This window comes from Pseudomonas sp. G(2018) (assembly GCF_005502415.1).
In the GTDB taxonomy this organism is placed as follows: Bacteria; Pseudomonadota; Gammaproteobacteria; order Pseudomonadales; family Pseudomonadaceae; genus Aquipseudomonas.
The window spans coordinates 1-48727 of sequence record NZ_SCOO01000043.1 but is presented as its reverse complement, the minus strand read 5'-3'; the positions used below and the strand labels follow the sequence as shown (position 1 = coordinate 48727).

Sequence of the window (48727 nt, the reverse complement as noted above, 5' to 3'; positions counted from 1 at the left end):
GGGCCGATGATGGCGATCAAGACCGTCAACGCCCTCTCCCACTACACCGACTGGACCATCGGCCACGTACATGCCGGGGCCTTGGGCTGGGTGGCGATGATTACCTTTGGCGCGACCTATCACATGGTGCCAAAGATTTTTGGTCGCGAGCAGATGCACAGCTCGCCGCTGATCAACGCGCACTTCTGGCTGGCCACCATCGGCACGGTGCTGTACATCGCTTCGATGTGGGTCAATGGCATCACCCAGGGCCTGATGTGGCGCGCGATCAACGACGACGGCACGCTGACCTACTCCTTTGTTGAAGGTTTGCAGGCCAGCCATCCGGGCTTCGTGGTGCGCTTCGCCGGGGGCGTATTCTTCCTCGGCGGCATGTTGTTGCTGGCTTACAACGTCTGGCGCACCGTCCGGATGGCCGATGCGGCTATGGCTGAGCGCGAAGCGCAGATTACCTGAGCAGGAAAGCTGCTGCTGGCCGCGCCTCGAAGATGTTAGTGCCCAACGCAACACTGAGGGTTTTACCCCGCCGCGCCCCATGAGCTGACAGAAACCCATCGCGAGCAATTAAACAAGAACTTGCTGGTGTTCTGCGTAGCTGACTGCCCCCCCCAACGACTGGAGATAAAAATGTCCAATAAATTCCTTCCCATCATTGGCCGACGCTCTTTTGTAACCGGCGCGATGATCGCCGCAGCCGCCTCCGCGCTGCCCTCCTTTGCCGACGACAAACCGGCGACCTCACCCAAAGAAAAATACGCTGACCCGAAAAATCCGGCGCTCCCCAAGTCGTCAATGAAACTAGACATCGCCCACGCGGCTCTGGTTGTCATTGACCCGCAAATTGACTTCATGAGCGATAAGGGTAAGGCCTGGGCCGTGGTGGGAGAAAGCGTGACCGAGCAAAACCTGGTGGCCAATTTGCTACGCTTGTTCAAAGCAGCGAAAGCAGCGGATATCACCGTGGCCATCTCGCCGCATTACTACTACCCCCACGATCACGCTTGGCAGATCCAGGGACCAGCTGAGCAATTCCAGCACGACATCAAGATATTCGATCGCCCAAGCGCCCTGAGCCTTGAAGGTTTTCTCAACTCCGGGAGCGATTTCATGCCTGAATTCAAACCCTACATCGAGGACAACAAAACCATAGTCTGCTCACCCCATAAACTGTACGGCCCGCAAGTCAATGACTTGACCCTGCAACTACGCAAACAGCATGTCGACCAAGTGATACTGGTAGGTATGCTCGCCAATCTCTGCGTCGAATCACACCTGCGCGATTTACTTGAGCAGGGCTTTGAGGTTGCGGTGGTACGCGATGCCGTAGCAGGGCCAAAACTGCCCGAAGGCGATGGATATCAGGCCGCGCTGATAAATTACCGCTTCATGGCCAACGCTCTGTGGACCACAGACGAAGCCGTAGCATTACTCGGAGGTAAGGCCTGATCCCCTTCCGCCGTATTTAGCGAGGGCCGTTAATGAAGTTGTCCCAAGGGACGCCTGACAGGTTTCGCGAGTGAGGCAATTTGTGAAGCAATTGCCTGGCGGTGCGCAGATCAACGGAGTCGAAACCCTCGCTGAATCGTCGGTAGACTTGCCAAATCAACTCGTAGGCTTCGCTGTTGCGCCCCTGCAAAACGCGCAACTTTGCCAGTGTGATAGAAGCACGCAATTCCCACCCCAAAGCAGTCTGACGGCGCGCGCAATTCAACGATCGTTGAATACAAGCCTCTGCTCGCTCGAAGTCCGGCGTAGATTGCGTCGAGTATATCTCTGCGGCAATACGCAGCACCTCTGGGGTATCAAATGTTTCACCGTTATCTTCGACCATGCATTGTGCGCCAACGATCATCTGCCGGGCTTTGTCGAACTCGCCCCGCATTGCCAGCCCCTCTGCCAAGCTTTTCATGAACATCGTACTGAGGACTTGATGATTTTCCTCATTTAATACACTCAAGCACTGTTGCAGCAAAACCACACCGCAATCCACACGGCCCTGACGGATCATTAAAATACCTTTAAGCCCCATACCAACGGCCTGATCCGGATTAAGTGCATTTTTGCTGGCGTTGAGCATCAGTTTGTCGATAGTCCTTTCAGCGGTAACCCAATCGCCCACCCAGAGAAACACCGTCGACACGTAAATCAAGGAAATGCAGATGGTCACCGGATGTTTTAGATTCTGCGCATCCTCCAGCGCCTGGCGGGCAATCACCACCGCCTGATCCGGGTAACCTCGCAACCACAAGATTCTGGCCAGGGACACCAGCGCACGAATCTGATGGTCGTAGCCGAAATAAATAGCATCGCCATGCGGTTGTGACGACACCATGTTCAGCCCGGCCGTACATAGTTGCTGAGCCTGCGCCTGCCGACCAACAAGATGACAAGAAACCCCCAGCATCCATTTCGCCATGGCGATACCCGCAGGGCCGGACACTCGCGTGCTGACTTCCATATTCTTGTGGGCTATTTGAAGCGCTTTCTGAAAATCTCCCGCCCGTGTCAAAAAGATGTTCAACCCCGCCAACAAACGCAATTGCCGCGGTGCATCATTGAGACATTCACCTAGCTCTATCCCGCGAATCAAAGCCCTGTGCACCGCCAAAGAGTTGCCGTGAGTGAACATCGAGGAGATGGCAGACGCTTCTTGCAGAATAATCTCTTGCGAACTGCCTCCTGTGTTGTCCAGCGCGGATAACGCCTGCTCACTCCAGCGCAGGCACTCATTGAGCATCGATAGCCCCAAAAACAGCGGCACCGCCGCCGCGGCAAGGCGAATACCAATCTTCAGGTTTTCCGTTTCGGAAAATGACCACTCCAGCGCCGCGCGTAAATTACCCAGATGTTCAAGATAACGGTGAGCGTGCTCATACTCCAGAAAGGAGACCGAGTTCACATCAAGTCGCTCTAACAGTGCAATCTGATGAAGCGCATGCCGCCTGGCCATTTCCCCAGCCTCGCCACTCTGCCGCAGTTTATCCAGGGCATAGACTCGCGTGGTGTCGAGCATTCGATAACGCATGGAACGGCCTGTGGATTGTGCCGAGAGCAATGACTTCGCCACCAACCGCCCAATCATATCGATGACCTGTGTCTCGTCAGCACCGGAATCCAGTAGCACTTCTGTGGCCGTGATGAGAGAAAAAGCTCCACTGAATACCGATAGCCGGCGGAGCACCATCGCCTCCATCGAGGATAGGAGGTTGTAACTCCAATCGAGCATCGCGTTAAGGGTCTGGTGTCGCGGAAGTGCAGTTCGCCGACCACTCCAGAACAGGCTGAAACGACTGTTCAACAACTCGGCAGTACCCTGGATGCCATAGGCGTCGACCCGGCCCGCACCCAACTCGATGGCTAACGCTACGCCGTCGAGTTTGCGGCAGATATGCGCGACAACTGGCGCATCCTCGTCACTCAGAATTAGGGGAGTACCACCTGTCGAAGCCCTTTCTACAAACAATTGAACGGCCGAAAACCCTAAAGCAGTCGCCGCAGACAGATCACTTTGCTCTGGGGGGCAAGCCAATGGACACAAGCGGTGAACGTTCTCACCTTCAGCTTGAAGAGGTTCACGGCTGCTGGCGAGAATGTGCACTTGCACCGCCTCACCGAAGAGCCTTTCTGTCAGCGCAGCAACTGCGTCGATCAAATGCTCACAACTATCAAGCACCAGGAGCAAGCGTTTACTCTTCAAAAACACCACGAGTTCACGGGTGTTATCGGTGCCTTTGCAGTTGGCACCAAAGGCCGAAGCCAATGTCCCCACCAACAATGCCGGATCGGTAACGGAGCCTAGATCGAGAAAGTACACAGCCCCCTCGAAGTGCGACAGTAATGTGTGCGCAACTGCAACAGCCACGGTGGTTTTACCCATTCCTCCTGGACCCGTAATGGTGATGAATCGCTGTCGTTTCAGGCTATTAGCGAGATAACAAACCGTGTCATCTCGACCGACCATTCTCGCTAGACGCGGAGGCAACCCTTCGCCGGACCATACTTGCAAAGGCAAAAGTTGCGTTATGGAGCCCGCGGAGCTGGGCAAAATGACAGGAGCAACAAAGCTATAGCCTCGACCAGGGGCATTGACCACAAAATGGGCGTCCGACTCACCGCATGACAGAGCCTTGCGCAGGCCACAAATGTGTACTCGCAAGCTACTGGTTTCAACAACCACCTCCTGCCAGACGATCCTGATCAGTTCCCGGTTGCTTACCACTTTTCCAGCGTTGGCGATCAGGACAAGCAGGATATCGAGCGCACGACCACCGATTTCAACGCGGCTCCCTTCTTTCAGCAGCAACCGTTTGGTGGGGAAAAACTGGAAATCGCCGAAACGGATCTCGTCCGGAACGAGACGCTGCGCATCTTCAACATCAAGACTCAGTCTATCCATCTTGCAAATACTCATTGCGCAGAAGATAAAAAGTCTGAGAGAAGGCATTCAAGTGGACAGGACTGGGGTGGATCCCGCCGTTATCGAAAGCGTCAGACAATCGATTGTTCGGATCCGTCGAAAATGAACCGCTCAAGATTGCAGTGTAGGGCAGGAATGCTACGACCATTACCCGAGCAAAGGTAGGGCCACAAGACCAAGGGTCGAGAAGCTGAGTTAGACATCGCTCAATACTGCCGTTAACGACACCTCAAGTGAGTAGCGAGTGAGGGCCGTCAGCATCGAAAAAAATGCCGGACTCTGTGGGCCATGCAGAGATTTGGCCAGGAATTGGTGATGTAGACACATTGCGTGATTACGCGGGTGCTCAAACGCCTCTGGCACGCAGAGGCGTTGTACTCTCGCCTAGCCAGCCACCGAACGACGTTGCTGCATGGTACTCCCCAGCGCGCCTTCGGCCATGTGCTGTACCAGATACTCCGCGTCCCGCGCCACGCCTGAAAAACGCCCCGAACCCCAAGTGTATAACCAGGGCAACCCCAGGAAGTACAGACCAGGCTGCGCTGTCACTCCACGTTGGTGGCCAGGATGACCACGACCGTTGAACACCGGAGCCTCGACCCAGGTAAAGTCCGGGCTGAAGCCGATGCACCAGATGATGCTGGTAATGCCCTCGCCTTGCAGATCCAGCTCGCTGCGCTCTTTCCCAGGCACCCAATCTGGCTCATAACGCGCTCCTGCCGGAGCATCAATCGAGTGCTGTTCGATGTACTTGTCGATGGATGCATTGATCCGGTTGTAGACCGCATCGGCATTGTCGAGACTCTCGACCAGATTGTTGGCGAACTGCATGACTGTGCCCTGCAATCCATCGAGACGACCGAACAACTCCATGCCTTCGAGGGCGAATTTACGCAGGTCGATATCACGCCCACCATCACGTCCGGTGACATAGTGGTTGGTGTTGTCACGCACACCTTCACGCAGCGGGTGCGTGTCGACGCCAATCTCGTAGTAGCCCATTTCTGCCAGCCAATCGACCACGTCCTTGCCACGGTAAAAGCGCGCACAACGGGGCGCATCACCGACGGCCAGATAGACCTTGCGACCAGCCAGATGCAAATCTTCAGCAATTTGCGCACCCGACTGTCCGGAACCGACCACCAGCACATTGCCGGCCGGCAACGCTTGGGGATTGCGGTATTGTTCGGAGTGAATCTGATGAATGCCGGCCGGCAAACGCTCAGCCAGACGCGGAATGATCGGCGTGTGATAGCCGCCCGACGCAACAATCACCTGATCAGCGGTGAATTCACCCTGAGAGGTGTGCACCTCGAAACCACCGAGGCTGCGTGGCACCACGCGTTGCACCGTGACCCCTTCACGGGCCGGGGCGTTGACCGATTTGACGAAGCCCGCCAGGTATTCGTTGATCTCGTCTTTCTTCATGAAGCCGTGAGGATCGCTGCCGCCGAATCCTTCTGTATAGGTGTAACCCGGCAATGCACACTGCCAGTTGGGCGTCACCAGACTGAAGGCATCCCAACGCTGGTTGCGCCAGGTGTGGGTCAGGCTGTGCTTCTCCAATACCAGATGCTCGATGCCCTGCTGTTGCAGGTAGTAGCTGGCAGATAAACCCGCCTGGCCACCGCCGACGACGATCACGCTGTGGTGTGGAGGTTTGATTGAAGTGAGGTGACTGGTCATCGGGTGCTCCGGTACTGGGTAACGAAAAGGGTTAAGGGAAAAAACGATGAATCAGAAGGAACTCCAGCCGGCGCCGACCACCTGTCCGGCGCCCTCGGTTCGCATGCTGAGAACGTCAACCTGGCCGTCAATGTGGGTGGGTTCGCTCAAACAACTGGCCTGGCCCTTAAGCGAGCTCAAGGTGTCCATCGCCGAACTGCAATAGAAGCCCTTGACCTGCTTGACCCGCTCCGAGGCATTGCTCAATGCGCTTTCGATGCGTTGCAGAAAGTCCGCCAGCGGGTAACTGGCGCCCTCCTCCAGGTATTGATAAATCACGGTCGAGGGTGAATAACCGGTCGCTTCCCGGCCATTGGGCCAGCGGATTTTGAAATTGACGGCGGGCATGTCAGTACTCCTGTTGATCAAGGTTCAAGGGGGTCAGATCGAGATGGGGGTAGCTGAAACCGGTAAATGGCTGCTCGCGCAGGTTCCAGAATTCGCCGTGTTGCTCACCGAACCGGACGTTCAGCACACCGCTGGAATTGACCTGCGCGATGCGTTCACAGCGCACGCCTTCAACGGCAAAAGCAGCCTGCACCTGCGCCCAGTCACGTTCCTGGAGCGTCAGCAAAAAGCCGTAGCTGGGGAACACCTGTAACCAGCGAGCGAGGTCGGCATCTTCCGGACACGGCAGTGCGGCCAAATCGATCGTCGTGCCACAGCCGGTGGTTTCCAGCAGCATCAACAGACTGCCGAGTACCCCGGCGTTGCTGATGTCTTTGGCCGCTTGCAGCAGGCCGGCTTCGGCCAGGCGCGGCAGCACTTCGAGCTTGCTGCGCAGGCGCTCGGCGGGTACGCCTTCGAAGGCTTTCCAATAGGTACTGTCGGCATGCCAATGCCCTTCAAGATCAACCGCCATGGCGATGACCTGGCCAGGCGCAACATGCAGTGTGGAAAGCAATTTTTGCGCAATACCGGTAATCGCCACCGCCAGTGCGGCGCGATTGCCCGCCGCCAGGCTTGTGTGCCCACCGGCAAGCAATAATCCGTAGGCCTCGCACGCGGCGCGGATGCCTGCCAGCACCTGTTGCGCGGCAGCGTTATCGTGATGCCAATAGGCGTTGACCACTGCCGTCGCGCGACCACCCATGGCCGTAATGTCGCTGACATTAGCCATCACCGCCGACCAACCGGCAAACCACGGAGCCTTCTCGACGAACGCCGGCAACATGCCTTCGATGGCCAGCAGCTGAAAATGATCGCCAGTGGCAATCGCTGCCGTGTCATCACCGGGCAATGCGTAAAGTTGCTCGCGACTCAGGGTTTGTTTCGGGCTGCCGATCACGCCGGCAGGTTGCTGAATCGCCTGTTTTGAACGCATCGCGGGCGTGCTGCGCAATCTGTCGAGCAGTGCCGTCAAATCAGCCGTTTCAATCATGGCGTGCCACCTTCAGTGCTCGCAATGAAACCTGTCGCGGCATCAGCGGGTAGTTCGGCAGGTCCGCCTGCATCAAGCAATGCGGCTGGCCATGCAACTCCATGTGTTCGAGGGTTTGCCAGTGCAAGGCATGAAAATAGGTTTCGTTCTGCGTCTGTACCGTGGCGCGAAACACCTCACACCCCAACTCCTTGGCCCGCGACACGGCTTCATTGACCAGCGCTTTGCCAATCATGCTGTGCCGCCGATACGCCGGGGCCACGCACAATCGCCCGCCAATCCAAAGCCCCGGCTGCGGCTGATAGATGCGCACCGCACCCACTACCTGATCGCAGATCCCGCAATTGCCCGCCAGGGCGACGATGGCAATAGCTTGAAAATCATGGCTGTCCTTGTCCTGGACCAGCAGTTGTTGCTCATCGGAAAACACCGAGCGCCGCAGGGCAAAATAGGCTTGTTTCTCCCAGTGTTCACTGGCGGGCTTGACCAGCAGTTCACCCGCGCGGAACGGTTCGAAGGTGCTGTCGACCAAAGCAAAGGCGAGATTCGACATGGGCGTTCTCCGGTTTATTCGTAGCTTTTGAGGGCCGAGCACGCGCCACATTTGGCGCAACCGGCGTTGATCTGATCAGAGTGCAAACCGTGACGACGCAGGCTCGCGCCGATCTGCGGATAGAGCCTGGCCATCATCGCGCTGTCGGGTTTTGGGTGATTAGCCAGCGGTGTGCCGTCGATGGGTACGAACGGCACTACGAACGGATACACACCCAGCGCGCACAAGCGCTCGCTCATCTCGCTGATCGCTGCTTCGCTGTCACCCAGGCCTGCGAGAATGTAGGTGCTGACCTGGCCCCGACCGAATACCTCAACCGCCGCACTGAACGCTTCGAAATAGCGACTCAGCGGAACCTCGGCCTTGCCCGGCATGATCCGTTGGCGCACGTCATCAGTGACCGCTTCCAGGTGCATGCCCAGAGACACCACGCCGCTATCGGCCAGGCGCTGGAACCAGCGATCGTCGTCCGGCGGTTCGCACTGGGCCTGAATCGGCAGATCGACGGCTGCGGTTACGGCGACGGCAGACTCACACAAAATCGCCGCGCCGCGGTCCGGGGTTTGCGGGGTGCCGGTGGTCATCACCATGTGCTTGACACCATCGAGTTCCACCGCCGCTTTTGCCACTTCAGCCAGTTGTTGCGGGCGTTTGCGGGCGATGGTCTTGCCCGCGGCCAGCGACTGGCCAATAGCGCAGAACTGGCAGGAGCTGCCGCGATCATTGAAGCGAATGCAGTGCTGCAACACCGTTGTCGCGAGTACATCGCTGCTGTGCAGCGTGGCGATCTTCCAGTAAGGAATGCCATCGGCGGTACTCAAACCGTAGAACTTCGGGACACCGGGCATCTGTACCTGACCGACCTGCAACCCCTCGCGAAAGATCAGTGCCTGACTGCCATCGGCACTGGGTTGTGCTTGATAGGGCGAATCCTGCGAGGCCTGATTGAGGATCGGCACCATCATCGTTCGGCTGCCGAAACTCAGCGCCTTGTGATCTGATGGCCCCGCGCCACCCTGTCGAGACAAGCCGTTTTGCGCGGCAGGCCAACGCACGCCATGGCATTGCAGTTCGGCCAGCAACTCATTGGTGTGCATGATCGAACTCCTCGCCGGCAACCGCCACAAGGTGCGCGGCGCGTTCATGCACATGCGCCGTGGGCGTGCGGTCGATCAACAGGCTGAGCAGTTCAGGACGGCTGTAATGCCCGACCGAATCCATCATTCGTTTGCGCTTGTCGATCAAGGCCAGATCGAGATCGGCAATCACCACGCCTTCGCCAGAACGCTGCGGCTCGCCGAGCAGTTTGCCTTCGGGAGAGACGATGGCCGTGAAGCAACCGCCCGAAATCGGGCTGATTCCACAACCGGTGTCCTGCATGATCTGGCCTTGCTGATCGGCATCCAGCCACGCTGTGGCGTTGACCACAAAGCAACCCGACTCCAGGGCGTGATGACGAATGGTGACTTCGATTTGCTCGGCGAAAATATCGCCGACCAGCGAGCCGGGAAACATCGCGGCGTGGATCTGTTCGCCGTCCGCCATCAAGGCGTATCGGGCCAGCGGGTTGTAATGCTCCCAGCACGCCAGCGAACCAATGCGACCGATTGCGCTGTCGATCGCACGCAGGCCTGAACCGTCGCCCTGCCCCCAGACCATGCGCTCATGGTAGGTCGGCGTGATCTTGCGTCGATGCTGAATCAGGCTGCCGTCGGCATCGAACAGTAATTGCGCGTTGTAGATCGTGCCGCCATCGCGCTCATTCACCCCGATGGAAACGACCATGCCGGCTTGCTTGCAGGCTTCGCCAATCGCCAACGTGGCGGCGGACGGCACCGTGACAGATTGGTCGAGCAGCTTGAGGTGTTGTGCGCCCATGGCAAAGGCTGGCTGCACAAACGAAAAGTAGGGGTAGTAAGGCACCACCGTTTCCGGGAACACGGCGAACTGCACGCCTTGTCGACCGAGGGCGATGATCTGTTGGCAGACCTTGTCCACGGTGCCTTCGCGGCTGTAAAGCACCGGGCTGATCTGTACGGCGGCTGCGCGAATGATGGCCATGAGGGGTCCTGAGTTCGTAGTGATTTGTATGTTTCACATCAGTCCTGTGGGAGCTGGCTTGCCTGCGATGCGGATTTCACGGTGTGTCAGGCACACCGCCATCGCGAGCAGGCTCGCTCCCACAAAGGTTTGTGCTGTCAGGCAGTCCAGGTATCGATGATCATCGCGCCCTCACGGCGCATCAGTAGCCGCAGGTCCATCACGTCCAGCGGGTTGATCGGGCGGATGCCTTCGATCAGGGCTTTTTCGGTCTGGCCGTACAACGCTTGCAGGGCGAACCGGCAGGCGTAAACCTCACCGCCTTCTTCCATGAATTGAATGAGTTGCTTGTTCACCGCCAGGTGACCGGGAAATGCTTCAGCCCCCAGGGTCGGGAAACCACGCTGCACACCCAGCTGCACGCCTGGCCCGTACAGCAGGATTTTGGTTTCAAAACCTTTGCGCAACAGGCGCTTGGCCTGAAGCATATTGACCAGGCCAATGGAGCCTTCGAAAGCGATGGTGTGGAAGGTGATCAGGACTTTTTCGCCGGGCTCGGCCTTGATGTCCTCAAAGACTTTCTCTTCGTAATTGACCAGGAAGTCGCCGTCTTTGTAATGGGGAATATCCACGGTTGGCATAGTGTCGCTCTCCAGTTTCTTCGTGCTTGAACGTCAGCCAGTGTTGGCTGCCGGGTTGCAGGAGATAGAGCGAACGCCGTGCCAGGAAATAAAATTATTTTCCGCATCATCGCAAGTCGTTGATTAATCTGAAGATGACAATCTGATCCGGTTTTTCATGGCGTATCTGACGCTATCGGTGAATCACGCATTCCCGTAGAAATACGAATATTCGTAGCGGCCAACAACGAGATCTCGTATCCATGAACGAATCAGACTCACTCAACGGCTGGGCCGACCTGGCGTACTCGTCACGGCACATGGTGTTCGAGCATTGCGCCGAAGCCATCGCACTGCTCAATCCGTTTTCCGATCGACTGGGCGACCTGAACATCGCCGCCTGCAAGTTGCTCGGCTACCCACGCCAGGAATTGCTGGAGCTGCCGGTCAGCAAGCTGTTCGGCCATCAATTGGCGGACCTGATCGTGTTCACCCAGGCCGTGATGGACAAAGGTCGCGGCTGGACCGAAGAGTTGAGCTGCAACTGTAAAAGCGGCGAACGTATCGAGCTGGAAATATCCGCCACGACGTTGCAAATCAAGGGCGAGCAGCAACTGATTCTGGTGCTGCGTGAGTTGAGCCATGAGAAATACCAACGCGACCAGGCCCACACTGAGCGCACCATGCGTGGCGGGCTGATTGAGTGGCGCAACATCCTCAATCTGTTCCAGGAAAGCGAGCGCGATAACCAACTGCTGCTCAGTTCCGTCGGCGATGGTATCTACAGCATCAACAGCGAAGGCCTGGCTACCTTCGTCAACCCGGCTGGCGCGCGCATGCTGGGCTGGGAACCACAGGACATGATCGGCAAAAACATTCATCGCATTCACCACCATACTCATGCAGACGGCAGCCATTATCCGGTCGAGGAATGCCCGATCTACAAGGCCGTGCGCGATGGCGTGGTCCACGAGGGACGCCAGGAGGTGTTCTGGCGCCGCGACGGCAGTTCGTTCCCGGTGGAGTTCACCAGCACCCCGGTGATCTCCGATGGCCGCATCGTCGGCGCCGTGGTGGTGTTTCGCGACATCACTGAGCGACGCAGTACCGAAAACCAGCTGCAAATCGCCCTTGAAGAACTCAAGGTACTCAAGGATCGGCTCGAAGAACAAAACGCGTACCTGCAGGAAGAGATCCACATCGAGCACAACTTCCGCGAGATCGTTGGCCAGAGCGAGCCGATCAGCAAAATAATCAAACAGATTGACGTGGTCGCGCCGACGGATGCCAGCGTGCTGATCAACGGCGAGTCGGGTACGGGCAAGGAACTGATCGCCCGAGCGATCCATCAGGCGAGCCGCCGCAATGCCAGTCCGCTGATCCGGGTCAATTGCGCGGCCATCCCGGCGGAACTGTTCGAAAGCGAATTCTTCGGCCACATTCGTGGCGCCTTTACCGGCGCTGTGCGTGACCGCGTCGGGCGTTTTGAACTGGCGGACGGCGGCACGCTGTTCCTCGATGAAATCGGAGAAATCCCCCTCGAACTGCAAAGTAAACTGCTGCGGGTTTTGCAGGAAGGCCAGTTCGAACGGGTCGGCGAAGAGCGCACCCGCAAGGTTGATGTGCGGATCATTGCCGCGACGAACCGCGATCTGCGCCAGGAAGTCGCTGCGAAGCATTTCCGTGAGGATCTGTACTTCCGGCTCAACGTTTTCCCGATTCAGTCGCCAGCATTACGTGAACGTCCGATTGATATTGCACCTCTGGCCGCCCATTTCCTCAAGCAGACCAGCACGCGTTTGAACATGCCAGGACGACGCCTGCGCAACCGTGACATCGAGCGGCTGCAACGGTATTCATGGCCGGGCAATATTCGCGAGTTGCAAAACGTCATCGAGCGCGCACTGATCACTTCCGTTGGCGCGGATCTGAACCTGGATCTGCCCGACGAACCCAACCCCGGTCCCTGCGCGCCACAGCGGCCCTCCTCCACGACTGCAATCATGACTGACGCTCAGATTCGCGAACTCGAACGCAGCAACATGGAAGCGGCGCTCAAGGCTGCGGATGGCAAGTTGTTCGGTAAAGGCGGTGCCGCTGAACTGCTGGGGCTCAAACCCACGACACTGGCTTCGAGGTTCAAGCGGCTTGAAATCAAACTGGGGGAATAATGTTGTTCCGGTGGGCCACGTAATTTCGTGACATCCACTACGAGAATTCGTATTTCTACGAACTCACGTAGCGCCTCGATACCGCCATCGCCCACCCACCAACCAGAAATTATTATTGATAATCATATAGTTAGAACCATCCTAGAGAACTGCTGTAAATCGGCACGCCTTTCGCAATCGGGAAATCAGCCCCGTCACTTCCCCGTGACGGCTAGACCGCCCTGCGGGGCGAAATGACGGATTCCTGCCATGCCGACATCCTCAGCGTTCACCGCCACCCGTTCAGAAACCTACCTGGCTTCGATGCCCAACCTGGCCTACACCGGGTTGTCGGAAAACTGGTTGTTGAAAGAATGCGGCCATCAACACTGGCTCGCGCTAGCCCAATTGCATGATCGGTCTTTGCCGGATTTTGTCGATGAGCAAGGTCGCATCGCCTATGCCGCGTTCACTGGCGTAAAGCTGTGGAATCTGAAACTGGAAGCGATCGTCGAGAATCGCCCGTTCCAGATCCGTACCCGGATCGGGCGCGGTGGGCAAGCCCGGCATTACAGTGAACATGAAGTCAGGCTTGGCGAGCGTATCGTGGGGCAACTGGCATTGCTATCCACCTTCGTCAGCCGTCACGTACCCGGCGACAATCGCAGCGTCAGCAAAGCATGCCTCAGGGACACTCAAGCACCTGTGACACAACCACCGCAGGTGTTGCAGCAACTGCACGCCGACAATCGACGCATACGTGGCGGTGACTGGCACAGTCATTACGGCATCGATCGCCAGTCAACCGAGGCGCGCGTACTGGACTTTACGCCCTGCCCTGACATCGACTTCAACGGTGCCGACCTGCTGTACTTCGCCAACTTCCAGGCCATGGTCGAGCGTGCGGAATGGGCCTTGTTGGGCTTGCGCCGCCCCGGCCTCATTCGCCAGCGCGAGCTGCATTTCTACGGCAACCTGAACATCAACGACAGCTTGCAAATCCGGCTGCACACGGGACAGCCAGGCCAACGAGAGCCACACTGGTGTGAGGTATTCCGGCGTAGCGACTTCTTCAAACTGGCGGATGTTTTTACCCACAAACACCATCTCACCAAGTGCAGCCAACCATGAGCCACCCTCCTCTCTGGCGGCCGGAAGGCCTGCGGCTCAAACCGCTGTATCACTGCAGTGACCTGGAAGGTCTTGAGCACTTGCACAGCCTGCCCGGCAAGGCACCGTTTGTGCGTGGTCCCTATTCGAGCATGTACCCGGAAAAACCCTGGACGGTGCGCCAGTACACCGGATTTGCCGGTGCCGATGCCAGCAACCAGCGACTGCGACAACGGCTGGCCGAAGGCGCGAAGGGGTTGTCCCTGGCCTTCGACTTGCCGACACACCGTGGCTATGACTCCGACGATCCCCAGTGGCAAGCCGATGTCGGCAGGGCAGGTGTCGCCATCGACAGCGTCGAAGACATGGTGGAGTTGCTGGATGGGATTGCCCTGGACCAGGTGTCGGTGTCACTCACCATGAACGGCGCGGTATTGCCCGTGCTGGCGGCCTTCATCGTTGCTGCACAAGAATCCGGCGTCGCTGCAGAGCAGCTCAGCGGCACGATCCAGAACGACATTCTCAAAGAGTTCACGGTACGCAACACCTACATTTTTGCGCCACAGCCCTCGATGCGCATCACCCTGGATGTGATCGGATACTTGAACGAACACATGCCGCGATTCAACCCGATTTCAGTGTCCGGCTACCACTTTCAGGAGGCCGGTGCCGACGCTGTGCTGGAGCTGGCGCTGACCTTGGTCAATGCCAGAACCTATGCCGAACAGGTACAAAAGAGCGGCCTGAACCTGCAACGATTCTGTGAGCGCATCAGCTTTTTTTTCGGCATCGGCAGCGATTTTTTCAGCGAAGTCGCCAAGTGTCGCGCGGCCCGCCTGCTCTGGTCCGAAATAACCCGAGACCTGGGCGTCAAGAGTGAAAAAGGCCAGGCGCTGCGCATGCACTGCCAGACATCAGGCTGGTCGCTCAGCGCTCAGGACCCGCTCAACAATGTCGTGCGCACAACCGTCCAGGCCATGGCCGCGGTATTCGGCGGCACGCAGTCCCTTCACACCAATGCCTGGGACGAGGCCCTGACACTACCCAGTGAAGACTCATCAAGATTGGCCAGTAATACCCAACACATCCTTCAACAGGAAACCGGACTTTGTGATGTGGTGGACCCTTGGGCGGGGTCCTACATGATGGAATCCCTGACGGCACAAATGGCTGCGCTGGTTCGCCAAAAGATGATCGAAATAGATGCCCGGGGAGGCGTGTTCCAGTCGATAGCGTCCGGCTGGATCAGTCAGGCCATCCACCTCCAGGCCATGTCAACCCAGGCCCGTCTTGATTGCGGGATCCAGCGGCGTGTTGCTTCAAATGAACCCGCGCAAGCAGCGCAGGCGCCTGCGTTACCCGTGGACAGCCAGACACTGCGCGCCCGCCAGTGCCGACGCCTCAGCAGCCTGCGCCTGAGGCGCGACACTGCCCGTGTCGAAACCCTGCTGCAGGCAATCACCGAATGTGCACGCTCAGGCCAGGGTAATCTGCTGGACAAGACCATGGCTGCCATCAGGGCGCGGGCAACACTCGGCGAATGCACCCAGGCCCTGGAAAAGGTGTGGCCACGCTACAGGCAAGACCTGAGTTTTCACGCCGGCCACTATGGGCCCGCCGTGAATAACCTCCCCGATTGGACCCTGGTCGGTACGCGCATTTGCCGCTTTGTCGTTGACCATAATCGGCCACCCAGGATGCTGCTGACCAAGTTGGGCCAGGACGGGCATGACCGTGGTATTCGATTGATAGCCGCGGCGCTCGTCGATGCCGGCTTCGAGGTGCGTCTGCTACCCCTGTTTCAAACACCGATTCAATTACTGCAATCACTGGAGGAAGAAGGCCAGGTGGATCTGATCGGAATTTCAAGTCTGGCCGGGGCGCACAACGAATTACTCGCTGAACTGTTGAGTCTGTTGAACGATCGTGAACTCAATATTTCGGTGGTCGTGGGAGGAATCATTCCGGACGCCGATGTACAACAGCTACTGCGCCAGGGGGTCAAGGCGTGTTTCGGTCCGGGCCAGGAGGTGATTGAGATCATCGAGCAGTTGGTCGGGCTGCTCCAGCTCCCTGATGCGCAGGTCCTTGCATCTACGACACTGGCCAGGGCAAACGCGATTTCCGATGGCTAGCCAGTTAAATCTGAGCGTCGCGTTCAATCATGACCGTACGATGAGAACCATTGCTCAAAATCCCGGCAAGACAGTGGCGCTGAAAAAAAGTTACCTTGCCCGATCTTGTAGCCTTGGGCTTTGAGAATCTCACACTGAATAGCGTGCTCAATACCTTCAGCCACTACGTGCAACGAAAGCCCTCTGCCTATTGCAACGACGGATTCGCTTAAAGCGCGGCAGGACATATCGTGTTCCAGATCGTCGACAAAGCTCTTGTCCAGTTTCAGCTCGCTGATTGGCAGGTGCCGTAAATACCCGAGGCTGGAATAACCTGTACCAAAGTCATCAATGGCCAGTCGTACCCCCAATGCATGCAAATCCCGGATGGCTTGCTCGGCCCCAAGACTGTCGCTCAGCAACACACCCTCGGTCACTTCCACGCATAAATTGACGGGCTTCAAGCCGCAACGTTGCAGTTGTTGAGCAATCAGCGTCGCCAGGTTCAGGTTGTGAAAATTGATGGGCGAGAGATTGATCGACACGGATGGCACTTGCAAACCTTGCTGCTGCCACTCGGCAAGCTGTTCACAGGCCTCCCGCAACACCCATTGACTCAGGTCATTGATCAGCCCGCATTCCTCGGCAAGAGGAATAAATTGCATTGGCGAGATAGTACCGAGTGTTGGGTGTGCCCAACGCGCCAGTGCCTCAACACCGACCAGACGCCTGCTGTTCAAGTCGATTTGTGGCTGATAATGCAGTTCCAGGCCACTGTCAGTGAGCGCTTTGCGCAGTTCTGTTTCCAGCATCAATCGCCCTTGAGCGAGTCGGTTCATCTCTTCAAGAAAGAAACTGAAGGTCCCCCGCTCGGCCCGTTTGGCCTGGTACATGGCAATGTCAGCGCAATGCAACAGACTCTCCATGTCTTGACCATCCCCCGGGAACAGGCTGATGCCGATGCTGGCGGAAACAACGATAGAAGTGCCCGCAATCGTCGTCGGAGCCTTCAGGATCATCATCAGTCGCTCAAGAAAGATCGTGACCTGTGTCGCATTCATCCGCGGCAGTACCAACACGAACTCATCACCGGATAAACGCCCAACGAAATCAGAATCTCGAAGCACGCTGCGTAACCGTTGGGCCATGACTCGCAGCAACTCGTCTCCCGACGCGTGCCCCAAGGCGTCGTTGACCTGTTTGAATCGGTCCAGATCGATAAACAGAACGGCAAGCTCTGCAGCTTCTCGAGTCATTTCAAGAATGCATTTGTGTGCTTGGGAAAGCAGGAAATTTCGGTTGGGCAAACCGGTCAACGCATCGTAGAAAGCCATTCTTCGAATGGATTGACGCGCCTCCTCCCGTTCAAGTGCCAACATGCACAAGTGCGTCCCTGCCGACACCAAGTGAGCGTGCAAGGGGTCGGGGCCGCGGCTTTCCCTGAAGTAGAGCGCAAAGGTCGCCGCAATCCGTCCCGCCCCGTTGCGCACAGGAATAGACCAACAAGCCCGCAGGCCTGACTGTTTCGCCAGCCATTTGTACTCAGCCCACAGCGGGTCATTATTGATGTCCGTTACCAGAACCGGTTCGCCCCGATAGGCGGCCGTGCCGCAGGAACCCGCCACAGGACCGATGGATAATCCCTCAATGGCCCTGGAGTAATCGGTGGGCAAGCCTGGACTGGCTAACGGGTGCAAGATCCCCTCCTCGTCCACGCTCAGGATCGAGACAATGACTTCGGGGGCGATGCGCTCAATTTCGTGGCACATCATGGTTAGCACGCTCTCCAGGGGCTCCTCTTTCAGCAGTGCACCAATGACCCTTTCCTGTAGGACCTCATGCAGTTTTGACTGGGTAATGTCGGTCAGTACGATCACGACATTTTCGAGCAACCCTTGCGTGTCGAACACGGGCGTTGATGAGACGTGCACCCATAGTCGTTGACCGTTGCGCTTGCTGATCAAGGCGCTTACATCATGAGGTTGACCACAGAGAATGCCTTCCAGCCCTGGTTCCGCAGGCGCTTGCGCAGGAACATCGGAGACAAAGAACATCAGCGGTGACTGCCCGATCATTTCCTCACGGGAATAGCCCAGCAGCCGAATGAGCCCATCGTTGACATAAATAAGGCAAGAGTTCGCGTCAACGATACAGGTGGCCGAGCTGGTGACATTGACCGACATCGACAGCAAGCCGCGTTCGATGTCGTTCAAGCGTAATTGCGTTATATCCTTGAGGAAGGCCGCGTACAGGATTCGGTCATGAAGAGCGATTTTCGAGATAGACATAGAGCCCCAGCGCTCCTCGCCACCCTCACGCTCGATCCGGACATCCCGACTGACGCCCACAATTTTATTGATCCCAGTCTCGCGGTTAGCACTGATATAGCCATCATGATGGGCGCGTAAAGTGTGAGGGACCAGGGAGCTGACATTTCGACCCAGCACTTCAATCCGAGAACAGCCCCAAAACGTCTCGGCAGCGCTATTGAAAAACACCACCCGGTTGTGATCATCAATGATCACAACCGCATCGATCGCCTGCTCCAGTGTTTGTATGAAAAAGTCTTCCGCCTCTGCGTCACTCGTCAGTCCGACTTTTGCATTCATTGCTGCTACTTTCCATACGGCCACCGGGCTTTATCCTTAAAGGCCTTGTGGAGCACCAAAAGAGCCCTCTTCACTAGAGGGTGAGCGCAACATTCAATACTGGATCCTGATGTCAAAAAACGCGGTTCTGCCTGCCCCTGCACACAAGATCACAACAGTGCTCAGTCTCAAAGACTCAGGATAGCTCTGAAGTCTTTCCCGGTCGCACATGACTGATCACAATCGACCTGCCGAACGACCCACGGTCGTAACAGTGACAGCACCGGGCAAGGCAATTACAATTTGATTAACATCTAGCGATTGAGTGATTGAATACCCCATGGAAAGCAAGACTGCGCGCCTCACAGTGCTCATTGATCCCATCAAGAAAAAAGCGTTCGAGGAGCTCTGTGCAGCACAGGATTTGACGCCTTCGCAGGTGGTCCGCCAGCTGATTCGTGACTACCTGGACGCCCACGGCGCCAGTTATTCGACCAAAAGCAAGCACGCCACCAGCACCAAGCCATAACCCGGCACGGACCGTCAGCGTCTAAAGAGTCGATGTCTCCTCTGCGAGACTGACAGCTTCAGCCAGTGCGGTGTTGAAGTCGGTGTGGTAATGCTCCGTGCCGATTTCTTGCAAGATACCCACCCTTTCGAGCTTGTTACGCACTTTCGTATTCGCCTCGCAAAGTTTCACCACGATATGCCGCTTGTGCAGCTGCTGGATGACCTCCTCCAGCACCTGTAAGCCTGTGATATCCATGAATGGGACGCGCTTCAAACGGATAATCAGCAGGCGTGGGTCGGTATGGGTCTGAGCCAGGACTCGCTCGAAAGTCTCGGCCGCGCCAAAGAACAACGGCCCTTCAATCGTATAAATCAATGTCCCGGGCGGCAGGCGAGCATGCCCGTTGGCCCTTAGCTCTTCTTCCAGCTCGTGCTCGACGACCTGTTGCACCTCCACGGATGAGGCCATGCGGCGCATGAAGTGCAGCATCGCCAGAATGACGCCAATATTCACGGCGATCACCAAGTCGCTGAACACGGTGAGGCTGAAGGTGATGAGCAGGATCGATACGTCCGCGCGCGGGGCTCGCTGGACCATGCGCTTGAAATGCTTCAATTCGCTCATGTTGTATGCGACCACGAAAAGAATAGCGGCCAGTGCGCACAGCGGGATGTTTGAGGCCAGAGGTGCCAGAAACAGAATAATAAGCACCAGGGTGACTGCGTGCGTAATGCCGGCCAGCGGGCTTGTGCCGCCATTACGGATATTGGTTGCCGTGCGGGCAATGGCTCCGGTAGCGGCAAAGCCGCCAAACAAGGGCGTGACCAGGTTGGCCACTCCCTGACCGATCAGCTCCTGATTGGAATCATGCTTGGTACCTGCCATGCCATCGGCCACCATCGCGGACAGCAGTGATTCGATTGCTCCAAGCATGGCGATCGTGAACGCCGGACCAATCAAATCGATGACACGCGACAGCGTGATTTCAGGCAGGCTCAGCGTTGGCAGACCTTGAGGTATGCCCCCAAATGCACTGCCAATTGTGGCGACCCCCTCGAAGTGAAAGGTTGACTGTATCGCGGTAGCGACGGCCATTGCGATTAGCGGGCCAGGTATCCGTTTGAGTCCGGGAATTCTGGACGCGCTTATGACCAGGAAAAGGCTGATCACCGCCAACAGGGTTGTGGCGATATGAAGATCCGGCAGGGCCTGGAGCAGATGCCAGAGCTTTTCATGGAAGTGCTCTCCACTGACCTTCGGTAAACCGAAAAAGTCTCTCCACTGCCCGACCCATATGATCACGCCGATGCCCGCAGTGAATCCGACGATCACCGGATCGGGAATAAACTTGATGATTGCACCGAGCCGGGCCACCCCCAGCAATAGCAGCATGGCCCCCGCCATCATCGTGGCGATTTGCAGACCGTCAACACCATGCTCGGCTGTGACGCCCGCCAGAATCACGATGAACGCACCTGTCGGCCCGGCAATTTGCAAGCGGCTTCCCCCAAAGAGCGAAACCAGCAGACCACCGATGATTGCGGTGTAGATGCCTTGTTCAGGCTTGACGCCAGATGCGATGGCAAACGCCATTGCCAGAGGGAGCGCCACGACCCCTACGATCACGCCAGACACTATATTGCGAAGCCAGTGCCCTCGCCCCAACAGCCCCGTCTTCCACGCCTCACCTATCGCAATCACGGCTAGCCCCTCAGTGGATGCATGTGCATAATATTAACATACAGTGATAATTGAAATGCCCTGGCTCCACTGCTTCGTGCGGCTGGAGATGTTTATGGTGAAAGCTCAGATGGAGCTGGGCGGGCATGCACTGCCAATAGAGAATTTTGAGAACGCGCGTAGCGTGGTGACAGACATGAATCGTAAAGCTGTGAAAACCAAACATGCCGAAGGCGTGTCCTTCGACACCCATGTGATCGCAAACCCGACCAACCCCAAGGAGTGGATTGTGTTTTTCAAGAAGGACGCCGGGAGAAGTTATTTCCTGGTTGATGACAACGAAGAGGTCGAGTCTTTCGGGCATTTGGATGACTTGATCGCCGAGCTTCGAGACTTGGGCCTCAAGACTGCTGAAATCCACTTTTAACCCTTGGGTCACCCTCGATCATCAGGTATCTGGTTGCTTTCCACGTACTGGAGCTTTTGTATCAGGCACTCCGGCATTCTGGTGCGATAGGCACCATCGTTGCGCAGTACTCTGACGATTCGAACGTATCGCTCCATAAAGCTGTAGGGGGAGTTGAAGGTAGCCCGGCGTCTTGAATTTGGGTCCGGAATTCGGACGCAGAATCAATGCAATCAATAAACCAATCAGTTGTTGAAATCACTTGGTCGAGCGGTACGAAACAGCCGTACCGCTACTTTGACTAAACCAGCCTTGATGGATCAGACCAACGCGCTTCTTCGCTTGAGTTCAGTATTGAGAATGAAATCATTCTCCGAATAATCCACGGGGCAATCGATCACGTGCACGCCCGGTTCGCTGATGCAGCGTTGCAACAGAGGCAGGAAATCTTCGGCACTTTCCACCCGGTGGCCGTTGGCGCCATAGCTTTGCGCATACATGACGAAATCCGGATTGCCATAGTCCAGGCCGAAATCGGTGAAGCCCATGTTCGACTGTTTCCAGCGGATCATGCCGTAGCCGTCGTCGCGCAGGATGATGACCGTCAGGTTCATTTTCAGGCGCACGGCGGTTTCCAGTTCCTGGCTGTTCATCATGAAACCACCGTCGCCGCACACGGCCACCACAGGGCGATCCGGGTAAACCAGATGCGAGGCCATGGCCGATGGCAGGCCTGCGCCCATGGTCGCCAGAGCGTTGTCCAGCAGTACGGTGTTGGGCTTGTGGGCCTTGTAGTTGCGCGCGAACCAGATTTTGTAGATACCGTTGTCCAGCGCGACGATGCCCTCGGATGGCAAGGCGCGACGCACATCAGCCACGAAGCGCTGAGGGTAGATCGGGAAGCGGTTGTCGTCCGCGCCCTCGATGATCTGGGCTTCGTTGGCTTCGCGGATCGCCAGCAGGCGGCTGAAATCCCAATGTTTCTGAGTTTTCAGCGCCTCGCCGATCTGCCACACGGCATTGGCGATGTCGCCCACCACTTCAATCTGCGGGAAATAAACAGGATCGACTTCTGCAGAACGGAAGTTGACGTGGATCACTTCGGTTCCGCCACGGACCATGAAAAACGGCGGTTTCTCAATCACGTCGTGACCGATGTTGACGATCAGATCGGCGGCCTCGACCGCGCGGTGGACGAAGTCGCCGGCAGAGAGTGCGGCGTTGCCGAGAAAGCGTGGATGGCGTTCGTCCACCACGCCCTTGCCCATTTGCGTGGTGACAAACGGGATGCCGGTTTGGTCGATCAGTTGTTTGAGGACCTTGGCGGTCATTTTTCGATTGGCGCCGGCGCCGATCACCAGGATCGGGCTGCGGGCGGCCTTTAGTTTTTCGACGGCACCTTCGATGGATTTGTGTTCGGCCAGGGGGCGACGGACCAGGCTCGGCGGGATCGGCATGCTTTCGGTCTGTTCGGCGGCAATGTCTTCAGGCAATTCCAGGTGCACGGCCCCGGGCTTTTCTTCTTCAGCCAGGCGAAAGGCTTCGCGTACGCGCGAAGGAATGTTGTCGGCAGACGCCAACTGATGGGTGTACTTGGTCAGCGGCTGCATCATGCCGACGACGTCCAGTATCTGGAAACGGCCCTGCTTGGACTTCTTGATCGGTTTCTGCCCCGTGATCATCAGCATCGGCATGCCACCGAGGTAGGCGTAGGCACCGGCCGTGACCAGGTTGGTCGCGCCTGGGCCGAGCGTCGACAGGCTGACGCCGGTCTTGCCCGTGAGCCTGCCGTAGGTGGCGGCCATGAAACCGGCGGACTGCTCGTGGCGGGTCAGTACCAGCTTGATGGTTGATTTGCGCAGGGACTCCAGCAAGTCAAGGTTTTCCTCGCCAGGAATGCCGAATACGAACTCCACGCCCTCGTTTTCCAGACATTGCACAACGACATCTGCGGCCTTGGCCATTTCTCTACCTCGATATCTGTGGGCGCTCACGCGCGTTTGCGATGTTCGATCAAGTGGCAAGCCTGACAGCGCCGGCCGCTACCTGCCCCAGAGGCTGACGCACGCCTGCCGTCGTATCCAATTCCTTTTCGAAATAAGGACCCCCTGCCCCTGCAGTCGATTCAGCATCTCAAGCTACGCATGCATTGGACGCAGTCCCCGAAAACAGCGCTGATCGGTCAACTACACTGACTCGACACACGGCTGCACAGAGACTTCGGGCATGGCGACCAAAACTGCAATCGTATTCGCTGGCGGTGGCAGCCTGGGGGCTGTCCAGGTTGGCATGTTGCGGGCCCTGGTCGAGGCCAATGTTCGATTCGACTTGGTGGTGGGAGCTTCGGTGGGGGCCATCAACGGTGCCTACTTTGCCGCAAGACCCGATGCCGAAGGTGTCGAGGCGCTCGCCGGTTTCTGGCGCGGCTTGCGTAAAACGGACATCTTTCCCCTGTCCTGGCTCGATACCTGTAGAGGATTGATCAAACGGCGGGGTTTTCTGTTGCAGCCGCAAGCCTTGAACCGACTGCTGGGGCAAGCACTGCCGATCCACCGCATCGAGGACGCGACGCTGCCCCTGCACATCGTCACCACCGACCTGCTCAGCGGTGCCGAGACCGTGCTGTCCAAGGGTGAACTCAGGCAGGCCTTACTGGCCAGCGCAGCCATCCCGTTGGTGTTCCCCTGCGTACAAATAGCCGATCAGTTCCTGATTGACGGTGGCGTGGCCAGCAATACGCCTATTTCAACGGCCGTAGCCCTGGGCGCCACCAACGTCGTGGTCGTCCCCACTGGAATGAGTTGCGCCCTTTCTCAACCGCCCCGAGGCTTGATCGCCCTGGCCTTGCATACCGTCAACCTGATGAGCATGCGTCAGTTGGTGAGCGACATCGAACACTTCCGCACCCTCACCAGCCTGCACATCGTCCCGCCTTTGTGCCCCGTGGATGTCTCGGTGTTCAACTTTGCCCAGACCGAGTCTCTGTTGCAGCGCGCTTATGAGCAGACCCTCAGGTGGCTGGACCGTGGCGGGCTGGAACGCACCAAGGTTCCGCATTCCCTGATCACCCATTCACATGCCCATGAGCATTGAGTGGCTGCAGCCAGGCGAGCCTCAATCGGCAGGCCTGGCCTGAGGAAGAAAAACCTGAAAGTCGCTCAGGCGGACTTCAGGGCAAAACGCGAATCCGGGCGATTCAGGCCGTAGTGCTCACGCAGCGTGCTCCCCGCGTATTCATGACGGAACAGGCCGCGCTTGCGCAGGATCGGCAGCACTTCATCGAGGAACACTTCAAAGCCCTCGGGGAACGCCGGCGGCATCACGTTGAAACCATCGGCGGCGCCACTGCGGAACCACTGCTCGATCAGGTCGGCAATCTGCACCGGCGTGCCCACCGGCACCCAATGCCCGCGCGCACCGGCCAGGCGATTGATCAGCTGGCGCAGTGTCGGTTTCTCGCGGTCGACGATGTCGATGATCAGCTTGAAGCGGCTGGACTGGCTTTCGCTGCTGTCGAAGTTGATCAGGTGGCGCGGGAATGGCGCATCCAGATCCTGACCGGACAGGTCCACGCCCAACATGCGGCGTAGCTGGCCCAGGGAAATGTGCGGCAGCACCAGTTCGTTGAGCTCGTCGAATTTGCGCTGGGCTTCGGCTTCGGTGCTGCCAATGTACGGGCTGATGCCCGGAAGGATTTTCAGCTGGCGAGGGTTGCGCCCCACTGCCTTCGCCCGCGCACGGATATCGTTAGCGAATTCGGTCGCGCTTTGCAGGGTCTGGTGCGCGGTGAAAATCGCTTCAGCATGCCTGGAGGCGAAATCACGGCCATCTTCGGAAGAGCCGGCCTGCACCTGCACCGGTCGCCCCTGAGGCGAGCGCGGCGAGTTGAACGGGCCTTTGACTTTGTAGTGAGCGCCCACGTGGTTGATCGTATGCACCTTGTCATTGTCGGCAAACACCCCGGAGGTCTTGTCCAGCACCAGCGCATCGTCCTCCCAGCTGTCCCACAGGTCACCGACCACTTGCACGAATTCTTCGGCCTGGGCATAGCGATCATGGGCCGATGGGTGTTGGTCCAGGCCGAAGTTGGCGGCTGCGGCGGCCATGGAAGTGGTGACGATGTTCCAGCCCGCGCGGCCCTTGCTGAGGTGGTCCAACGCACTGAACGAACGGGCCAGGTTGTAGGGCTCGCTGTAGGTCGTGCTGGCCGTTGCGATCAGGCCGATGCGTTGGGTCACCGCGGCAATTGCCGCTAACCAGGTGATGGGTTCGAAACGAATGCGCAAACCTTCACGTCCGCTTTCGGCCAGTGATGGCGAATCCGCGAAGAAAATCGCATCAAGCTTTTCGTACTCAGCGCGTAACGCCAGTTGCTGGTAATAGCCGATATCCATGGAAGATTCCGGCACCGATTGCGGGTGACGCCAGGCGGCTTCGTGATGGCCGTTGGGGTAGATGAAGAGGTTAAGGTTGAGTTGGCGTTCGGACATTTTCCGTTCCTTGAAAAAGAGTAAGTCTGAAAAATATGAGCCACAGAGGCTCAGTGCAGCTCGGCGAAATCGCTCAGCACATCGTCGCGCAGAGCGATGAAACGGCTGTCACTGCGGTTGCGCGAGCGCGGCAGATCGATGTCGACAATGCGCCGGATCCGGCCAGGGTTGGGCTGCATCACCACCACGCGATCACCCAGGAATACCGCCTCATCAACATCGTGGGTAACCAGGATCATGGTGATTTTTTCCTTGGCCCAGATGTTTTGCAGTTCGCCCTGCAGGCGCGCACGGGAAAAGGCGTCGAGGGCACCCAGCGGTTCATCCAGTAACAGGATGCTCGGGCGATTGACCAGGCCGCGGGCTATGGCCACGCGTTGCGCCATGCCGCCGGAAATCTGATGCGGGTAGGCATCGGTAAAGTCTTGCAGGCCGACCAGTTCGATGTGCTCGCGCACGGTCTCGCGTTTCTGCCCGGGGCTCAGGGGTGAATTCTTCAGCCCGACAGCAACGTTCTGCTCGACGTTGAGCCAGGGAAACAAGCGGTGATCCTGAAACACAATGCCGCGTTCCAGACCAGTGCCTTCGATGGGTTTGCCATTGAGCAGGATGCGCCCGTCGTATTCTTCGTCCAGGCCAAGTATCAGTCGCAGCAGCGTGGATTTGCCGCAACCACTGGCGCCGACGATGCTGATGAACTCGCCAGGTGCGATGTCGAGATGGATGTTGTCGAGTACTTGCAATTGAGTCGAACTGCCCGGTCGGGAAGCGAATCGCTTGCTGATGTTTTGCAGGGTCAGGCTGTTGTTGAGCATGTTGCAATCCTTATGAAAGTGCCGATCAACGAGCAGCGATGCCATACAGGCGCTGCATCCGCCGCTCGAGTGTCCGGGCCAGGGCATTGAGGCCCCAGCCCACCAGGCCGATAACCACCATCCCGAACAACACCAGGTCCATCATGAAATGTTCGCTGCCATCAATAAGCGTATTGCCGATCCCCTCCCCCGATACCAGCAGATATTCGGCGCCGATGGTCGCCAGCCAGGAATAGACCAGCGCCAGGTAAAGTCCTGTGAAAATCGACGGCAAAGCGGCGGGCAGCATGACCCCGATGATGGTTTGCCAGTGGGTGAAGCCATACACCCGCGCCACTTCCAACAGATTGGGCGGGACGTTGCGCAAACCGTCGCAGGTATTGACCACCACAGGCACCAGTGCCGCCAGTGACAGGAACACCACCTTGGCCACGTCGCCCAGGCCGAACCACACCGAGATCAAGGGGATCCAGGCGAACAGAGAGATTTGCTTGAAGGTATTGAAACTCGGACCTACAAGACGTTCGAAATACCGCGACAGGCCCAACAGGCAACCCAATATCAGGCCCAGCGTGGTACCGATAAAAAAGCCACTGAGGTTGCGCGCCAGGCTGGCGGAAATGGCCCGCCAGAATTTGCCCGAAGCAATTTGATCCCAAGCCGTTGCGGCGACTTTTTCCGGCGAAACGAGCAGGCCCGATTGGCTCCAGCCCTGGTTCGAAGCCAGCCACCACAGGGCGATGGCGGCAATTGGCAAGACCCAACCTCGATATCTTCTACCGCCGTTACCTGCTGCAATGATTGCACTCATGACAAGCGCCCCCCAGCAGCTGGACGACCACGATTCAGGCGCCGCTCCACGTAATCGAAACCGCGGTCTATCGCCAGACCGAGCGCACCCACTACCACAACGGCCGCCATCACCAGGTCCAGTTGAAACAGCTGGCGCCCATAGACGATCAGGTAACCCAGCCCCTCACTCGATGCCACCAACTCGACCACGACCAGTGATAACCAGGCTTTGGTGAAGCCCAGACGCAATCCGGTAAACAGCGTCGGGACGGCTGCCGGCAAGACGATGGAGCTGACGCTTTGTCGACGGCTGAAACCGTAGGCCCGACCGACTTCCAACAGTCCCTTGGGTGCCTGGTGGAAAGCCTGCAAGGTGCACAGGGTGATCGGCACCATGGCGGCCTTGGCAATTAGCACATACTTGAGCGTCTCGCCGATGCCGAACAGCAGCAAGGCAAACGGCAACCAGCCAAGTACCGGGATCTGCACCAGCGCGTTGAAGGTGGGTAGCAGAAAGTCCTCTACCGTCCTGGAAAGTCCCATGGCCAGCCCCAGCGCCATGCCGATGAACGCGCCCAAGGTAAATCCGACGACAACCCGTTGCAGGCTGGCGGACGCATTCAGCCAAAGATCACCACTGGTGACCAGGTCCGACAAGGTCTGATAAATGTAGGCTGGCGGTGGTAGCACCTGCTCTGAAAGCCAGCCGCGTTCCACCCCCAGGTACCATAAGCCGAGCAACACCAGCGGCAACAACCAGGGCAAAGCCTTGTCACCCAGACTCAAAGTCCACCTGGACGTGCGAGGCACCTCAACCTTGCGAACCGGGCGAGTCGGTGACGGTGGCAAACGCTTGACGTTGTCGCTCGCGATGGCCGGTGCCGTGTACTGCTCTATCCTGACGGTCTGTGCCCTGGCCATTTGCCTAGCTCCCTTGCTTGCTGGTCGCGGCCGCTACTGCATTGCCGGCCGGTTGTTTGCCATCCGGGCCATAGGGCGTCCAGTAGTTCTCCAGACCCTTGGTTTTCAGGGATTTTTGCAAATAACGGGTCTCGAACCAGCCATCGATACTGACGGGGCGGCGGATGAGCTTTTCTTCCTTGGCCTGATCCGCCACGGCCTGATAGCGGCCAAGCAGGAAGTTGTCGACCAGAGGCGAGGCCCGATCCCTGATGCTTACCCCGGTAAAGTCGGCGCGCAGTGAATCTGCGGGTTCATTACTCTTGGCCCATTCAGCGAAGACCGCATCACGATGGCTGTCCTCCGACGTCCATTTCGCTGCGTCCACCAGTGTATCGACGACCTTTTGCACGTTGTCCGGATGTTCTTTTTCGTAGGCACCCCGAACCACCAAGGCGGTCTGCCGGGTGTAGCGCACATCCTGAGTGGGGTTGTCGTAAATAATGTCGATCAAGCCTTTATCGCGCAGCTTGAACAGTTCACGACCGCCGAATGCGGCATCTACGCCATTGGACACCAAGGCTGCCTGAGTGCTTCCGGTGTCGAGGTTGATCACCTTGATATCGCGCTCGGTAAGACCATGCTCCGCCAACAGGTTGATCGTCACCAGATGGCCATTGGTTCCACGAAAGATCGCCACCTTTTTGCCCTTAAGATCCTCGATTCTTTTGAGATCGGATCCTTTGGGAACGGCCAGGTAAAGATTGGCACGTACGCCCAGTGCGGCCAGCAGTTTGGTGTCCAGTCCGTTGGAGCGCCCGACGACGGCAGGAAGATCGCCCTGGTAGGCGAAGTCGAGTTGCTGGTTTGAAAAGGCTTCGTTTACCGCGGGGCCGGCGCCCTTGAAGAAAAACCACTGCACCTCGGTCCCGGTTCCAGCGAAGGCTTTTTCCAGCAATTGTTGATTGCGCACGATACCCAGGGGCGAACCACTGAACGTAACCGGGTCACCGCCGCCGGCCGTCGCTACACCAATGCGCAACACATCGGCCTGGGCCACGGGGATTGCGAGAATCGCAACCAATGCCGCAACGATGCTGCCCTTGCGAAACAGAGGGATATGTTTGAGTTCCATGTACAGGTCTTCCTTGTGTCAATGAGACTTGGCCTGTCAGGCGGCGAGGTGTTTTTTGTCGGCTTCGGTTTTCGGCGAGCGGGTATCCGGGCTTGGCTTGAGCGCCTGGCTCAGGCGACCGTCCACCCCACCGGTACATCACCGTCGATGGTGGTTCGGCGCACGATGCGTTGGGCATCGCCGTAGTCGTTGATCGCTATATGCTGCGTGGCGCGGTTGTCCCAGATCACCACATCCCCCTCTTGCCAGCGCCAGCGCACGGTGTTGTCGACATGGGTAATGCGGTCATGGAATAGGCGAATCAGTTGTTTCGAATCGTTATTGCTGACGCCTTGTATGTGTTTGACGAAGTGCCCCAACAACAAACTTTTTTCACCCGACTCCGGGTGCACCCGCACCAAAGGATGTTCGGTCTCGTAGACTTCGGCGGTAAATTGTTCGCGGTAGCGTTTTAAACCCGACTCATCGGTATTACGCGGCGCCGCATAGTCATATAAATTGGTGTGCAACGCGCGGAGACCATCTGCAAGTTGTTTCAATGGCTCGGGCAAGTCGGCGTAGGCCGCCGCGGTATTAGCCCACACCGTGTCGCCGCCATAAGGTGGAATAACCACACCGCGCAAGATAGATATTTTTGGGTAATTGGCAACAAAGGTCACATCGGTGTGCCAGGAATTGGCGCGGGTTTCCTTGGCGTCCAGGTGCAGGATAGCGGCACTTTGCTCGGCCGAACGCACGGTCGGATGCGGTACCTGGTCACCGAAGCGCCGGGAAAAAGCTTCGTGCTCGGCGTCATCCAAATGTTGGTCGCGAAAGAACAGGACTTTATATTTCAGAAGTGCCTGATTAATGAATTCGAATGTTTCAGCACTGATGTTCCCACCCAGTTTTACTCCCTCCAGTTGCGCACCAATTCGACCAGCGACGGGTTTGATTTGAATGATCATCGAGTTACCTCCTGTCTCACGAGTTGTTGTGGAACAGATCATAAAGACATAAAACACCCCATGACTAATCATCATTTCGTATAAAGATATAAGTGTGCCCTGTATAACTAAGCCGTCGTAAAGATCAGCGAAGCGTTATAAGCCTGCGGTTATTAGCTCATAACTAATTTACCAACAAACAAACGAAATGCCGGAACAGGCATACCCACTAACAGTGGCCTGACGATATTCACCGTCACTGCGCTCCTTCACGCACCCGCCCCGCTTACCGGTTGTCGAGATTCAGGCGTTCTCGGGTGACGTGGAATATTCTGGTGAGGCCCGTGAACGTGAGCCGGTATCGGTTCGGATGAGCGACTGCCCTGGGTACACCGCCGGCTCTTTTGCCTGACGCACTTAAAAGGAGAAGCCAGCATGAACACCATGAAACTTCACCCTGCACTGGACAATGGCATCCAACCCGCTTCTGCCGATTTCACAGGTGGCACCCTGCAATGCCTGTGTGCAACCGACAAGGTCGAAGTCAGGATCGACGCGCAGACCATGTACAACCACGCGTGCGGTTGCAGCAAATGCTGGAAACCGCCAAACGCGCTATTCGCCGTCATTGCCGTGGTACCCCGGGATAAAGTTCGCGTCACTGCCCACGGCGAAAAACTGGCGATTGTCGACGAAGCCGCCACCATTCAGCGCCACGCCTGCAAGCAGTGTCATGCCCATCTTTTCGGGCGTATCGAGAACAAGAACCATGCATTTTATGGCCTGGACTTCATTCATACCGAACTCTCTCCCCAGAAGGGATGGTCAGCACCCGACTTCGCGGCGTTTGTGTCTTCCTTGATCGAAACCGGCACATCACCGGCGCAAATGAAAGCCATCCGTGAACGCCTGCGCTCGATCGGCCTGGAGCCCTATGATTGCCTGTCCCCGGATCTGATGGACGCACTGGCGACTCATGTCGCCAAACAGAAAGGCCTGCTCCCCGCCGCCTGATTGATCGGTCGCCGCGGTTGCTTGGCTCGGACCGCGGCACCGGTTCACCGCCTTATGAGGAAAGGGTCAGCCTGACACCTCGCCTAGACTAGGTTTTCGATCAATGGATCGGCACTCGACCATAACTACAAGCTATTGATATATATGTATTTTCTACTTTTAAAAGAGAGAAAATGATGCGCCGCACACATTTGCTTACAAAGCAGCAGCTCGCTATGCAGCGAGTTTGTAACTACAAGTGATAGGTTACGCTGCCTTACCTGACCATGAGATGCACAAGCCTTACATTATGCGCATCCACCTACCCAGCCTCCCTGCATTCGGGGCTTACCTTGCCCTTACTTGCCTGTTTGCGACCGCATGGCTCACCCACCCCGCACCTGTACACTCATCCTTTGCCCTGATGAGTCCGACGCGGGCTGTGGCTGATCAAGTCGCCAAACCCATCTATACCAGTCGATTTGCCTCATCCGGCCTGGTGGATTTCGTACATTCCTCGGCAGTAACCGCCTTGCCTGACGGCAGCCTGATGGCGGTCTGGTTCGCCGGCACTCGCGAAGGCGCGGCCGACGTGCAGGTGCGCTCTGCCCGCTTCGACGCGAACACCGGCGAATGGGGGGCGGAACAGGTACTGGCGACTCGGGATTCGACCCAACAGGGCACTCGCAAATACATCCGCAAGTTGGGTAACCCGGTCGTTGCGCTCGCGCCGGACAACCGGCTCTGGTTGTTCTACGTGTCGGTGTCCATGGGCGGTTGGGCCGGCAGTGCGGTCAATGTGATGGTCTCCGACGACTATGGTCGCCAGTGGTCCGAGCCACGCCAGTTGGTCACCTCCCCCTTTCTGAATATCAGCACCCTGGTACGTTCGGCCCCGGTGTTCCATGCTGACGGGTCCATCGGTTTGCCGGTCTACCACGAATTCCTGGGCAAGTTTTCCGAGTACCTGTACCTGAGCGCAGACGGTGACGTGATCGATAAATACCGCATCAGCCGCGGCAATAATTCATTGCAACCGACGGTTGTTCCGCTCGATGGCCAGCGTGGTATCGCCTTGCTGCGCTATGCCGGCAACACCCACCACCGTGTCCTGGCGACCCGCACCGAAGACGCCGGGCAAACCTGGAGCGAACCTTATCCGCTCGACCCCTCGAATCCGAACTCCTCGTTGGCCGCCATCGCGACACCCGAACATGGGTTGTTGGTGGCGCTCAATGATTTGCAGGAGGGGCGCTTCAAACTGAGTCTTTATGGTACCGATGCAAAAATGGACGATTGGCGCTCGCTGCGCGATCTCGACAAATCTCCTGATCCTGAGGGCGATACGTTTTCACCCGAGGCCTACAAGGAAATCATAGGTAGAGAGTTCCGCGGATCCAGCGGCGCACTTCGCCAACCGCTGGAGGCCCAGTTCCTGAACAACCTCGACAACCGGGTCTGCAAGGCGCAAGGCTGCATTTTCGAATATGAATACCCCTACTTCATTCGAAGTCCCGACGGTTTGTATCACCTGGTTTACTCCTGGAATAACACCTTCATCAAGCACGTGACCTTCAACGATGCATGGCTGTCGGAGCGTGCCAAATGATCAACCTGTGGCAAGCCCATATCAGCTTCGCAATGATCGTCTTCCTGTTGCTGCCGTCCTTTGGCCTGAAGAGGACCGCACGGATCGGGATATTGCTCGCATTGCTGGCAGTCAGCTTCATACCGCTGGATGGTTTGTCGTTGGCCGCGTACTTGCGCAGCCACATTGATGACCTTGCCGTCACGACCCTGGTTTTCATGGCGTGGGGCTGTTTGCGTCGACTGGATGTCCTGCCGCCTGCGCAGCCAGGCACTACCACCGTACTGATTATCTTCGCCGCAATGGCGCTGGCGCTCTATCCGGCAACGCTGGGGTTGACTTACCTGGACCCCTATCGGTTCGGTTTCAGCCCACGCCCGATGCTGATCTTCGTCGGGCTGCTCACGGCAGGCCTGTTCTATCTGCGCAGTTATTTGACCGTCGTGATGCTGGCCACTGCGACCCTGGCCTTCATCGGCGGGATAAAACCGTCGCATAACTATTGGGACTACCTGGTCGATCCGTTGCTGGGCCTGTACTGCTGCTCGGCATTGCTGATGCTTGCGGTGCGCGGTATGCGTGGCCTGCGAAATCCATCGCATGGCTCAGTGAAAGACTCCAGATCCGCTTGAGATTCAACGACAACTTTTTAACAGGGGTACATGGATGCGTTGGCTGCAATCGAGACGTTTGCATTACTGGCTAGGCGCAACAGCGATTGCGTTCATGCTGTTTGCATTACTGCGGGTAGTGTTCTTTTTCGGTTTTTCCGGTTTCGACGCCAGTGCGTTGAGCGACGAAGATGCCGTTCTGGAAACCCTGGGTATCGGCTTTCGCTTCGATCTGCGCCTGGCCATCCTGGTCATGCTGCCACTGGCGTTGCTGGCCTGGATTCCACGCTGGAACCTTGTCGGCAGCCGCCTGCTTCGCCGACTGGGACGCGTGTATGTCGCGGCCGCCATCGGCGCCCTGCTCCTGATCTATATCGTCGATTTTGGCCATTACGCCTATCTGGGCGTGAGGATCAACGCCACCGTCCTGCGCTTCATCGAAGACGCGCAAATATCCCGTGACATGGTCTGGCAGACCTACCCGGTCATCTGGATTTCTCTGGGCTGGCTGGCGACGGTCGCACTGGTGACACTGGCCCTGGTGCGCCTGGAACGCGTGACGCTGGACCGCGCCCGCAAAGCCATCCACCCGCTCTCCGTCACCTGGGGCAGCACGTTAATGGTCGTGTTGGTGCTGCTGGGTATCCTGGGCCGCGTCGAGAACATGAACCTTGAAAACCCTGTCCCGTTGCGCTGGAGTGATGCGTTCTTCTCCGGCAATAACCAGGTCGCGGCACTGGGCCTGAACCCGGTGATTTTCTTCTACGACACGGTCAAGGTCGGCCAGTCGCGCTATGACGAAGCGCAGGTGCGTGAGCACTATGCCGTGATCTCCAAATACCTGGGGGTCGACCAGCCCGACCCGCAAACCCTGAACTTCGTCCGTCATCAGGCGCCACAGCCCTACAAGGTATCGGGTTCGCAGCCGCCGAACGTGATGTTTGTCATGCTTGAATCGCTGGGCACCAGTGCCGTTGGAGCCTATGGCAACCCGCTCAATCCGACGCCCAATATCGATCGTCTGGCTACGCAGAGCTGGTTCTTCGAGCACTTCTATGTGCCGGTCACCGGGACCGCGAAAACCGTTTGGGCCAGCATCAGCGGGGTTCCGGACGTCACCCGCCAGGAAACCGCGACGCGTAATCCGTTGATCACCAAGCAGCACACACTGATCAATGCCTTCACCGATCACGAGAAGATCTACACCATCGGCGGCAACTCCGGTTGGGCCAACATGAACGCCTTGATCCGTCAAAGCATCGACGGGGTCCGCTTGTACGAAGAGCGGGACTGGCAATCCCCGGTGGTGGATGTCTGGGGAATTTCGGATCTGGATCTGTTCAAGGAAACCGACAAGATCCTGCAAGCCCTGCCCAAGGACAAACCGTTCTTTGCCTATGTGCAGACGGCCGGCAACCATCGTCCCTTCACGATTCCCAAGACCAATGACGGATTCGAGGTCAAGCACCCTACCCTGGCTGAAGTTCAGGCCGCGGGATCGCGCAGTGTCGAGCAGTACAACGCTGTGCGCCTGCTGGACTTCAACATCGGACGCCTGATGGAAATTGCCAAGGAAGGTGGTTGGTACGACAACACCATTTTCGTGCTGTTTGGCGACCATAACACCCGTATCGCCCAGATCCCTTTCCTGGCACCGGCTTATGAACAACTGGGCCTGGAAAGCAACGCGGTGCCAATGATCATCCACGCACCGGGCCTGCTCGGCACGCGGACCGTCAAGGAGGCCGTCGGCCTGGTGGACTTGCTGCCAACCGTGGCCGGCATGGCCGGCGTTGAGTTCCGCAACAGCGGCCTGGGGCGTGATATCCAGCAGCCTGCGCCCGAGGGTGAACGCGTGGTGCCGCTGGTGTTGCGTGAAGGCACCTTCCCGTTGATTGCGGGGGTCACCCAGCACTACATGGTGCAGATGGAACACGACGGCAGCTCGCCGACGCTGCACGACCTGGCTTCGCCGACACCGCTGGACAACGTGGCCCAGCAAAACCCTGAAGAGTTCAAGCGCCTGGTTGAACTGACCCGGGGCATGCATGAAACGTCGAGATTGATGCTGTACCAGAACGTGCGCAAGTAACCCTGTCGGGGCCGGACGACCGTACCGGCCCCGATTGCTCGCCCCCTCCGCTTTTGCAATTCCTATCTCTACCCTCCCCGAACTAAAGCCCATCGGTCGCGCCTCCCGTGTGCAAGCTACAATTGCTCACCTGCACACTAGAGCCGTCACGGAGCGACCATGTTCGCCAGCCTGTTGGTCATCTTCACCTCATCCCTGGTCGTCATTGCCCTGTTCCATCGCTTGCGCTTGCCGCCGGTGCTGGGCTATCTGTGCGTGGGGCTGATGGTCGGACCGATGGCCTTCGACTGGGTAAAAGACAGCGACGCATTGCCCCTGATTGCCGAAATGGGCGTGGTGTTTTTGTTGTTTTCCTTGGGGCTGGAATTTTCACTGTCGAAAATGATTGCGCTGCGCCGGGTGGTGTTCGGCTTGGGCACCCTGCAAGTGCTGATATCCGGGGCAGTGTTGGGCGCCTTGTTGATGCTGGCAGGTGTGCCGACGGCTGCGGCGTTTTTACTCGGTGGCGGTCTGGCCCTATCCTCTACCGCCATTGTCAGCAAGGAACTGGGGAGTCTCGGCGAAATTTTCAGCAGCCATGGCCAGAACGCTATCGGTGTGCTGTTGTTCCAGGACGTCGTGGCCGTGTTATTGCTGACGCTGGTCCCGGTCTTCGCCGGCACCAGCGATCAAGTCTGGTACTGGGCGCTTCCCCTGACGCTGGGCAAAACGCTGGTACTGTTCGCAGGGCTGTCCCTGCTCAGTCGCTGGGTGGTGCCCCATTTGTTTCATGAGGTGGCTGCCGCGCGTTCCGCCGAATTGTTCGTATTGCTGGCGCTGGTGATCGTGCTGCTGACTGCGGGGCTGACGCACCTGATCGGTCTCTCCCCTGCCCTTGGCGCTTTTCTCGCCGGCATGCTGCTGGGGGAAAGCCATTACCGGCATCAGATCGAGGCCGATATTCGCCCGTTTCGCGACATTCTGCTGGGCGTGTTTTTTGTCAGCATCGGCATGTTGATCGACTTGCGCCTGTTTGCCAGCCACGGCGTGCTGATCCTCGGACTGACCCTGGGGCTGTTACTGATCAAGGCCGGCGTGGTCGCGCTGTTGGTCAAGTGGCGTGGCAGTGACAATGAAACCGCCTGGCGCAGCGGCCTGGCCCTGGCGCAGGGCGGCGAGTTCTGTTTTGCGTTGATGACGCAGATGCAGCAGAACAATCTGATGCCTGCGGATCTTGGCGGATTGTTGCTCGCCGCGACCTTCTGCTCGATGCTGGTCACACCATCGCTGCTGCGCATGGCCCCTCGCATCGCCGCACACTTGCACCACAAGCCCAACGAAGAAGCCAGACTTGAGGAAATCACTGCGCTCAACGCGCAGGCAAAAAAGCATGTGCTGATTTGTGGTTATGGTCGCGTCGGGCAATCCATCGGGCGATTCCTGCTCAACGCCGAGCAGACTTACGTCGCACTGGACAGCGACCCGGTGAGGGTCCAGGAAGCTGCAGTCGCGGAAAGTACCGTGCACTACGGTGATTCACAGCGTGCAGACCTGCTGTCCGCCGTTGGGCTGGAGCGTGCCAGCCTGCTGGTCATCGCCGTCGACAATACCAGCACCGCCCTGAAAATCCTGCTGGCGGCACGCCGAATCAACCCGAGCGTGCCTATCCTGGTGCGTACTCGGGATGACGATCTGGGTCTCGAGTTGAAAGCTGCCGGCGCCAGCGAGGTGGTGCCCGAACTCATGGAATCCAGCCTGATGCTTGCCTCGCATGCGCTGATTCTGCTGGGTTATCCTCATCAGGAGGTGCAGGAGCGGGTCGACAGGATCCGCAGTGACCGCTATCAACTGCTGCACGGGTTTTATCCCGGCGCCGAGGATGAGGAGTCCTGATTCCGTTCGCAGTGCCCTGGAAAGCCTGATTCGGTCCAGCGGTTACAAAACCCGCACCTATTGCAGCGCTCTGGCGTTTCTCGACGCGGATGTACTGGCTGAAACCCATTGCCTGATTTCCGATATCCAGATGCCGGGCATGAGCGGTGTAGAGATGCATGAGCAGCTCGTCGCCATGGGTATCCCCATCCCCACTATTTTTATTACGGCTTGCCCTGGAGCGGCGCCTTCGGTGAGTGCCGAGAACCCGGGGCTGGTAGCCTGTCTGCCAAAACCCTGTGACGCCGACAGGTTGCTCAATTGCATCGAAACCGCCCTCCTTCAGCGGCACTGAGAACAAGCAGAACGCCTCACTGCGCTTAACGCCGAATCAAATCAAAATCCCGTCCTTCGCACTTTTGAATCAACAACCACGCTGGAGCACTGGTTTCTGAAGTAATGCTAGCTACGCTTCCTTGATCGACCTTGATGGAGCATGGGCATGGGCGGCGTCACATTTTTCGGTGGTAACAGCTTGCCGATCGCCTGTTTTCTGGGGATTTTCGGCCTGCTGGCCGGCTGCGGCAAAGAACCGGTGTCCCCGGCGCGCAAGCCTCCCGATGTCACCGTGATGACGGTCACAGCCCGCGACACACCGGTGACTTTCGAATTCGTCGCCCAGACCCAGAGTTCCCGCGAAGTGGAAATCCGCGCTCGCGTCGCCGGTTTCCTGGATCGGCGGCTGTACACCGAAGGCGATTTGGTAAAAGCCGGGCAAACGCTGTTCCAGATGGACCGCAAACCCTTCGAGGCCGCGCTGCTGTCGGCCCAGGGACAGCTGGCCCAGCAACAGGCGCGCTGGGAAGTGGCCAAGGCTGCGCTGGCCCGTGTCCGTCCACTGGCGGCGCAGAACGCGGTCAGCAAAATGGATCTGGACAACGCCGTCGGCGAAGAGCGGGAAACCCGCGCCGCCGTACTGGCCGCAGAGGGCGTGGTACGCACCGCACAGCTGAATCTCAGCTACACCACCATCACCTCCCCGCTTACTGGCCTTTCCAGCTATGCGAAAAAACAGGATGGCAGTTACGTAACACCGGGTGAGTCGGGCCTGCTGACCTCGGTGTCACAGATGGACCCGATGTACGTCAACTTCAGCCTCTCGGAAAACGAAACGCTGAAATACCGCGACGAGATCAGCGCCGGGCGACTCAAATTCCCAGCCAGCAGCGATTTTGAAGTCGAAGTGGTGTTGGCCGATGGCACCGTGGTGCCTGATCGCGGCAAGGTGAATTTTCTCGCGCCATCGTTCAGCCAGGAAACCGGTACCTTTCTGGTTCGGGCGGTGCTGGCCAATCCGAAAGGACTGCTGCGTCCCGGTCAGTTCGTCAGGGCGCTGGCCAAGGGCGCTACCCGGCCCAATGCCATTCTGGTGCCGCAGAAAGCGGTACTAGAGGGGGCCAGGAGCCATTTCGTCTGGGTGCTCGATGCCGAGGGCAAGCCCGAACAACGGGTGGTCGAAGTGGGTGAATGGCAAGGCGACAACTGGTTTATCAGCAAGGGCTTGCGCGCCGGTGAGCGCATCGTGGTCGATGGCGCGATCAGGGTCACACCGGGAGGGCCGTTGAATATCGTCGACGCGGCCGGCACCACTCCGCCACCCGCCGCCGAAGGCGAAACGGTGAAAGCCGGTACGAAAGGTGCAACCGGCGGTAAAGCGCCATGAGTATCTCCCACTATTGCATCGACCGGCCGATCTTCGCCTCGGTGATTTCCATCATCATCACCCTGGCCGGGGCTGTGGCCATGCTCCAGCTGCCCGTTGCCCAATACCCGGACATCACGCCACCGCAAATCACCGTCGCGGCCACCTACCCCGGCGCCGATGCGCAGGTGGTGGCCAATAACGTGGCCGCGCCTATCGAGCAACAGGTCAACGGCGCCGACAACATGATCTACATGAACTCGTCGAGCTCCGCGACGGGCAACATGACCCTCAACGTGTTCTTCGAGATCGGCACCGACCCTTCCCTGGCCCAGGTGGATGTGCAGAACCGGGTCAACCTGGCCCTGCCGCAACTGCCGTCCGCGGTGCAGAGCCAGGGCATTCAGGTGCAGAAGAAGTCGTCAGCCTTCATGATGGTCCTGGCGGTGTACTCCGCTGGCGACCGCTATGACAGCACCTACGTGGCGAACTACGCCAACCTTTACATCCTGGATGCGATCAAGCGCATCCCCGGGGCCAACCAGGCCAGTATTTTCGGTACGCCGGACTACGCCATGCGCATCTGGCTCAAGCCTGACCGCATGGCCCAGTTGGGCATCACTGCCGCCGACGTGCAGAAAGCCGTGGCCAACCAGAACCAGCAGTTCGCGGTCGGCCGGGTCGGGCAATCCCCCACGGGGCAAGCCGTGGAACAGTCGTTCGCCGTGACCACCAAGGGGCGCCTGACCGAACCGGTGGAGTTCGAGAACATCATCTTGCGCGCCAGCAACGACGGCGCCGCCATCGTTCGCCTCCGGGATGTCGGTCGCGCTGAACTCGGACAGAAAGACTACTCGCTGCGCAGCACCTACCAGGGCGGCCCGGCGACCTTGATTGCCGTGTATCAGCAACCCGGCGCCAACGCTCTGGACGTTTCCGCAGCGGTGACCAAGACCCTGGCGGACATGAAGGCGACCTTTCCGGAAGGCATCGAATACAAGATCGTGATGGATACGACAGCCTTTACCCGCGCATCGATTTCCGAGGTGATTCACACCTTCTTCGAAGCCCTGGTGCTGGTGGTCGTGGTGGTTTACCTGTTCCTGCAGAGCCTGCGTGCCACCCTGATCCCGGTGCTGGCCGTACCGGTGTCCATCGTCGGTACGTTCATCGGCATGTCGGCGCTGGGATTCTCGGTGAACATGCTGACATTGTTCGGCATGGTGCTGGCCATCGGTATCGTGGTGGACGACGCGATCGTGGTGATTGAAAACGTCGAACGCAACATGCACGTGCACAAGATGAACCCCAAGGATGCGGCCAAGCGCGCGATGGACGAAGTGGCCGGGCCGGTGGTGGCCATCGTACTGGTGCTGTGTGCCGTGTTCATCCCGGTGGCATTCATGGGGGGCATCACCGGCCAGCTGTATAAACAGTTCGCGATCACCATCGCCATCTCCGTGGTGATTTCCGGCCTGGTGGCCCTGACCCTGTCGCCGGCCCTGGCCGCCCTGTTGCTCAAGCCTCAACACGGCGACAAAAACGCCTTTTTCCGCTGGTTCGAACGCAGTTTCGAGCGCATGACCGAGGGCTACTCCAATGCGGTGGCCTTCATGATCAAGCGCTTTGTGCTGGCGCTGCTGCTGTTTGCCGGCATGATTGTGCTGATCGTATTGATGGGCCAGCGCATCCCCAGTGCCTTCCTGCCACCGGAAGACCAGGGCTATTTGCTGGGGGCCATCATCATGCCCGATGCGGCGAGCCTGGATCGCACCGGCGAGGTCGGCAAGGTGGCCAGTGACTTCTTCATGAACGATCCGTCCGTCGAAGGCGTGGCCATCGTCAACGGTTACAGCCTGCTGGACGGCCAGAACAAGAACAACGCCGCGGCCTTCTTCGTCGGCTTCAAGGATTTCGAGGGGCGCTACAAGGACTCGGACACCATCAAGGAACAGAGCGCCCCGGCGGTCATCCAGAAAGCCGCCCATGCGTTTTCCACGGTTCAGGGCGGGATCATTCTGCCGGTCAACCCGCCGTCCATTCCCGGCCTGGGCACCACCGGCGGCATGGAGGTCTGGGTGCAGAGCAAGGGCGACGCCAGCATCGACCAACTGGCGGAAATGGTCGGCAACCTCGTGGCCAAGGCCCGGCAGCGCCCGGAACTTGGCGCCATCACCTCCACCTTCAACGTGCACTCCCGGCAGCTGATGGTCGACGTGGACCGGGAAAAGGCCGAGACCCTGGGCGTGCCGGTAGAAGATGTCTACAGCGCCATGCAGACCATGTTCGGCTCGCTGTACGTTTCGCAATTCAACAAATTCAGCCGGCTGTGGCAGGTCATCCTGCAGGCCGAGCCGTCCTATCGTCTTAAGGCCGAGGACCTGCAACAGATCTACGTGCGCAGCAAAAACCTCGGCATGGTGCCGCTCAAGGCCGTGCTGACCACCCGTTATGTTACCGGTCCCGACCTGCTGACCCGTTTCAACAACTTCCCTGCGGTCAAACTCACGGCCAACGCGGCGCCCGGCTACAGTTCCGGCCAGGCGCTGGCAGCCCTGGAGGAAATCAGCGCCGAGATCATGACCAATGACTATTCGCTGGCCTTGAGTGGTGAGGCGTTCGAGGAGAAAAAGAGCGGCGGTGCCTCCTCCCAGGTGTTCATCTTCGGCCTGGTGATGGTGTTTCTGATCCTCGCGGCGCAGTACGAAAAATGGTCCCTGCCCGTCGGCGTACTGCTGGCTGTGCCTTTTGCCTTGTTTGGTGCGCTGCTGGCGGTGTTGATGCGGGGCTTGAGCAATGACGTGTATTTCCAGATCGGCCTGACCATGCTGGTGGCACTGGCAGCGAAGAACGCCATCCTGATTTTCGAGTTCGCCGTATTGAACCGGGAAAACGGCATGTCGGCCTACGATGCGGCGATGACGGCGGCGAAGGAGCGTCTGCGGCCTATCGTGATGACGTCACTGGCGTTCATCCTCGGCTGTGTGCCGCTGGCCATTGCCGTCGGGGCCTCCGAGAACAGTCGCCACTCCATCGGTACAGGGGTGATCGGCGGGATGCTGGCGGCGACCGTGATCGCGATCTTCTTCATTCCCTTGTTCTACTACCTGGTGGAGCGGATGTTCGCGAAAAAGGACGAACCCCCAATATCCGCTCAAACGCCATCTGCGCAGCTCCCCGACGGCGCGGCGCAGAACCGGCATGAGGGGGACTGAGATGCGCAAGCCCCCTTTTCCACTGTTGTTGTGCCTGGGCCTGGCCGGTTGCATGGTGGGTCCGGATTACCAGCCACCGGAAATCGACACCCCCGCGGCGTATCGCTATGCGGACCAGGAAGCCAGGGACCTGTCCAACACGCTGTGGTGGGAGCAATTCCGGGACCCGGTCCTCAACGATCTGATCCGCACCGCATTGCTCGAAAACAAGGACATCAAGATCGCCGCCGCGCGGGTCGAGCAGTTCCAGGGCCGTTACGGCGAAACACGTTCGCTGTTGTTCCCGCAAGTCGGGCTCGGCACCCAGGGCCAGCGGGCCCGGTCGCCGCGGGACAACGGGCCGGTGCCGCTGGATTCCTCCGTAGACCCGGTGTTCAACAACTATCAGGCCATCCTCAGTGTGAACTGGGAACTGGATATCTGGGGCCGTTTGCGCCGCCTCAACGAATCCGCCCGGGCCGATCTGCTGGCCTCGGAAGAAGGTCGCCGCAGCGTCCTGTTGAGTCTGGTCTCCTCGGTGGCGTCGAGCTACGTGACCCTGCGCGATCTTGACCGGGAACTGGAAATTGCCCGCACCACCGCCAAGGTGCGTGGAGATTCCTACGAGATTTTCAAACTGCGCTACGGCGCCGGCACCATTTCCGAAATGGAACTGGCACAGAACCAATCCGAATACGAACGGACCCTGGCCTCGGTATCACAATTCGAACCGCTGGTGGCGCAGCAGGAAAACGCGCTGGCCGTTCTGCTTGGCCGCAATCCGGGGCCGATCATTCGCGGGCGTGACCTGGGACAACTGGTCCTTCCATCGGTGCCGGCGGGCCTGCCTTCGGACCTGCTGGAACGGCGACCCGATCTGCGCCAGGCCGAACTGAACCTGATCTCGGCCAACGCCTTGATCGGCGCGGCCAAGGCTCAGTATTTCCCGACGATTTCCCTGACCGGGCTGCTGGGTTCGGTCAGCAACCAGCTCTCGGACCTGTTCACCGGGCCCGCCGCCACCTGGTCCTATGGCGTGGCCGCGAGCATGCCGATCTTCACCGCCGGCGGCATCGCCGGGCAGGTGAAACAGGCAGAAGCGTTCCAGCAACAAGCCTTGCTGACGTACCAGCAGGCAATTCAATCGGCCTTCAGGGATGTGGAAAACGCCTTGATCGCGTCCAGTAAATCCCGCGAGCAGATGGCCTCCCAGGGCAGGCAGGTCGAGGCACTGCGAACCTATGCTCGGTTCGCGCGGCTGCGCTACGACAACGGTTACACCGACTACATTGAGGTGCTGGATGCCGAGCGCAGTCTGTTCGATGCCGAGTTGAACTACACCCGGACTCGAGCCTTGGTATTCACGTCCATGATTGATTTGTACAAGGCAACGGGTGGTGGGTGGGTGAGCAAGGTTGATGAGCTGACGGTGTCCGGTAAATAACCCGACTTGCACTACTGTAGGAGCCAGCTTGCTCGCGAAAAACCTAAAGGCGCCATTGGCCATCTGGTTTTACGCGTTATCGCTCACGTTCTTCGCGAGCAAGCTCGCTCCTACAGGTGGAGATTGCGCGCGGACTATTCGCGATCCTCCTGCTCCCACTCCACCGGATGAAGTTCAAGATAGCGGCTGACCGCCGCGCCCAACGTCGCAAAAAACGCGTCTTCGCCAAACCGCGCGAACAATCCGAAACGCTTGAGCTTGTCCTTGACCGGGTCTTTCATCTCGGCCACGCACAACTCGATGCCCGCCGCTTGCAGTGTTTCGTCCAGTTCGGCCAGCATGTCGGCAGACGTCACGTCGACACTGGTGACCGGCTCCGCCGCCACCACCAGCCAGCGCACGGGCGTCGGTGAGGCGGCTACGGCGTCCAGTACCCGGTCATGGAACAGTTCGGCGTTGGCGAAAAACAACGGTGCATCCCAGCGAAACAACACCAGGCCGGGGATCAGGCGCGCGTCGGGATACCGCTTGAGATCGTGATAGCCCTGCACACCCTCGGCCCGCCCAAGGACTGCGGAATACGGACGCCAGGCATCCCACAGGAATTCGATGACCGCGATGACAATCGCCAGGCCGATGCCCTCGATCGCCCCCAGCACCGCCACGCCCACCGTACAGACGATCGACAGCCAGAACTCCCAGCGCTGCATGCGGTAGATGCGGCGCAGGTCGCTGACCTCGATCAGGCCGATCGCCGAGGCGATCACCACCGCCGCCAACGCGCTGGTGGGCAGGTTCTGCAGCAGGTCCGGGGCCACCATCAGCAATAGGGCAACCGCCAGCGCGCCGACGACGCCGGTCAGTTGGGTTCTGGCCCCCGCCGCCTCGGCCACAGGCGTGCGCGATGAACTGCTGCTGATCGGAAAACCCTGGAACAAACCGCCAGCCAGGTTGGCAATGCCGAGCCCGACCATCTCCTGGTTCGGGTCAACATAGGTCTGGGTGCGCGCCGCGTAGACACGCGACAACACACTGGTGTCGGCGAACGAGACCAGGGCGACGGCGCAACCGCCGATCAACACCGGGACAATATCGGCGCGGGTGATCCAGGGAATGTCGAACGCCGGCAAGCCTTGTGGAAGCGAGCCAAGTACCGCCACACCCTGCGCTGCCAGATCCAGCATCCCCACGGCGACGGTGGCCGCCACCACAGCGATCAGGATGCCCGGCACGCGTTTTTTGTCCTTGAGCAGCAGGATCACCACCAGGGTCGCCGCGCCGACCGCAAACGTGACCCAATGCGTCTTGCCCGCCATCACCGCCGAAACGATGGCCCACAGGTTTCTCAGGGGACCGTCGGTTTCGATCGAGAAGCCGAATAGCTTGGGCAATTGGCTGATCAGTACCGTCAACGCGATGCCGTTCATGTAGCCATAGCGGATGGGTTTGGACAGCAACTCGGTAATGAATCCCAGGCGCGCCACGCCGGCCAGGATGCACACCGTCCCGGACACGATCGCCATCATGCCCGCCAGGGCCACCGCACGCTGCGGGTCGCCGCCGGACAACGGCAGGATCACGGCGAGGATCACCGCCGCCAATGACGAGTCCGGACCCAGTACCAGAATCCGGCTGGGACCGAACAGTGCATAGGCGAGCAGCGGAACGATGGTCGCATAAAGCCCATAGATGCCGGGTACGCCCGAGGCCACGGCGTAGGCGATACCGACCGGCACCAGCATGGTGGTCAGCACCAGGCCGGCGACGATATCGTGCTGCAACCACGCCATCTTGTAACTGCGCAGGGTTCGCAGCCCCGGCAACCAGCGGCGCCAGCCGGCTTGATCGGCGCCCGTCTCCTTGCGCGCGATCCGGCCTGGTTCCGGCAGCGGTGGCGAAGCATCTGAATGGCTCATAGCCCCTCGTCAAAAAAACGCAGATTCACTTGAACGGACCGCTCAGAATTTTTCCGGGATGCGCCGGAACGGGTAATCCGGTTCGCGGTAGCCGCCCGCTTTCTGCCGTTTGGGCAATTTCACTGGCTCGCGCGGCACATCTTTGTAGGGGATGCGGCTGAGCAAGTCGGTGATGATGTTGAGCCGGGCCCGGCGCTTGTCGTTCGAATCGGCCACCAGCCATGGCCCATAGTCGGTATCGGTCGCCTGGAACATGTCGTCACGGGCACGGGAGTATTCATACCAGCGGCTGTAGGACTTTAGGTCCATCGGTGACAGTTTCCAGATCTTGCGCCCATCCTTGATGCGCGCCTCGAGTCGGCGGGTCTGTTCTTCCTGGCTGACTTCCAGCCAGTACTTGAGCAGGATCACGCCGGATTCGACAATGGCGCGCTCCACCAGAGGAACCGATTTGAGGAACTTGTCCAGCTGATCGTCAGTACAAAAACCCATCACGCGCTCGACACCCGCGCGGTTGTACCAACTGCGGTCGAAGATCACCACTTCGCCGGCCGCGGGCAGGTGCGGCAGGTAGCGCTGCATGTACATCTGGCTCTTCTCGCGTTCGGTCGGCGCAGGCAATGCGACGACGCGAAAGACCCGCGGACTGACCCGATCGGTCAGTGCCTTGATCGTCCCGCCCTTGCCGGCTCCGTCGCGCCCCTCGAAGACGATACAGACCTTGATGCCCTCTTTAACGACCCACTCCTGCAACTTGACCAGCTCGACGTGCAAGCGCTGCAACTGATCCAGATAGTCCTGGTTCTTGAGTTTCGGGCTTTCTGCGGGCGGCTTCTTCTGCGCGTTTTTTTTATCTTTTGCCATGATCAATACCTCACGAATGCAGGAGACTGACAACCGACGGGACGACCCTGCGGTACGGCTACAGGCTCTTGAAGAATAATGTCTGTTTATCCGCCGAGCGCGATGATCGCGACAATCAGCAGCGAGCCGGCGATGGCCAGGGTAATGGCGCCCAGCAAGGGTCTTACACCTGCGTAGCGCGCAAGCATCCAGCCCGCCACGAACAGCATCCCGACACCGATCAGATTGGAGACGCGCACGGCCAGCATGGTCTGGTCCAGCACCATGAAAGGCACCACGAGCGGGAACGTCGAGAGTACGACCAGCAGGAACACGCCAAAAGCGCCTTTGAAATCATCAGCGCCAAGGCGCGGTACCGAGGCGGCGGGCGCCTCGAGCAAGCGCTGGCGCAACATTTCCAGCCCGTCGGCGCCGGCCGCCGAGGCGATACGCGGTGGCAGCGCATCAGCAATCAGCGTTTGCCCAGTGGTTGCATCCACGCCGCCGCGCAGGCTGGCAAGCAGTGTGCGGTTGCGGCTGCGCTCGATCAGCACCCGCAGCAGATACATGGCCGCATCGGCGAGCCCCCAGGCGAGGTTGCAGCCGAGCGCGGCGACCATCATGACCCGTTCAGCTTCCTGATCCGTTGTCACCACGCTGATCGTTCCGGTGAAGGTCATCGCCATGAGCAGGCCGAAGATCACCTCCGAGACGCGGTCGATGGGATCAAGTACCGGTGCGCGCTTTTTTTCTGCAATGCTTTGCATGGGTCCAACCTCGTCGGACTCGGGTCCTGGTGTTGCCGTCCGGCGCCCCTGCTAACCGATACCGAACCGCTTTTACGGGGTAGGCCGTTTCCAGCCCCACTTGAGTGTAGTTTGAAACCTCCGCGGCGCTCACAACGATAGAAGACCGTTGTACAGCCCATAGGCCGCCAGCCCTGCCCCCGAGATCACGCAGGTGAAGATGGCCTTTTCGATAGGGGTAAACAACGGCTGGCCCTGCTCATGTTTGGCCTTGGCGAACAAAATCACTCCGGGTGCATACAGCAATGCCGAGAGCAGCAGGTATTTCACCCCGCCGGCATACAACAACCACGTTGCGTAACCGAGCCCTACTCCGCCGATCAAAAGATCCTTGGCCCGTTCCGACGAAGCATTTTCATAAGTCTCGCCGCGCCCGCTCAACAGCACCGCATACGCCGCCGACCACAGGTACGGCACCAGGATCATCGAGGACGCGAGGTAGATCAGGCTGGTGTACGTACCGGCTGAAAACAGCGTGATCAGCAGGAAAAGCTGAATCATCCCGTTAGTCAGCCACAACGCATTGACCGGTACGTGATTGGCGTTTTCCCTGGTCAGGAAGGCGGGCATGGTCCGGTCCTTGGCCGTGGCGAACAGTATCTCGGCGCACAGCAGCGCCCATGACAGCAAGGCACCGAGCAGGGAAATCGCCAGCCCGATGCTGATCAGCAACGCCCCCCAGGGGCCGACAATGTGCTCAAGTACCGCTGCCAGCGACGGGTTTTGCAGGTTGGCCAATTGCGGCTGGCTCATGATCCCCAGCGACAACACGTTCACCATCACCAGCAGAGCCAGTACGCCGAGAAAACCGATGATCGTTGCCCGGCCGACATCCGTACGTTTCTCTGCCCTGGCCGAATAGACGCTGGCGCCTTCGATGCCGATGAAGACGAATACCGTCACCAGCATCATGTTGCGTACCTGGTCCATCACACTCCCGAAGCCGGGGTTGCTGCGCCCCCAGATGTCGCGGGTAAAGATGTCGGCCTTGAAGGCCACGGCAGCGATGACGATAAACATGATCAGCGGCACGACCTTGGCCACGGTGGTCAGCTGATTGATGAACGCCGCTTCCTTGATGCCGCGCATGACCAGAAAGTGCACCGCCCACAGCAGGACCGAGGCGCAGCCAATGGCAATCGGTGTATTGCCCTGGCCAAACACCGGAAAGAAATAGCCGAGGGTGCTGAACAACAGAACGAAGTAGCCGACGTTGCCCAACCAGGCGCTGATCCAATAGCCCCAGGCCGAGGAAAACCCCATGTAATCGCCGAACCCGGCCTTGGCGTAGGCATACACGCCGGAGTTCAGCTCCGGCTTGCGATTGGCCAGGG

General features: G+C 58.6%; 37 protein-coding genes and 1 pseudogene. 17 read left to right on the top strand and 21 right to left on the bottom strand.

Annotated features, from left to right (window positions below; genetic code table 11):
* A partial coding sequence (locus tag FFS64_RS27790; RefSeq protein WP_171017146.1) for a cbb3-type cytochrome c oxidase subunit I occupies nucleotides 1-456 on the top strand: 456 nt, incomplete at its 5' end.
* Between the two features lie 336 nt (nucleotides 457-792).
* Nucleotides 793-1446, top strand: a complete 654-nt coding sequence (locus FFS64_RS27785) for a cysteine hydrolase (RefSeq protein WP_256660562.1) — start codon at nucleotides 793-795, stop codon at nucleotides 1444-1446.
* Nucleotides 1447-1462: 16 nt separating this feature from the next.
* Here FFS64_RS27785 and FFS64_RS27780 read toward each other — a convergent pair whose 3' ends face one another.
* The 8 genes from FFS64_RS27780 to FFS64_RS27745 form a co-directional block, all read right to left on the bottom strand.
* Nucleotides 1463-4396: a winged helix-turn-helix domain-containing protein gene (locus FFS64_RS27780; RefSeq protein ID WP_171017145.1), complete on the bottom strand. Its 2934-nt coding sequence runs from the start codon at nucleotides 4394-4396 to the stop codon at nucleotides 1463-1465.
* Between the two features lie 405 nt (nucleotides 4397-4801).
* Complete coding sequence (locus FFS64_RS27775; RefSeq protein ID WP_137807977.1) at nucleotides 4802-6103, bottom strand: MSMEG_0569 family flavin-dependent oxidoreductase; 1302 nt, start codon at nucleotides 6101-6103, stop codon at nucleotides 4802-4804.
* A 51-nt stretch (nucleotides 6104-6154) separates the two neighbouring features.
* Nucleotides 6155-6490: an MSMEG_0570 family nitrogen starvation response protein gene (locus FFS64_RS27770; protein WP_137807976.1), complete on the bottom strand. Its 336-nt coding sequence runs from the start codon at nucleotides 6488-6490 to the stop codon at nucleotides 6155-6157.
* A 1-nt stretch (nucleotide 6491) separates the two neighbouring features.
* Nucleotides 6492-7523 (bottom strand): sll0787 family AIR synthase-like protein, encoded by a 1032-nt coding sequence (locus FFS64_RS27765; protein WP_137807975.1) that lies wholly within the window; start codon nucleotides 7521-7523, stop codon nucleotides 6492-6494.
* Nucleotides 7516-8076: an MSMEG_0567/Sll0786 family nitrogen starvation N-acetyltransferase gene (locus tag FFS64_RS27760; RefSeq protein ID WP_137807974.1), complete on the bottom strand. Its 561-nt coding sequence runs from the start codon at nucleotides 8074-8076 to the stop codon at nucleotides 7516-7518. The genes FFS64_RS27765 and FFS64_RS27760 overlap by 8 nt, the downstream gene beginning before the upstream one ends.
* Nucleotides 8077-8090: 14 nt before the next feature.
* Nucleotides 8091-9173: an MSMEG_0568 family radical SAM protein gene (locus FFS64_RS27755; protein ID WP_137807973.1), complete on the bottom strand. Its 1083-nt coding sequence runs from the start codon at nucleotides 9171-9173 to the stop codon at nucleotides 8091-8093.
* Nucleotides 9160-10137, bottom strand: coding sequence for a Nit6803 family nitrilase (locus tag FFS64_RS27750; RefSeq protein ID WP_137807972.1), 978 nt, complete (start codon nucleotides 10135-10137; stop codon nucleotides 9160-9162). The genes FFS64_RS27755 and FFS64_RS27750 overlap by 14 nt, the downstream gene beginning before the upstream one ends.
* A 137-nt stretch (nucleotides 10138-10274) precedes the next feature.
* Nucleotides 10275-10757, bottom strand: a complete 483-nt coding sequence (locus FFS64_RS27745) for an MSMEG_0572/Sll0783 family nitrogen starvation response protein (RefSeq protein WP_007969977.1) — start codon at nucleotides 10755-10757, stop codon at nucleotides 10275-10277.
* Between the two features lie 242 nt (nucleotides 10758-10999).
* Between FFS64_RS27745 and FFS64_RS27740 the strand changes: the two genes are divergently transcribed.
* The 3 genes from FFS64_RS27740 to scpA all read left to right on the top strand — a co-directional run bounded on the left by FFS64_RS27740 (nucleotide 11000) and on the right by scpA (nucleotide 16131).
* Nucleotides 11000-12907, top strand: coding sequence for a sigma 54-interacting transcriptional regulator (locus tag FFS64_RS27740; protein ID WP_137807971.1), 1908 nt, complete (start codon nucleotides 11000-11002; stop codon nucleotides 12905-12907).
* 249 nt (nucleotides 12908-13156) lie between these two features.
* Nucleotides 13157-14017, top strand: a complete 861-nt coding sequence (locus tag FFS64_RS27735) for a Pnap_2097 family protein (protein WP_137807970.1) — start codon at nucleotides 13157-13159, stop codon at nucleotides 14015-14017.
* Nucleotides 14014-16131, top strand: a complete 2118-nt coding sequence (gene scpA / locus FFS64_RS27730; protein ID WP_137807969.1) for a methylmalonyl-CoA mutase — start codon at nucleotides 14014-14016, stop codon at nucleotides 16129-16131. Before FFS64_RS27735 ends, scpA begins: the two co-directional genes overlap by 4 nt.
* Before the next feature lie 23 nt (nucleotides 16132-16154).
* Here scpA and FFS64_RS27725 read toward each other — a convergent pair whose 3' ends face one another.
* Nucleotides 16155-18719, bottom strand: coding sequence for an EAL domain-containing protein (locus FFS64_RS27725; protein ID WP_137807968.1), 2565 nt, complete (start codon nucleotides 18717-18719; stop codon nucleotides 16155-16157).
* Nucleotides 18720-19038: 319 nt separating this feature from the next.
* On the opposite strand from FFS64_RS27725, the gene FFS64_RS27720 reads away from it, so the two are divergent.
* Nucleotides 19039-19227: a ribbon-helix-helix protein, CopG family gene (locus tag FFS64_RS27720; RefSeq protein WP_095194320.1), complete on the top strand. Its 189-nt coding sequence runs from the start codon at nucleotides 19039-19041 to the stop codon at nucleotides 19225-19227.
* Between the two features lie 21 nt (nucleotides 19228-19248).
* Here FFS64_RS27720 and FFS64_RS27715 read toward each other — a convergent pair whose 3' ends face one another.
* The gene (locus FFS64_RS27715; protein ID WP_137807967.1) at nucleotides 19249-20910 is read right to left on the bottom strand and encodes a SulP family inorganic anion transporter; all 1662 of its coding nucleotides are present in this window, start codon (nucleotides 20908-20910) and stop codon (nucleotides 19249-19251) included.
* 175 nt (nucleotides 20911-21085) lie between these two features.
* Here FFS64_RS27715 and FFS64_RS27710 point away from each other — a divergent pair, with 175 nt between their 5' ends.
* The gene (locus FFS64_RS27710) at nucleotides 21086-21316 is read left to right on the top strand and encodes a hypothetical protein (RefSeq protein WP_095194359.1); all 231 of its coding nucleotides are present in this window, start codon (nucleotides 21086-21088) and stop codon (nucleotides 21314-21316) included.
* Nucleotides 21317-21615: 299 nt separating this feature from the next.
* Here FFS64_RS27710 and FFS64_RS27705 read toward each other — a convergent pair whose 3' ends face one another.
* The gene (locus FFS64_RS27705; protein ID WP_137807966.1) at nucleotides 21616-23259 is read right to left on the bottom strand and encodes an acetolactate synthase large subunit; all 1644 of its coding nucleotides are present in this window, start codon (nucleotides 23257-23259) and stop codon (nucleotides 21616-21618) included.
* Between the two features lie 262 nt (nucleotides 23260-23521).
* On the opposite strand from FFS64_RS27705, the gene FFS64_RS27700 reads away from it, so the two are divergent.
* Complete coding sequence (locus FFS64_RS27700; RefSeq protein WP_137807965.1) at nucleotides 23522-24388, top strand: patatin-like phospholipase family protein; 867 nt, start codon at nucleotides 23522-23524, stop codon at nucleotides 24386-24388.
* A gap of 65 nt (nucleotides 24389-24453) precedes the next feature.
* On the opposite strand, the gene FFS64_RS27695 is transcribed toward FFS64_RS27700, so the two are convergent.
* From FFS64_RS27695 to FFS64_RS27670, 6 genes and pseudogenes are all read right to left on the bottom strand, one after another.
* Nucleotides 24454-25785 (bottom strand): LLM class flavin-dependent oxidoreductase, encoded by a 1332-nt coding sequence (locus FFS64_RS27695; protein ID WP_137807964.1) that lies wholly within the window; start codon nucleotides 25783-25785, stop codon nucleotides 24454-24456.
* A 50-nt stretch (nucleotides 25786-25835) separates the two neighbouring features.
* The gene (locus FFS64_RS27690) at nucleotides 25836-26600 is read right to left on the bottom strand and encodes an ABC transporter ATP-binding protein (RefSeq protein WP_137807963.1); all 765 of its coding nucleotides are present in this window, start codon (nucleotides 26598-26600) and stop codon (nucleotides 25836-25838) included.
* A 25-nt stretch (nucleotides 26601-26625) separates the two neighbouring features.
* Nucleotides 26626-27411: an ABC transporter permease gene (locus FFS64_RS27685; protein ID WP_137807962.1), complete on the bottom strand. Its 786-nt coding sequence runs from the start codon at nucleotides 27409-27411 to the stop codon at nucleotides 26626-26628.
* Nucleotides 27408-28313, bottom strand: a complete 906-nt coding sequence (locus tag FFS64_RS27680) for an ABC transporter permease (protein ID WP_137807961.1) — start codon at nucleotides 28311-28313, stop codon at nucleotides 27408-27410. The genes FFS64_RS27685 and FFS64_RS27680 overlap by 4 nt, the downstream gene beginning before the upstream one ends.
* A 4-nt stretch (nucleotides 28314-28317) precedes the next feature.
* Entirely contained in the window at nucleotides 28318-29427 is a 1110-nt protein-coding gene (locus FFS64_RS27675) for an ABC transporter substrate-binding protein (RefSeq protein WP_137807960.1), read from the bottom strand.
* A gap of 36 nt (nucleotides 29428-29463) precedes the next feature.
* Nucleotides 29464-30374, bottom strand: a pseudogene (locus FFS64_RS27670) (TauD/TfdA dioxygenase family protein).
* Nucleotides 30375-30788: 414 nt separating this feature from the next.
* On the opposite strand from FFS64_RS27670, the gene gfa reads away from it, so the two are divergent.
* The 9 genes from gfa (at nucleotide 30789) to FFS64_RS27625 (ending at nucleotide 43828) form a co-directional block, all read left to right on the top strand.
* Nucleotides 30789-31367 carry an S-(hydroxymethyl)glutathione synthase gene (gene gfa, locus FFS64_RS27665; protein WP_137807959.1) on the top strand — a complete coding sequence of 193 codons (579 nt, stop codon included), beginning with the start codon at nucleotides 30789-30791 and terminating at the stop codon, nucleotides 31365-31367.
* A 289-nt stretch (nucleotides 31368-31656) separates the two neighbouring features.
* Nucleotides 31657-32955, top strand: coding sequence for an exo-alpha-sialidase (locus FFS64_RS27660; RefSeq protein ID WP_137807980.1), 1299 nt, complete (start codon nucleotides 31657-31659; stop codon nucleotides 32953-32955).
* Nucleotides 32952-33566, top strand: coding sequence for a hypothetical protein (locus FFS64_RS27655; protein WP_137807958.1), 615 nt, complete (start codon nucleotides 32952-32954; stop codon nucleotides 33564-33566). The genes FFS64_RS27660 and FFS64_RS27655 overlap by 4 nt, the downstream gene beginning before the upstream one ends.
* A gap of 34 nt (nucleotides 33567-33600) precedes the next feature.
* The gene (locus tag FFS64_RS27650; RefSeq protein ID WP_137807957.1) at nucleotides 33601-35637 is read left to right on the top strand and encodes an LTA synthase family protein; all 2037 of its coding nucleotides are present in this window, start codon (nucleotides 33601-33603) and stop codon (nucleotides 35635-35637) included.
* A 159-nt stretch (nucleotides 35638-35796) separates the two neighbouring features.
* Nucleotides 35797-37509, top strand: a complete 1713-nt coding sequence (locus FFS64_RS27645) for a monovalent cation:proton antiporter-2 (CPA2) family protein (protein WP_137807956.1) — start codon at nucleotides 35797-35799, stop codon at nucleotides 37507-37509.
* Entirely contained in the window at nucleotides 37496-37843 is a 348-nt protein-coding gene (locus FFS64_RS27640; RefSeq protein ID WP_137807955.1) for a response regulator transcription factor, read from the top strand. The genes FFS64_RS27645 and FFS64_RS27640 overlap by 14 nt, the downstream gene beginning before the upstream one ends.
* A gap of 147 nt (nucleotides 37844-37990) precedes the next feature.
* Nucleotides 37991-39211, top strand: coding sequence for an efflux RND transporter periplasmic adaptor subunit (locus FFS64_RS27635; RefSeq protein ID WP_256660560.1), 1221 nt, complete (start codon nucleotides 37991-37993; stop codon nucleotides 39209-39211).
* The gene (locus FFS64_RS27630) at nucleotides 39208-42405 is read left to right on the top strand and encodes an efflux RND transporter permease subunit (protein ID WP_137807953.1); all 3198 of its coding nucleotides are present in this window, start codon (nucleotides 39208-39210) and stop codon (nucleotides 42403-42405) included. The genes FFS64_RS27635 and FFS64_RS27630 overlap by 4 nt, the downstream gene beginning before the upstream one ends.
* Nucleotide 42406: 1 nt before the next feature.
* A complete protein-coding gene (locus FFS64_RS27625; RefSeq protein ID WP_137807952.1) occupies nucleotides 42407-43828 on the top strand; it encodes an efflux transporter outer membrane subunit in 1422 nt (473 codons plus the stop codon).
* Between the two features lie 134 nt (nucleotides 43829-43962).
* Here the strand turns inward: FFS64_RS27625 and FFS64_RS27620 are convergent, their stop codons facing one another.
* The 4 genes from FFS64_RS27620 to arcD form a co-directional block, all read right to left on the bottom strand.
* Entirely contained in the window at nucleotides 43963-45744 is a 1782-nt protein-coding gene (locus FFS64_RS27620; protein ID WP_137807951.1) for a SulP family inorganic anion transporter, read from the bottom strand.
* A 42-nt stretch (nucleotides 45745-45786) separates the two neighbouring features.
* Nucleotides 45787-46608: a polyphosphate kinase 2 gene (gene ppk2, locus FFS64_RS27615; RefSeq protein WP_137807950.1), complete on the bottom strand. Its 822-nt coding sequence runs from the start codon at nucleotides 46606-46608 to the stop codon at nucleotides 45787-45789.
* Nucleotides 46609-46694: 86 nt separating this feature from the next.
* The gene (locus FFS64_RS27610; RefSeq protein WP_137807949.1) at nucleotides 46695-47354 is read right to left on the bottom strand and encodes a hypothetical protein; all 660 of its coding nucleotides are present in this window, start codon (nucleotides 47352-47354) and stop codon (nucleotides 46695-46697) included.
* A gap of 129 nt (nucleotides 47355-47483) precedes the next feature.
* The coding region (gene arcD / locus FFS64_RS27605) for an arginine-ornithine antiporter (protein WP_137807948.1) at nucleotides 47484-48727 on the bottom strand (1244 nt) is incomplete at its 5' end.

Coding starts and splice junctions, on each gene's coding strand:
- FFS64_RS27770 (WP_137807976.1), bottom strand. CDS start 6,490: ATGCCCGCCGTCAATTTCAAAATCCGCTGGCCCAATGGCCGGGAAGCG.
- FFS64_RS27685 (WP_137807962.1), bottom strand. CDS start 27,411: ATGAGTGCAATCATTGCAGCAGGTAACGGCGGTAGAAGATATCGAGGT.
- FFS64_RS27630 (WP_137807953.1), top strand. CDS start 39,208: ATGAGTATCTCCCACTATTGCATCGACCGGCCGATCTTCGCCTCGGTG.
- gfa (WP_137807959.1), top strand. CDS start 30,789: ATGAACACCATGAAACTTCACCCTGCACTGGACAATGGCATCCAACCC.
- FFS64_RS27695 (WP_137807964.1), bottom strand. CDS start 25,785: ATGTCCGAACGCCAACTCAACCTTAACCTCTTCATCTACCCCAACGGC.
- FFS64_RS27650 (WP_137807957.1), top strand. CDS start 33,601: ATGCGTTGGCTGCAATCGAGACGTTTGCATTACTGGCTAGGCGCAACA.
- FFS64_RS27620 (WP_137807951.1), bottom strand. CDS start 45,744: ATGAGCCATTCAGATGCTTCGCCACCGCTGCCGGAACCAGGCCGGATC.
- FFS64_RS27720 (WP_095194320.1), top strand. CDS start 19,039: ATGGAAAGCAAGACTGCGCGCCTCACAGTGCTCATTGATCCCATCAAG.
- FFS64_RS27775 (WP_137807977.1), bottom strand. CDS start 6,103: ATGACCAGTCACCTCACTTCAATCAAACCTCCACACCACAGCGTGATC.
- FFS64_RS27610 (WP_137807949.1), bottom strand. CDS start 47,354: ATGCAAAGCATTGCAGAAAAAAAGCGCGCACCGGTACTTGATCCCATC.
- FFS64_RS27645 (WP_137807956.1), top strand. CDS start 35,797: ATGTTCGCCAGCCTGTTGGTCATCTTCACCTCATCCCTGGTCGTCATT.
- FFS64_RS27765 (WP_137807975.1), bottom strand. CDS start 7,523: ATGATTGAAACGGCTGATTTGACGGCACTGCTCGACAGATTGCGCAGC.
- FFS64_RS27710 (WP_095194359.1), top strand. CDS start 21,086: ATGAATCGTAAAGCTGTGAAAACCAAACATGCCGAAGGCGTGTCCTTC.
- FFS64_RS27700 (WP_137807965.1), top strand. CDS start 23,522: ATGGCGACCAAAACTGCAATCGTATTCGCTGGCGGTGGCAGCCTGGGG.
- FFS64_RS27680 (WP_137807961.1), bottom strand. CDS start 28,313: ATGGCCAGGGCACAGACCGTCAGGATAGAGCAGTACACGGCACCGGCC.
- FFS64_RS27725 (WP_137807968.1), bottom strand. CDS start 18,719: ATGAATGCAAAAGTCGGACTGACGAGTGACGCAGAGGCGGAAGACTTT.
- scpA (WP_137807969.1), top strand. CDS start 14,014: ATGAGCCACCCTCCTCTCTGGCGGCCGGAAGGCCTGCGGCTCAAACCG.
- FFS64_RS27760 (WP_137807974.1), bottom strand. CDS start 8,076: ATGTCGAATCTCGCCTTTGCTTTGGTCGACAGCACCTTCGAACCGTTC.
- FFS64_RS27740 (WP_137807971.1), top strand. CDS start 11,000: ATGAACGAATCAGACTCACTCAACGGCTGGGCCGACCTGGCGTACTCG.
- FFS64_RS27735 (WP_137807970.1), top strand. CDS start 13,157: ATGCCGACATCCTCAGCGTTCACCGCCACCCGTTCAGAAACCTACCTG.
- FFS64_RS27635 (WP_256660560.1), top strand. CDS start 37,991: ATGGGCGGCGTCACATTTTTCGGTGGTAACAGCTTGCCGATCGCCTGT.
- FFS64_RS27755 (WP_137807973.1), bottom strand. CDS start 9,173: ATGCACACCAATGAGTTGCTGGCCGAACTGCAATGCCATGGCGTGCGT.
- ppk2 (WP_137807950.1), bottom strand. CDS start 46,608: ATGGCAAAAGATAAAAAAAACGCGCAGAAGAAGCCGCCCGCAGAAAGC.
- FFS64_RS27705 (WP_137807966.1), bottom strand. CDS start 23,259: ATGGCCAAGGCCGCAGATGTCGTTGTGCAATGTCTGGAAAACGAGGGC.
- FFS64_RS27780 (WP_171017145.1), bottom strand. CDS start 4,396: ATGGATAGACTGAGTCTTGATGTTGAAGATGCGCAGCGTCTCGTTCCG.
- FFS64_RS27625 (WP_137807952.1), top strand. CDS start 42,407: ATGCGCAAGCCCCCTTTTCCACTGTTGTTGTGCCTGGGCCTGGCCGGT.
- FFS64_RS27785 (WP_256660562.1), top strand. CDS start 793: ATGAAACTAGACATCGCCCACGCGGCTCTGGTTGTCATTGACCCGCAA.
- FFS64_RS27675 (WP_137807960.1), bottom strand. CDS start 29,427: ATGGAACTCAAACATATCCCTCTGTTTCGCAAGGGCAGCATCGTTGCG.
- FFS64_RS27660 (WP_137807980.1), top strand. CDS start 31,657: ATGCGCATCCACCTACCCAGCCTCCCTGCATTCGGGGCTTACCTTGCC.
- FFS64_RS27640 (WP_137807955.1), top strand. CDS start 37,496: ATGAGGAGTCCTGATTCCGTTCGCAGTGCCCTGGAAAGCCTGATTCGG.
- FFS64_RS27655 (WP_137807958.1), top strand. CDS start 32,952: ATGATCAACCTGTGGCAAGCCCATATCAGCTTCGCAATGATCGTCTTC.
- FFS64_RS27750 (WP_137807972.1), bottom strand. CDS start 10,137: ATGGCCATCATTCGCGCAGCCGCCGTACAGATCAGCCCGGTGCTTTAC.
- FFS64_RS27690 (WP_137807963.1), bottom strand. CDS start 26,600: ATGCTCAACAACAGCCTGACCCTGCAAAACATCAGCAAGCGATTCGCT.
- FFS64_RS27745 (WP_007969977.1), bottom strand. CDS start 10,757: ATGCCAACCGTGGATATTCCCCATTACAAAGACGGCGACTTCCTGGTC.